Raw genomic sequence first — 54,663 nt, forward strand, 5'->3', positions numbered from 1 at the left:
GGCGGGAACAGGAAGCGATCGCGCCTCGGCCGGCGCCTCCCTGCTCGTCCTCCCCGCGCTCATGCCGGTCACCAGGCCACCGGCAGGGAGGTCAGCCCGCCGGTCAGCGTGCGCGTGTCGAAGGTCAGCTCCTCCACCGCGCAGCCCAGCTCCAGGGTGGGGAAGCGTGCCGCCAGCTGGGAGAGGACCACCTGCGGCTCGACGCGGGCCAGCGGCAGCTGCGGCGCGCACGTGGCGTCCGGCCTGGCCGCCGGACGCCCGCGGCGGCCGTGGACTGATGACGCCGGCCCCTCAAACGAGGGCTGATCAGCCGGGCAGCAGCTCGCTGAGCAGCTTCTCGACGCGCAACCGGATGTCGTCGCGGATGGCGCGGACGGCGTCGATGCCCCGCCCGGCCGGGTCATCGAGCTTCCAGTCCTCATACCGCTTGCCCGGGAAGATCGGGCAGGCATCGCCGCAGCCCATGGTGATGACCACGTCGGAGGCCTCGACGGCGTCGACGGTGAGAACCTTGGGCTGTTCGGCGGTGATGTCGACCCCGACCTCGCGCATCGCCTCGACGGCGACCGGGTTGACCTGGTCGGCCGGGGCCGATCCGGCGGAGCGGACCTCGATGCGGTCTGCGGCCAGATGGGTGAGCCAGCCGGCGGCCATCTGGGAGCGGCCGGCGTTGTGCACGCAGACGAACAGGACCGAGGGCTTGCTGGGCGCGGTGTCAGGCACGGGCGTTCTCCTCGCTGGTGGTGGTGAACAGGCGGCGGCCGGCCAGGCTGACGTAGACGAGGGCGACCAGGACGGGCACCTCGATGAGCGGGCCGACGACTCCGGCCAGGGCCTGGCCGGAGGTGACGCCGTAGACGCCGACCGCCACGGCGATGGCCAGCTCGAAGTTGTTTCCGGCGGCGGTGAAGGCCAGCGTGGTGGTGCGCTCGTAGCCCAGGCCGATCAGTTTGCCGGCCAGGAAGGAGCCGCCCCACATGAGAGCGAAGTAGGCCAGCAGGGGCAGCGCGATGCGGGCCACGTCGCCGGGCCGGGAGGTGATCGTGCCGCCTTGCAGGGCGAACAGGACGACGATGGTGAACAGCAGCCCGTAGAGCGCCAGCGGGCTGATGCGGGGCAGGAAACGGCTCTCGTACCAGGCGCGGCCGCGGGCGTGCTCGCCCAGACGCCGGGACAGATACCCCGCGAGCAGCGGAATGCCGAGGAAGATGAGCACGTAGAAGGCGAGGTCCCAGGCCGACACCTGCAGCGCCGCCCGCGGCAGGCCCAGCCAGCCGGGCAGCACCTGCAGGTAGAACCAGCCGAGCGCGCCGAAGGCGACGACCTGGAAGATCGAGTTGAGGGCGACCAGGACGGCGGCGGCCTCACGGTCGCCGCAGGCCAGGTCGTTCCAGATGAGGACCATGGCGATGCACCGGGCCAGCCCCACGATGATCAGCCCGGTGCGGTATTCGGGCAGGTCCGGCAGGAAGGTCCAGGCCAGGGCGAACATGACGGCCGGGCCGAGCACCCAGTTGAGCACCAGCGAGGAGAGGAGCAGGCGGCGGTCGCCGGTGACGGCACCGAGCCGGTCGTAGCGGACCTTGGCCAGCACCGGATACATCATCAGCAGCAGGCCGAGCGCGATCGGCAGCGACATCTCGCCGACCTTCACCGCTTCCAGCGCCACGTCCAGGCCGGGCACGAGACGGCCGAGCAGCAGCCCGGCGGCCATAGCAGCGATGATCCACACCGGCAGGAACCGGTCGAGGGTGGACAGAGCGCCGATCACGCCCGGCCCGGGCGCGGCGACCGGCGGCGTGGACGTGGAGGACGCGCGGGATGCAGAGGAGGCCATCGCGGTGCTCCTCAGACGGCGGCGGGCATGTCGATCAGGGCCGACAGCTCGCCAAGGGCTTCGGGCACCAGCCGGTAGTACACCCACGAGGCGCGCCGCTCCGAGGTCAGCAACCCGACCTCCTTGAGCACCTTCAGGTGGTGGCTGATGGTCGGCTGCGACAGCTCGAACGCTCCCGTGATGTCGCACACGCACACCTCACCGCCGGCGCGGCTGGCCACGATCGACAGAATGCGCAGCCGCGCCGGATCGCCCAGCGCCTTGAACACCCGCGCCACCCCGGCCGCCTGCTCGGCGTCCAGCGGCTCGCGCATCAGCGGCGGGCTGCACTCCACAATCTCCAGAAGTTCCACACGTGCCCCCATAGATAGACGGCCATCGAAATCGATGTGGCTCTATATTGACACACATCAAAGCCGCGAGGGGTCCCCGGCGGCAACGAAGGGACGGGGGCGGGGACACCGGGCCCACCGGCCAGGGCCTAGGAAACCACCAGCCGCGGCCGCCGATGTTCCCGGCCGATGGAGCAGCGGCTCGGATTCCGGTCACGGCGCTGCGACGCTCGGTCATCAGCACGTCGCGCCAGACGCCGTGGTGGCACCCGAGGCGTTCGCGGGTGGCGACCACCCGGAACCCGAGCGCCTGGTGCAGGGCCAGGCCGGCGGCGTTCTCACCGAAGAGCCGGATTGAATCGTCCGGACGCCGGCACCCTCGCCGTCGGCGATGAACGCGGCCGGCAGCGCCCGACCAACCCCTGGGCCTGACAACCCGGGTGGACGTAGGTGCTGTGCTCGACCACTCCTGTGTACACGCACCGGGACGGCACCGCCGAGGCGGCCACCCAGCCGAGCACCTGACCGGTGCCGGTATCGCAGGTCACGTAACTCAGACGGGGCAGCCTGGCGGCGGTGAACCCCTCCCAGCCCGGCGCGAGGGTCTCGAAGCCGGCCTAGCCGGTCTCCAGCCCGGCCTGGTAGACGGCCGACACCTGATCGGTGTCGCCCTCACGCAGCGGTGGGTGCTCGCGGCAGTCACTTCTCCTCGGGGGTGCGGCCTTCGGCCAGGTCGGCGAAGGGCAGCGGGCAGTCGGGGCAGGTGCAGTGGGTCAGGCTGTCGCAGCCGGCCGAGACCACCGCGGTGAGCGCCGACCGGATGGTGGTCAGGTCGGCGATCCGCGCATCCACCTCGGCGATCTTGGCCTGGGCGCGAGCGCGCAGGTCCGGGGCGGGATGGCCACGCCGGCCGGTGTCGATGAGCTCGGCCACCTCCTCCAGGGTGAAGCCGAGCCGCTGGGCGGCCTTGATCACTCCCAGGAGGGTGACGGTCTCGGGCGGGTAGGCGCGGTGCCCGCCAGGGCTGCGCGGGGGTTCGGCGATCAGGCCGCGGCGTTCGTAGTAGCGCAGGGTCTGGGGGTTGACCCCGGCCTGCTCCGCGACCTGGCCGCTGCGCAGGTACGGCCCGTCCGTGCCCTGGAGCACGATGTCCTGGCTCACGCCGGCCGTCCCGCTCCAGCGGCGGGCGTGGCCACGCGACCGCCCTCGAAGGACGACCCGGCCTCGGCCCGGCCCTGCCTGCCACCGGCACAGACCCGCACGCCGGCGTAGCCGATCCGGGTGAACACGGCAGCGGCGATCTTGGAGTGGTCGCCGCACGGGCCCGAGCAGCAGACCACCACCGTGGCCACCACCGTGGCCGCCCGATCCGGCACCACCTGCCCGACCCCGTGCTCCAGCAGCGCGGGCGACTCCTCACGCGTGATGCGCTCCATCACGGTCCTCTCCTCAGGTAAGAACACGGTGGCCGCGTCACGCGGACGCGAACGCGCCGGCGCGGGCCTGCAGCGCGTCCAACACGTCGACGTGCTCGGCCGGCACCGTCACCTCCAGCGTCAGGCGGCCGCCGGCGATGGTGAGGGTGAAGGTGAAGAACGAGCAGCAGCCGTTCTCCCGCGCCGCCAGTCCGGCCGCCCGGGCGGCGTTGTCCGGGCCGAAGACGAGATCCAGGAGCAACCGCGTGCGCTCCGGCCGCGCCAGAGCCTGCACCGCCTCGGCGAACAGCGCGTCGAACTCGGCCACGCGCAGCGGCTGCTCGGCGGTGGGCAGGGTGCAGGCGGAGGGCGCCCATCCCAGATCGTGGGCGAGGTCTGGTGCCATACCTCGACGGTAAACCTGTACCTGGGTACCGGATGCAAGCCTTTTCCCGCGGGTCGCGTGGCGTGCCCGGCACGACCACCCCGCCTCATCGCCTCGGGGGAGTTCCCGAGGGCCGGGAACTCCCCCAATGCGGCGTTTTGACACCTCCTATGGATAACCGCTATTTATTAGCCAACCGTTAGGGGGTGACATGCAGGACGCAGTGCTGGCGATGCTCGCCAAGGAGCCGTCGCACGGGTACCACTTGCACGCTCGGCTGCGGCGCAGTCTCGGCCCGCTGGGCGAGTCGATGAACCGCGGTCAGATCTATGTGACGTTGGCCCGGTTGGAGCGAGCGGGGCTCGTGGTCTGCGAGCGGGCCGACGGCCTGCCCGAGCGGCCGGAGCGCAAGGTCTATGCGCTGACGCCGGCCGGGCAGCAACGGGTGGCCGCCTGGCTGGCCGAGGTGGGCTGGCCGAAACCGGACCTGGCGGAGTTCCATCTCAAGCTCGCCGCCGCGGCCGCGGTCCGGCTGGCCGACCCGGTGGAGCTGGTGGCGGCGCAGCGCCGCGAGTTGCTGCGCCGCCTGCGTGAGGCGCAGCAGGCGGCGCTGGCCGAGCCGGCGGGGTCGGGCGCCGGCCTGCTGCTGGAAGGGGTCGTGCTGCGGCTGCAGGCGGACCTGCGCTGGCTGGATGCCTGTGAGCTGGCCTGGTCCGAGGTCGATGACGAAGTCGAGGGTGGATGACCGTGTCGAATGTCGCGGTCCGGGCCTGCGGCCTGGTGAAGACGCATGGTGAGGGGCAGAGCCGGGTCCGCGCGGTCGACGAGGTCGATCTGGAGGTGCCTCAAGGACAGACGCTGGCGGTGAAGGGGCCCAGCGGCTGCGGAAAATTCACGCTGCTGCACCTGCTGGGTGGCCTGGAGCGGCCTACCGATGGGGAGGTGTGGGTGGCCGGGCGGCGCATCGACACACTGAGCGAGCGAGCTCTGGCGCGCATGCGCCGCCGGTCGGTGGGGTTCATTTTCCAGGCCTTCCACCTGGTGGAGGAGTTGTCGGCGGCCGAGAACGTGGAGCTGCCCGCGCTGCTGGCCAGGCGCTCGCGCCGCCAGGCCAGGCGGCGGGCGAGCCTGCTGCTGGAACGGGTCGGGCTGCAGGCGTCCTCCACCGCCACCACAGTGATCGCGATCGTCGCCCTGCTGACCCTCTACGCCCAGCAGCAGAGGGGCTACGGCCTGAACGGCTCCTCCGTCCTGCCCAATCTGCGGGGCGAGCACGACCGCCGGCTGATGCTCGCCGTCACCATCCTGCTGATCGCCCTCGCCATCGTGAACACCATCACGTTCACCTGGACCACTGCCATAGAAGCCCGGACGAACATGGCCATCGCCCGCACGCTCGGCGCCACCCCGGGGGCAGATCTCCGCAGGGCTGTCCACCGCCCAGCTCCTGCCCAGCCTGCCCGGCGCCATCATCGGCGTCCCTCTGGGCACCGGCCTGCTCTCGCTCTTCGCCGCCAGGAACGCGCTGGACCCTCCCTCGTTCTGGCTGCTCGGCGCCGTACTCGCGACGCTCCTGGCGACGGCGGCGCTCACCGCCCTGCCCGCGCGCCTGGCGGCGCGCCGGCCCGTGGCGCAGGCCCTCAGCGCCGAAACAGCGTGATCGGACCCGCCCGGCACGAGCGGCGCATACCGGGCCGAAGCCCGCACACCACGGAAAGGAATCACGAAATGGCATCTGACGCCGCCGGCATTCGGCGCTTTATGGCAAACACCGGGGAGTCCCGCGGATGGGTGGCCCCCAGGACAGACCTGGTGACGGCGCTGCTCGGCACCTGGTTCGGGGCCGGCCTGATGATCGACGCCTGGGCGCACAACAATCTGACGGAGCTGGAGACGTTCTTCACGCCGTGGCACGCGGTGTTCTATTCCGGCTTCGCCGTGGTCTCGGGCTGGATCATCTGGCAGGTGTGGCGCAACGCCCGCGCCGGCCGGCAGGGGCTCGCGGCCGTCCCCACCGGCTACCTCGCCGGGCTGGTGGCGATTCCCGCGTTCGCCGCCTTCGGGCTCGCCGACATGGTGTGGCACACCATCCTCGGCATCGAGACGACCATTGACATCTTCTTCAGCCCGTCACACCTCGGCCTCGTCGTGACGATGATGCTCATCATCACGACACCGCTGCGCTCGGCGTGGAAAGCCCCCGACGTCGGCGACCGGCCGTCGCTCGGGCGCCTGCTGCCCGCGCTGGCCGGGCTCGCGTTCGCCACCACCCTGGTGTCGCTGTTCCTGTCGTACGGCGACGCCTTGCAGTACCGGCCCCAGGCGATCGTCCAGGCATTATCCCTGGGGCAGGGCCCGGCCGCCGCGCCGCCGGGCGCCGGCCCCAGGCCTGTCGCCGTGGGCGCCGATCGGGTGGCCGTCGCGATGGTCGTCACCAACGTCGTCATGCTCTGCCCGGTGCTGCTCCTGGCGCGCCGCTGGCTGTTGCCGTTCGGTTCGGTGACCATCATGTACACGATCATGGCGCTCATGCCGGGCGCCCAGACGGCGTTCCGCAACCTGCCGATCCTGCTGTCGTTCGTGGCCGCCGGGTTCGTGAGCGACCTGCTGATCCGCCTGCTGCGGCCGTCGGGTGAGCGGCGCGCCGCCTACTGGGCCTTCGCCGGGCTGTCGGCCTCCATCACCTGGTCGTTGTACATCGCGGTCGCGTCGGCCACCGGAGGCGGCCTGCCCGGCGTGCCCGAGTTGTGGACCGGCGCGCCGGTCGTCGCCGGGCTGATCGGGCTGGCGCTCGGGGCGCTGTTCCTGCCCAACGCGGTCACCGCCCAACCGGTTCCGCTCAGCGCGGCCGTCGCCGGCCGGGCATGATCCGAGCCCTGTGCCTCGCCGCCGTCCTCGTGCTGGCGCCGGCCGCCCCCGCCGCGGCACACACCGTCACAGCGGGGGCGGACCTGCGGATCGCCCAGACGATCGCCGGCGCCGAGCTCACCGTGGTGGTCAAAGGAACGACCCGGGTGCCGGGGCCGCTGCGGATCGGCGTCATCGCCTACCAGCCGGTCTCCGGCCTGCCCGTCAAGCTGGAGGCCGCTCGGTCGAGGACGGCCGTACGGTGGCCGGCGCCGCCCTGGCGGCGCCGGACCCGCAGTACGTCCAGCTCCGGGTGGAGCGAACCGGGCCGCACGAGCTTAAGCTGAGCGCCGGGGACGAGACCGCCGTGATCCCGTTCCGCGTCCTCGTCGAACGCGAACCGGCAGGCGAGTTCCTCGTCTACGGCGGCCTGCTGGCGGCCGCGGTGCTCCTGGTGGGCGGCCTGCTCACCGGGGCGACGGCCCGGCCGGGCAAGGCGATGGCGCTGGCCGCGGGCGCCGCGGCCGGGGTGACGGTGGCCGCCATGGTCATCGTGTTCGAACCCCTGCTGCCCGCGCCGCCGCCCGACGGGGCCGTCCCCACTCCCCCGCCATCGGCCGCGCAGGGGCGGCCGTACGCGCAGGCTCGGGTGGAGACCGTGCCTGCGCGGCCGGAGGCCGGGGAGGAGTTCACGCTGCGGGTGGATCTCATCGACGGCTCGACCGGGCGGCCGGTCGACGACCTCACCGCGCACCACGAGGCGCTCGCCCATGTGGTCGTCACCAGCCGGGACGGGCGGTATTTCCGTCATGTGCACCCCTTGCGCACGAGGTCCGGGCGCCTGGAGGTCAGACTGAGCGCCGGCCGCCCCGGCCGCTACCGGGCGCACGCCGAACTCGAACGGGAGGAGTCGGGCGGGCAACTCCTCACCGCGGACTTCACCGTCGGAGGGAACGCCAACACCTCGGAGAAGGCCGGCGCGGGCCGGGAAGCCGGTGTCACCGCCACGCCGCGGCTGCAACCCGCCGCGCCCGTCGCGGGCCGTCCCGCGACCGTCGAGCTGAACACGCCCGCCGGCGTGCGGCCCTGGCTCGGCATGACCGGCCACCTGCTCACACGCGAGCAGGACGGCGACTTCTTCGGCCACGTGCACGAGATGGGAGCCCCGGGAGCCCGGGTGCGCTTCACCTTCAGCTTCCCCGAACCGGGCCGCTACCTCGCCTGGATCCAGTACGCCACCGCCGACCGCATCGTGACCGTGCCTTTCACCGTGAACGTGACCGCACCGGGGACCCGGTGATGAAGAGGTGGCACGCTGTGGCCGCGGCCACACTCGTGGCGGCGGTGGCGGCGTTGTTCGTCGCGGGCAGGAGCACGGCCGCCCCACCGGTCGGCCTGACCACCACGGGCACCCGCTACGCCGCCACCGTCCTCATCGCGGACCCGGCTCCCGGCCAGGTCACCGTGGAGGTCAAGGTGAGCAAGGGCGAGGCCGACACCGTGGCCCTGTCGGCGGTCATGGCCGAGATGGGACACTCCACACCCGAGCTCCCCGCCACCGAGCGAGAGCCCGGCCGCTTCGTTGCCGTGGGGGAGCTGTCCTCGATGAGCGGCGTCTGGGAACTGTCGATCCGCCTCGACGGCCCCGCGGGCGAGGAGCAACTCGCCGTCAGAACGCTGATCACGCGAGCCGCATCGCACCGGTAACCGCACACCGTAACGGGCTGCGTCGTACAGGCGCCAAGGCGCTGCGGTCGGCCTGGCCTGAGGCGCGCACCCCCATGTGCCCCGTCTGCGGGCCTTGCCGTCCTCGTGGGGTGCGGCCCGGTCGGCCCATGCGGCAAAGGTCCCCTCAAGGGCCGGTCGGTTACCCGGACCGCCGCGGGGCTCCGAAGAATTCGGCGAGTGTTGTGGCGAGCGCCTCGGGATGGGTCAGCGGGGCGGCGTGCCCGGCTCCGGGGATCTCGCCCACCCGCGCGTGGGGGATGTGGCCGGCCACGTGCCGCGCGCCGGCGGGGTAGAAGGGCCTGGTGTCGGATCCGTGCAGCACCAGCACTGGAGCGGAGATCGTGCTGAGCACGGCCGGATCCTCAGCGGTGGGGCCTTCGTACGCCATCACTTGCCGGAGGAGGTTGAGCAGATGCGGGACGTAGCGGCCCGTGGCCTCGAAGTAGCCGGCGTCCTCGGCCGCGGCGATCTCCTCGTCGTTGAAGGGCCCGCCCGCGAACGCGCGGACCGCCGCCGTGAAGTCGCCTTCGGCGGCCAGCTCGCCCATCCGCGCGACGGCGCGGCCGATCAGCGCTTGCTCCTGCTCGTCCATCTGGCCCCGCATCGCAGGCTCCACGAGGGCCACGGCGTCGACCGCGTCGGACCGCGCTGCCGCGCCGAGTGCCAGGTTGGCGCCGGCGGACCAGCCCACCAGTCCGGTAGGTCTCCCGATGCTGTCGACATAGGCGAGGATGTCGTCGACCTGCCGGCCCGGGCTGAGGTCGGGGTGGTCGCCGCTGAGGCCACGACCGCGCATGCTCGGCAGATGGCACGTGAACCTGCCGGTCAGGTGTCCCAGTAGCCGGCCCCAGTCGAGGTCGCCATCGCCGATGCCCCCGTGCAGGAACACGAGTGGCCGCCCATGGCCGTGCACGGTCCCGCCGATGGTGACGCCGTCGGCGGTGGTGACGTGGTGCGTGCGCTGTGTGGTCATGGCAGCCTCCATGCAAAGTAAACAAGTTTACATGTGCACGGTAGCCTGGTCCCGGCGGTAAGTAAACGCGTTTACTTGCTGCTTTCCCCGGCACTGCCGTACAGCAGCGCCCCCACGCCCTGGCGGATGTACTCAACCACCTGCTCGGGCGGCGCGGTGGCCAGCCGTCCCTGCGGGGAGGCCCACCGCAGCACCTTGATCCCCGTGAGAAGCGCGGCGGCCAGCTCCGCGCGAAGCCGGGGGTCGTCACCGGCCGCGACCGTGGCGAACGGCCCGACGACGGCGTTCTCGGCGTAGTCCCGCGCCTTCTCGGTCAGCCCCTCCGGATCAGGGCTCTCCCCGATCAGCCGCCAGACCGCGAGCAGGTCGTCCAGGCCGGGCGAGCGCCCCGCGCCGGACGCGTACAGCTCGGCCATCCGGTCAGGCAACTCCTCGGCCGGCACATCCAACTGCCCGAACATCGCCGAATCCGCCGCCGCCATGGCGAACAATCCCGCCTTCGACCCGAAGTAGCGGTACACCAAGGCGACGTTGACGCCGACGTCAGCGGCGATGTCCCTGACACTGACCGCCTCGTAGCGGTCACGGGCGAACCGCTGACGGGCCGCCTCCAGCAACGCCTGCCGCGTCGCTGCGGCGTCACGGCGTCGCCGCGGCTCCGCAGTGCCCCTGGGGTCGCTTTCCTCCGCCACCATCACCGTCACCACCATGACTCGACGTCAACGGCGGTAACGCTAGCTGACACCTGCCCTTCTCCGTCGATCCGGTCCATCGGGTCGGCGGCCAGGAGGTCGTGGCGGACCGTCTCCTTGGCGAGGGACATGATGGCGGCGCGCTTGCGGGCCGAGCTCACCGATCTGTCGTCGGGCGAGCCGCACCCCACGGCAGGCGCGACGCCTGGCCACGGCGTTGCGCGCACTTGTCGTCGGCCTGAGCCAGCGCGTCCTCCTCGGCCTCGCCGACGCCGTCCCCGAGCAGCATTTCGCTGCAGCCGCCCTCATCGAGCTGGGCAGCCACCACTTCCCGGGGGAGCATCCGAAGGCACGGCGAAGCTTCTGGCCGGCATGGGAACCGCAGAGGAACGAGCGCGCCCCGTTCACGCCCCGCAGGACACGAATCTCGGCAAGAGCCCGTGGCAACGCCACCTGGACGCCTGGCCCTACGACAACGCATCACCCGGTCATAGGTGACGCACCCCTCACCACCACGCCACCTCACACACAGTGTCCACAGCGTTACGTTCAGTGTGCAAAAAGTTGATCTTAGAAGGCGGGAACCGGCTCCCCGCCCGAAACGAACCCGACGCTCCGGCAGAACCCCGAGCACCGCGAAGGCGAGGTGGCGGATGCATCTGACCCCGCACGAACAAGAACGACTGATGATCCACGTAGCCGCTGACGTGGCCCGCAAACGGAAGAAACGAGGGATCGCGCTCAACTACCCGGAGGCGGTCGCCATCCTGACCGCCTACGTGCTCGAAGGCGCCCGCGCGGGCACGCACGTGGAAAAACTCATGGCGATGCCACAACCCCCCGAACCCCCGGTGCTCACCCGCGAAGACCTCATGGACGGGGTCGCGGAGATGATCCGCGACCTCCAGATCGAGGCCACCTTCCCCGACGGCACCAAAATGGTCACCCTCCGCGACCCCATCCCCGCAGCGGCCAGGAACGCGACACACGTCCACCCCGGCAAGACCGACCACCCGCACGACGCCGACCCGGTGGCCTTCAACCTCGGCCACGAGGTCACGACCGTACGGGTCACCAACACCGACGACCGTCCCATCCAAGTCGGCTCCCACTACCACTTCTACGAGGCCAACGCCCTGCTCGACATCGAGCCCAACCGTGACCTCGCCTACGGCAAACGCCTGAACATCCCCGCGGGCAGCTCAGTGCGCTTCGAACCCAACTGCCCGCTGGAGATCGAACTGGTGCCCATCGAAGGCAAACGCATCGTCCAAGGCCTGAACGGCAAGATCGGAGGCGAACTCCATGCTTAAGCCCCCGGCACCAGAACCCGCGCCATCGACGCCTCAACCTCCAAGCCACGTACGACATCAACCCCTCACCCGCGAACAGTACGCCGACCGATTCGGCCCCACGACCGGGGACCGCATCCGCCTGGCCGACACCGACCTGCGGATCGAAATCACCGAAGACTGGTGCGGCGGCCCCGGCCGCAGCGGAAACGAGATCATCTTCGGCGGCGGCAAAGTGATCCGGGAGTCGATGGGCCAATCATGCGCACCGCGCGACTCCACCAGATTCGGCGCTCCCCAGCCACCCGACACGGTCATCACCGGCGCGGTCATCCTGGACCACTGGGGTGTCGTCAAAGCCGACATCGCCATCCGCGACGGCCGGATCACCGCACTCGGCAAGGCCTACAACGACGAGACCATGAACCGGCTGCACGACGGGCACGCCACGGCCACCAGGCGCGGATATGCATCATCGGCGCCATGAACGCCCCGCTCGGCGGCGACCGGCTCCGCATCGAAGCCACCGCCGAAGCAGGCGCCCACCTGCACATCACCACCGCCACCGCCACCATCGCCCTGCGCGGCCCCACCCCCGGCCACGCCACCTACGACACGCACCTGACCGTGGCCGACCAGGCAAGCCTGCACTGGCTGCCCCAGCCACTGATCTCCGCCGCCGGCAGCAACCTCCGCCAGACCTGCACCGTCGAACTGGCCCCCACCGCGCGCCTGGTCCTGCGCGAAGAACAGGTCCTCGGCCGCACGGGCGAGATGCCAGGCCGGCTGACCACCCGCCTCACCGTCAAGCGCGACGGCCACCTCCTGCTGGACCAGGAGACCCGCTACGGACCAGACGCCCCCGGCTGGGACGGCCCCGCCGTCCTGGCCGGCCACCGCGCCACCGGCCAGCTCCTCATCGTCGACCCGGCTCTCGACGCCCAGCCACTCCCCGTAAAGCTGCTGGTCGATGATCCGGCGCACGGGCAGGCCGCGTTGACGCCGCTCGCCGGCCCTGCCCTCCTGGTCACCGCCCTCGCGCCCGACACGCTACACCTGAGCCGCCTCCTCGACGCGGCTCACGTCGTCGCGTGAAGCTGGAAGGAGGGATATCGGAGATGGGTTATGGCAATCCGCCCGGCGGCCTTTACATTGTAGATTTAATTTGAGGCACTCTAGGGTTCACTCGAGGATCTCGACGTACCCTTCGGTTCCGTGAACGCGGATCCGCTGCCCGTCCTGGATCAGCCGGGTGGCCTGCTCCACACCCACAACGGCCGGCAAGCCGTACTCCCGCGCGATCACCGCCCCGTGCGTCATGAGGCCCCCCACCTCCGTCACCAGCCCGGCGACGGCGACGAACAGAGGGGTCCAGCTGGGGTCGGTGTAGGCGGTGACCAGGATGTCGCCCTCCTCAAGGTGGGCCCGCGCCATGTCCATGACGACACGGGCACGGCCCTCGACGGTCCCGGCCGAGACCGGAAGACCGACCAGCGCGCCGGTCGGGGCGTCTTCGCAGCGATACCGGCCGGTGATGACCTCGCCGTCCGACGTGAAGACCCGGGGGGGTGTGAGCGCCTCGTGCGACCGGAACGCCTCACGCCTTTCCAGAATGAGTTCGGCGTCCACGTCGTTGGTGCGCACGACTTCTTGCAACTCCTGGAACCTGAGGAAGAAGATGTCGTCCTTCTCGCGCAGGATGCCGGACCGGACGAGGCGATCGGCTTCTCGCGACAACGCCTGCTTGTAGACGAAGTAGCGGCTGATCATGCCGTACTTGGGGTATTCCCGGTAGCCGGCGAAGGTGCGGACGCGGTCGATCATCCGCTTGGTCTCCTCGGCCTTCTCCTCCCCGTGGGGCAGCGCGCGCAAGCGCGTCAGCAGCTCCTGTTCTTTCCGTCGCGACTCTTGGAGTCCCTGCTCGAAGTGTCGTTGGCCGGCGCCCGGCCCGAAGTTCCTGACGTTGCCGAGAATGGCGGGCACGAGCATGGCGGGATTCTCGCTCCAGCGCGTTCTGGTGATGTCGATCTCGCCCGCGCACCGCATGCCGTACGCGTCGAGGTACCCCCGGATGGCGTCATGTGCTTCGCGTCCGCCGGCCAGCCTGGGCAGCTCGTTCAGAAAGCCGTCGCCCTCCCGGCCTTCGTCCACGACGCGATGCAAGAACGTCACGACGTCCGCGTGCGGTCGGATCGTGTCAGCGACGTCGAGGAGCGCCAGCCCCATCTCCGACGTGACGTTGTGGGGAACGGACTGCGTGAGCGCGTCGGCCGCGCTCTTCTCGCCCAGCCACGCCTCGAGGTGGTCATTGAGCCACAAGGTCGCCTCCATGCCCGCCATGATCACCTGGTGACCCTGCGGATCGAACAGGATGCGCTTCAGCTCAGCGATGTCGGCCAGGATGAAGTCGAGCAGCGCCGGCCCGGAGAGACTCTGGATCTTGTGCCTCAGGGCGGCGACGGACTCCTGATGGTGCCGGATCAGCTGGGTGACGATGGAGGGATCGCTCTCGATCAGGGCGGGCGCGGCGCCGGCGGGCAGGGCGCCGGCGTCCTCGTCCGGAAGCGAGCGCAGGAAGTCGCCGCGGTCGACGACGCTGTGCAGCGCGTCCCGAATGAGCGGGTCGGACTTCCCCAGGGTCCCGATGAGGCTCGCGCGGCCCGCGGGCGTGGCCAGGACGGGGGCCACGTCGACGAACAACCGTCCGCCCGCCTCGTGCATCGGCCGCGGGGTCGTCAGCTGCCACACGGAGAGTCCCAGCGGCTTCATCGCGTCGGTCATCATCTGCTGGTGACCGACGGAGACGTAAAGGTGGTTTTCCTGGTCATCGGTCGTGGGGACGGGGAACAGGGTCGTGATCGGCCGGCTCTGGACGATGTGGAAGTCGTCGCCGGCCAGGCACCACTCGATGTCCTGGGGGCGGCCGAAGTGCCCTTCGATTCGCCGGCCCAACCGCACCAGCCGCATGACTTGTGCATCCGTCAGAGCCGGCCGCGTCTGCCGCTGCGGTTCGATGGGCGCGTCCTGTGTACCGCCTCCCGGCGACGCCTGGACGAAGCGCGTCTTGGTGGCGACCGCTGTGGTGACGACCTGATCGTCGCGCACCGTGTAGACGTCCCCGGCGACCAGACCGGACACGAGCGCCTCACCGAGCCCCCAACCGGCTTCCACGGTGGCGACCTTCCGGTTCGAGGTCACGGGGTCCGCCGTGAAGAGGATCCCGGCCGCGTCAGGGAACACCATCTGCTGGACGACCACCGCCATCCGTATCTTCCGGTGGTCGAAGCCGTTACGGCACCGGTAGGTCACCGCCCGCTCGGTGAACAGCGAGGCCCAGCACCTTCGGACGTGCCGGAAGACGGCCGCCGGACCCACGACGTTCAGGTAGGAGTCCTGCTGGCCGGCGAAGGACGCGGTCGGCAGGTCCTCGGCCGTCGCGCTGGAACGTACCGCGTAGGAGGCCTGCTCCCCGAGCCGGGCGAGCGCTTCGCTGATCGCCGCCACGAGATCGCCGGGAACCGCGACGCTCTCGACGCCGCGCCGGATCTCGGCGCTCAGGGTGCGGATCGCCGCGTGATCGTCCGGTTTCACGCGTGACAGCAGGTCAAGCTGAGTGTCGATCGACGGCGCCTCGGCCACGACCCGCTCGAAGGCTTCTGTCGTGACGCAGAAGCCGTCCGGCACGTGGATGCCGTCGATGCGCGAGAGCTCACCCAGGTGGGCCCCCTTCCCGCCGACGTCTGCGATATTCGTCGAGTCGATGTGCTCGAAGCCCATCACGTAGCCCAATTCCGGTGCTCCATCGTTCGTCGGGTGGTTGGCAGTGGGCCAGTATGAATCAGTTTTTGGCGCCTCATGAGGCGCCAGGATCTGCTATAAAGTGAAAGTGGCGGGGAGCGGATCGCAGCCCCCGCCGAAGCCCCGATACCGACACCAGCACCGGACGGCCGGTGAGTGGATCACCGGGTTTGGGCCCCTTCTCTTCCACCCAGGGCACGAGCGGCTGCGGCACTCGATGCCGGTCTGCGGCGGGTGGCCCATGACCAGGGCCTCGGCTTCGCGCGATGGGGCCGATCCGGTGACTGTCGCGTCGGCGGCGAGGTTCTTCCCGACGCGGCAGACGGCCGCCTCAAAGCCACGGGACCGTGCGACCGGCGGCCACAGAGCAGCAGCGTCCTGCGCCGTTCCGCCTCTAGCATGTCGCACGTGACCATCTACGGCGATACTGACGCGTTCGAATATCTAGACTTCTCCGTTCTGCCGCAGCGCCAGCAGCGCATCCTGGCCACGATCCGGGACTGGGTGGTCAGGTACGGGTATCCGCCGAGCACACGCGAGATCGGCCGTGCGGTCGGGCTCCGATCGTCCTCGTCGGTGACGAAACACCTCAGGAGCCTGGAGGAGAAGGGTTTCCTCCGCCGGGGCACGTCGGTGACCCGGCCGATCGACGTACGGCTGTTCCTGCGAGCCGCGTCGCCGGAACCGGCCGGCGACGTGGTGACCGTGCCCGTGGTCGGAGACATCGCCGCGGGCATTCCCATCCCGGCCGACGAGCACGTGGACGGCACGCTGCTTCTCCCCCGCGACCTCACGGGGCGCGGCAACGTGTTCGCCCTCCGGGTGCGGGGCGACTCAATGATCGACGCGGCGATCTGCGACGGCGACATCGTCGTGGTACGGCAGCAGCCCGAGGCGCACTCGGGCCAGATCGTCGCCGCGATGATCGACGGTGAGGCCACCGTCAAGGTGTTCCGCAGGCGCGACGGGCACGTCTATCTCGAACCACGCAATCCCGTCTACGACATCATCGATGGCGATGATGCCGTGGTGCTGGGCATCGTGGTCTCGGTCGTTCGCAGCGTCTGAGCATCCGGCGGGCCGCGGGTGTACGGGCCATCGAGGATGGCTGCGTGCGGAAATCACCGGACTGACTCCCCTGTTCTGGCAGCACGTCCGGCCCTCCGGCGAGGTACGGCTGCACGTGGCCAAGCGTCTGCCGCTCGCCGCGCTGCTCAGGCTGCGCAGGCGGGCGACCCGCAGGAGCTTCCCGATCGCGCCCGCGTCGGCCCCGATGCGCGCCGGCATGGGCCGGAAACGGGCCGGCGCAGCGTTGGTGTGGGCCGCCTGCCCGACGACGCGGTCAGCGGCTCAGACCAGCGCACTGGCCAGCAGGAAGATCGCGGCTCCATGGGCGAGGGCGGCCGCGATGACACCGGATCGCAGCCTCAGGAAGGCACAGATCAGCCCTTCGTACAGGGTGAAGGCCAGCAGCGGCCAGCCGACATCGGTCACCGTCGAGGCCAGGAAGGCGTGGCAGGCGGCGAACAGCAGGGCCGACAGCAAGGCCGCACGAACGGCGCCGGCGTGCTGCTCCAGCCGGCCTTGCAGGAACCCGCGGAAGAGCACCTCCTCGGCGAGGTTGCCCGCCAGGCTGAACAGCAGCAGCACCGGCAGCAGCGTGACCGCGACCGCGCCGCCCCGCGACGGCAGCGGTGTGGGCAGGGACAACAACAGCACCGGAGCGGCGGCCAGCACGCCGCCGCCGATCCCCCAGGCGAGGGTGGCCGGGGTGAAGCGGCCCCAGCGCACCAGCGAGCGCAGTCCGCTGCCTGGGCCCAGCACGGCGGCGGTCAGCGCCACCGTGCCCAGGGCGAACAGCAGCAGGAGGCCCGCCTGGTCGGTGAAGCGCAGCCAGGGCACCCCTCCCGCGGCGCCCAGCCGCCAGAACCCGAGCGGTGTCATCGCATCCCTGATCAGCACGAAGCCGAAGATGAGGGTCAGGATGCGCAGCAGCGGGTCACGCTCAGCGCGCGCCAGCGCGAAGCATGCGCCGATCAGCAGCAGGCCGGGCAGGATCCGGACGCCGTAGGCGAGAAGGTCGGGCAGCACGAAGACGTCTCCGTTCGTGGAAGGGGAAGCGGGGCGGGCGGGGCGATCGGCCCGCCTTTCGATGCGAGCCATGGGAACGACAGTGGTGGGCGGCCACGGTGCCGGTGCTGTGGTGGTCAGGGGCGTCCGGAGCCGGCCGGGTCCATGCCGGTGGCGGAGAGCGGGATGACGGCGCGTACCTTGCCGCCCACGCTGTGCTGGATCGGTTCTGTGGCGCGTTCGAGGCGCACATGGCCGAGGCCGTGGCGGGACAGCAGGTGGCGCATGCGGGCCTCGATCTGACGCCAGAGGGTTTCGGGGTCGGGGCAGGGGAAGGTGAGCAGGTCGGCGGCGCGGCCCTGGACGCGCAGGGCCGGGCCGGGGTGGCCGCACGGGCACGGATCGGGCTGGAGCAGGACGCTGTCGCCGAGGTCGTAGCGCAGGATCGGCTGCACGTGGTTGGCCAGGTTGGTCAGCAGCACGGTGTGCGATGGTTCGCCCGGTGCCACCGGCCGGTACCGCTCGTCGACGGGTTCGAGGACGGCCCAGTCGGCGTTGAGGTGCATCCAGCTCTCGGAGCAGCCGTAGGACAGGAAAGGGCACTCGTTGCAGGCGTAGCTGGTGCGCACCTTCGCCTGCAACGCGGCCGCGATGCGCGCGTACTCGCCGGTGGGCAGGCCTTCGGCGGTCAGCATCACGAGGGCGGGGTCGATGTGCAGCCGTCCGGCCTCGGCCTCGCCGGCCAGCAGCGCGCCGACGCTGGCGTAGGGAGCCAGCACCGCCGGGCGGAAGGCGTTGAGCTCGGCCACCAGGTTATCCAGCGGCTGGTGCACGCTCAAGGCGGCGACGCGGGAACGACCGCGCAGCCGGGCGGCTGCCACGGTGGAGGCGAAATGCCCGCCCTCGGGTATCACCAGCGCCATCCGGGCGCCGCCGCGCGCGATCCGGGCCACGTCCCGCACGCTCAGCCAGCCGGCCAGCATCCGCGCCATCATCGCGGAGGTCACCGCGGCCGCTCGGGCGCCTTGCAGGAAGATGCCGTGCGTGCCTGTGGTGCCGGAGGTGGTGGACAGCGTGTAGCGGCCGGCGAACGGCTCCCCGATGCGCGCCGGGTCGCCGGAGAAGGCTCGTGCCTGCGCCAGGGTGACGGCCGGGTCGGTGACCCAGTCGTCGAAGGCGGCCATCAGCTCGCGCTTGCTGGTCGGCGGCAGCAGGGCCAGGTCGTTCACCGTGGCCGGAAGATCCCGGTAGAGGTACTGGTAGTAGCGAGAGCGGGTGCGCGCCCAGGCCACGAGCTCGGTCAGGCGGGCCCGTTGCCGGGCGGCCATCGCCTGCTCACCGCCCGCCTTGGCGGAGCGGGCGTCGGCCAGCAGCAGCAACGTCGACATCTTCATAGGGCTGTGGTGTCCCTTCTGGCAGGCGGCGCCACGACACCGCTGCGTTGGTCGTGACGGGGCTAGGCGCGGTGCGGCAGGGCAACGTCCAGCAGACATGGCCCGGCACGAGCCACGGCACGAGTCACGGCATCGTGCCCCGGGCGTCTACCGGGGCGTGGGCCGAACGGCGCGGCGCTCAGTGGCCGGGCGGAACGGCGCGGCGAGGGGGCATGAGATGCCGGCGGCGGCCGATGGACGCCCACCGCGCGGGCGCTGAGCGCGGGCAGGGTGGCCAGGGTGGGCAGCGCGCAGGTCAGCAGCGGGCGCGGCAGCTTGGTGGGAACCACGTGGTGATGTCCTTCCCGGGCGGTGGACGACCCGGCCGGGCACCCACGGGAGACTCGGCCAGGCACGACTGCGTGGCCGAAGGTCTCGCCCACCGGTCGGTGACCGGTCCCCGCCGCCGGAGAACGCGAGGCTCTCAGCGTGTCGACGTGCGGGCGTTGCGGACTACTCCCCTTCGGAGTGCCTCCAATCTCCCATACGTTTCGGAAATCGCGCAAGTGTCGAAACATGGAGTGAGCGGCAGGCCGTTGGCGCGAGACAATGGAGGGACGATGTCGACCTCCCCCGCACCGGGTTCACCCGGCGCCGAGCACCCACCGCCGACCCCCGTGCAACTGAGGGCGGCGGCCGAGACGTTCGCCCTGCTGGCCAGCCCGGCACGGCTGCACCTGATGTGGCTGATCACCCACGGTTCCTACGACGTCAGCACGCTGGCCACCCGCGTGGGCATCAGCATCGCCACGGTCTCCCAGCACCTGGCCAAGCTCCGCCTCGCCGGCCTGATCACCGCACGCCGGGACGGCCGCCGGACGCTGTACACGGTGGAGGACCCGCATGTGATCACGCTTATCCGCCAGATCTTCGATCACATCGCCCCCGACGGGAGCCTGGCCCCCGATCCTCCCCGGTAGCCGCGATCCCGAATCCTGCGACGGCAGCCGCACCGCAGCGACCTGAGCGACGGCAGCTCACCTGCACCGGTCACGGATGGGGCGCCGGCCGTGGAGCACCCGGCAGCTTGCCGATCTCACGGGCTCGACGGTGAAGACCATCCGGCATTACCACGAGATCGGGTTGCTGGAGATGCCCGGGCGCGGCCAACGGCCACGAGGAGTACAAGGTCTCACATCTGATCCGGCTGGTGCAGATCAACGCCGGCGATGCCGCGATCGACCGGCTCGCCGAGCCACTGGCGCCGGTGATCCGCAGGTCGCGGGAAGAGCACCCATGGTTGAGCACCAACGTGTCCCGGATCGGAGGTCCGGGGAAGGGCGCCGCACAGCCCGGCCGCGCGCCCGCAGCACGCGCGGCCGGGCCCCGGCTAGCGGAAGGTGACGCGGTCGCCTGGCGGCGCCGACACCGGCGAGTGGGCGACCAGGTACGTCGCGAGCGCCCCGGTGTCGTCGGGACCGCTTGTGTACGTGGTCGTCCCCTCCCAGCGCGGCCAGCCGTCGAATCCGGCGATGAGGCTCCAGCCACCCGCCACCTTGATCTCCTGTGTGGCGGTCACCGGCGCGCCGTCGAGCGTCATCGACAGGACCTTCCCGTGGCCGAGGGTGTAGCGCAGCCCGGCCGACGGGGTCAGCACCCATCCCGCCGGGTTGGGTGTGGCCAGCAGCTTCTTGAGCTGGCCACCGGTCATCGTCTGCACGTTGATGGCCAGCCCGGCGGGTTGCGCGTTCCACACCTGTTCGAAGCCGATCGGCCCGGCAGGCAGGTCCGCCTTGACGAGGAACCTGTTGACGAGCGCCACCTGCGCGCCGCAGCGGGCTCGCACCGGCGAGAGCTGCGCGTCCGCCACCAGTTCGGCCAGCGGGCCGCCACTAGCCGTACGGGTGATGTCCTCGGCGGCGACGCCGAACGTCTCGCCGGATGGCGGCGTGCCGCACTTGAAGTAATAGAGGGCGTTGGACCGCAGGCCGTCGGGCTGGTTGATCTCGATCTGGACCGCGTAGTCACGCGAGTCCGGGGCCCATTCCCACGTGATGGACTCCAGCACGGCCCGGTGGACGAGGCCGCGTTTGGCGGGCACGGCGAGCGCTGGCCAGCTTGCTCACCACGTTCGCCGGGGCGGCCGGGGCGGCCTGCGCCCCGTGGCGAGGACGCCGAGAGCCAGGGCCACGACGGCCACCAAGCCCCCGAGGCGACGTCCTGCCGAAGTCGGTAAACCCACAGGAATTCCTTTCTCGTGATTGGGAGCGGATGGATGCGAATGACGAGACGGTTCCGCGAAGCGGTGGTCGGTGTCGATGACGAAGGCAGCCCCGAACCGGTGATGCATCACGCCCGGCGACCGCGATGCCGGCGACGTTCTGTCGGGGCGACCGGCCGGCGCCGTAGTGCGTGCGTCATCGCCGACGCGGGGTCGTGCTCGGCGGTGAGCACGACCGACGGCCCGGCGTGCGTTCGCGGGAGATCTCCGTGAAGGCCGGTGCCGCGGCGGCGGAGCGTGAGGGGTTTCCGATCGTGCGTGCGGTGGGGACAGACCTCGCATGGACCGCATGTGGGACGTGGCGATCGTGGGAGCGGGACCGGCGGGCTCGGCGGCGGCGCTGCGGGCCGTGCAACTGCGCCCGCAGCTGCACGTGCTCCTGCTCGACAGGGCCGGCTTCCCCCGTGACAAGCCGTGCGGCGACGGCATCGCCGCCCACGGGCGCGACGAGCTGGCCCTGCTGGGAGTGCCCGCGCTCATCGACGACTACCGGCCCACTCCCCGCCTGACCGTGGTCTCGCCGGGCGGCATGCGGGTCTCCGCCGAGGCCGGGCGGCCCAATCACGTGGTGCCGCGCCGGGTGTTCGACGCTCGCCTGGTGGCCGCCGCACGGGCCAGAGGCGTCGAGGTACGCCGGCACCGTGTCAGGCAACTCGTCTCCGACGGATCCGGGGTGGTCATCGACGGGCGGCTGCGGGCCCGTACGGTGGTGGCCGCCGACGGGGCCGGCTCGGTCGTACGCCGCCTGATCGGCCTGGCCGCCTCCGCCGAGAAGCACACCGCCATCGCCGTGCGCGGCTACGCCGACGTGCCCGAGGAGGACGATGTCCAGCTCATCGCCATGCAGAAGGCGGGCTGGCCGGCCTATGCGTGGTCGTTCCCCATCGGCGACGGCACCGCGAACGTCGGCTTCGGCATGCTGCTGCCCCAGCTGCACGCGGCGGGGGCGCCCGGACGTCAGGTGCTGCACGGCAGGCTCGCCGCGTTGCTGCCCGACCGGCCCGCCCGCGAACTGCGCGCCCACCACCTGCCGCTCTCGACCGGACGGCCAGCGCCCGGCGCTGGACGGGTTCTGCTCGCCGGTGACGCCGCGGGCCTGATCAACCCGCTCACCGGCGAGGGCATCTACTACGCGCTGCTGTCCGGGCGGCTGGCGGCCGAGGCGGCGGTGGAGTCGCCGGGCGATCCACTGGCGCTGTACCGGAGCAAGCTGCGGAAGGCGCTCGGACGGCACCTGCGCACCACCGACGTGCTGGCCCGGCTGGCCCAGTCCCCCGGTTTCATCGACGCGGCGATCGCGACCGCCGCGCGCCGCAAGGAGGTGTTCGACCTGCTGGTGGAGGTGGGACTCGGGGCCGGGACGGTGCCCGCCCCGCTCGCGCTGGCCGTGGGGATGCGGTGGCTGCGCGGATCCCTGCGCTCCCGTCGCCGGTGAGCTGCGGTTGTCGCGCGAGACGCTCGACCTGCCGCGCCGGGCGGTGAGCGGGGCTCGGGGCCATGCGCGTCACGCGGTGAGCGAGGCGCCGCCGGCGACCAGGAGGATCACGTCCACGGCCGCCACGGCGACGGCGGTGACGAACGGCACCCGTGACGACCTGGCCGCCAGCAGCAGCCCCGTGGCCGCGAGGACCGAGGCGGCGGCCACGGCCAGCCAGCCCGCCACGCCGGGGGCGCCTCCGGGGCCGAAGACGAGCAGACAGGTGGCGGCCAGCAGCGGCACGGGGACCAGCAGCCGTACGCGGGAGGCGCCCATGCGCTGCGGCCAGCCGCGTACGCCGGTGTCCAGGTCACCCGCGATGTCCGGCAGCACGTTGGCCAGGTGCGCGCCCACCCCGAGCAGCGCGGCGGCCAGGACCGCCCACCACGCGGGCCATGGCTCACCGGGCAGGCCCAGGGTCACGAAGGCCGGCAGCACGCCGAACCCCACGGCGTAGGGGGCCCACGACAGGAGTGTCGCCTTCAGCCCGAAGTCGTATCCCCAGGCCGCCAGCACTCCCGCGAGGTGCAGCGCGCCCGCCCGCCAGCCGGAGGCCAGCGACAGCGGCACGCAGCAGGCCAGCGCCACGAGAGCGGCGATCCGGACGGCACGCGCGCTCACCGCGCCGCCCGCGACGGGCTTGCCCGCGCGCCCGGCCGCCGCGTCCCGCCCGGCGTCGATCGCGTCGTTGCACCAGCCGATCGAGAGTTGCCCCGTCAGCACGGCCGCGCCCGCCAGCGCGCACCCGGCCGCGTCGCGTCCCGTGGCCACGGCCAGCGCCGTGACCAGAGCGGTCACGGCCGCGGTCGGGCCGGGGTGGCACGCGAGCACGAAACCGACGGCCGTCCGCCCCGGCCCGTCGCGCACGACTGCGGCGGCCACGGGGTCGCGGTCAGTCACAAGGTGATCGTAGGCGATCGCCGCCGGGAATTCCCCCGCCCCAGCGTGGCTTAAATGACCAGCCGGACGGGAAACGTGCGGGAAGCAAGAGTTGTCGGCTGCCGAGGGAGAGCTGCATGACCCGTATCGCCGCAGTCCGTTGTGCTTTTCCTCCCCACCGGTACCCGCAGTCCGAGCTCACCGACATGGCCGCCCGCATATGCCTGCCGGAGAACGGCGACCGGCGCCTGCTCGACCGCCTGCACCGCAGCGCCCGGGTGGACTACCGCAACCTCGCCCTGCCCATCGAGCAGTACGAGAAGCTCAACGGCTTCGGCGCCGCCAACGACGCCTTCGTCTCGGTCGCCGTCGACCTGGGGCTCGAGAGCGTGAAGGCCGCCCTGGACGCGGCCGAACTGGAGCCGACCGACGTGGACATGATCATGTTCACGTCGGTGACCGGCATCGCCGCGCCGTCCGTCGACGCCCGGCTGGCGGCGGCGCTCGGCCTGCGGCCCGACGTCAAGCGGGTGCCCGTGTTCGGCCTGGGCTGCGTGGCCGGGGCGGCGGGCATCGCCAGGATCCATGACTACCTGCGCGGCTGGCCGGACCACGTGGCCGTGCTGCTGTCGGTGGAGTTGTGCTCGCTCACCGTCCAGCGGGGCGACTCCTCCCCCGCGAACCTGGTCGCCAGCGCGTTATTCGGCGACGGCGCGGCCGCCGTGGTGGCCTGCGGCGGCGGACGCGGGACGGACGGTCCCACCGTGGTGGCCACGCGCAGCCACCTGTATCCGGGCTCCGAGCACGTCATGGGATGGCAGGTGGGCGACACCGGTTTCCGGGTGATGCTGGACGCGAGCGTCCCGGAGGTCGTGCGGCGATATCTGGCCGACGACGTGCACGGTTTCCTGGCCGAGCACGGCGTGACGGCCGGGGAGGTGACGGCGTGGGTGTGCCATCCCGGCGGGCCGAAGGTGCTCGAAGCCGTGTCGGAGGTGCTCGGCCTGCCCGCGGACGCGCTCGACGTGACGTGGCGCTCGCTGGCGGCCAACGGCAACCTGTCCTCGTCCTCGGTCCTGCAGGTGCTCGGTGACACCCTCGCCACCCGGCGGCCAGAGCCGGGAACCTGGGGACTGATCATCGCCATGGGGCCGGGCTTCTGCTCGGAACTCGTTCTGATCCGCTGGTGACCGCGCTCATGACCCGATTGCTGGTGCTTGCCTTATGACCTGGTATCTGGTGCTCGTCGTGCTGGTCGGCCTGGAACGTGTGGCCGAGTTGGTCGTCGCCCGGCGCAACGCCGCGTGGAGCCTGGCACGCGGCGGTGTCGTGGCCGGTCAGGGTCACTATCCATGGATGGTGGCCCTGCACACCGGGTTGCTCGTCTGCGCGCCGCTGGAGGTCGCGCTGGCGCAGCGGCCCTTCCTCCCCGCGCTCGGCTGGCCGATGCTCGCCCTCGTCGTGGCGGCCCAGGGGTTGCGGTGGTGGTGCATCACCTCGCTCGGGCCGCGCTGGAACACGCAGGTGATCGTGGTGCCCGGCCTGCCGCTGGTGACGCGCGGCCCCTACCGGTTCCCATGGCTGCGGCATCCCAATTACGTGGCGGTGGCGGTCGAAGGACTCGCGCTGCCGCTGGTTCACACGGCCTGGGTGACCGCGCTGGCCTTCACGGTGCTCAACGCCGTGCTGATGGTGGTGCGGATCCGATGCGAGAACGCGGCTCTCACCCTCGCGTCGGAGCGGTGACGGCGTGATCGACGTGCTCGTCGCGGGCGGCGGCCCGGCGGGGCTGGCGACGGCCGTGCACGCGGCGATGGCCGGGATGGAGGCGGTCGTCGTCGAGCCGCGTACCTGGCCCGTGGACAAGGCGTGCGGCGAGGGCGTCATGCCGGGCGGGGTGGCGGCGCTGGCGGCGATGGGGGTCGAGGTCGAGGGACACGAGTTTCGCGGCATCCACTACCTCGACGGCCGGCGGGAGGCGCGGGCCGTCTTCTCCGCCGCTCCCGGCCTGGGCGTACGCCGTACGCATCTGCATTCCGCGCTCGCGCGACGGGCCGCCGAGCTGGGCGTCAAGACGGTCACCAGCAAGATCATCCGCGTCGAGCAGGACCGGGACGGCGTGGAGGCCGCCGGGCTGCGGGCCCGCTGGCTGGTGGCCGCCGACGGGCTGCACTCCCCGCTGCGCCGCTCACTAGGCCTCGGGCTGCCCCCGCGCGGACCCCGCAGGTACGGCCAGCGCAGGCACTACAGGATCGAGCCGTGGACCGACTTCGTCGAGGTCCACTGGTCGGGCGCCGGCGAAGCGTACGTCACGCCCGTCGCCGGCGACCTGATCGGCGTCGCGATACTCAGCTCGGTGCGGCGCGGCTACGACGAGCACCTGCGCGGCTTCCCCGACCTGAGCCGCCGCCTGCGCGGCCCGGCCGTCACCGTGGTGCGCGGCGCGGGCCCGCTGCGCCAGGCGGTGCGCGCCCGCCGCGCGGGACGCGTCCTGCTGGTCGGCGACGCCGCCGGCTACGTGGACGCGCTCACGGGCGAGGGTGTCTCGCTGGCCGTGCGCTCGGCGGAAGTGCTGGTGAGGTGCCTGGCCGAGGGCCGGCCTGAGGACTACGACGGCGCGTGGCTGCGGCTGTCTCGCACGCACCGGCTGTTGACGGGCGCGCTGGTGCAGGCCGCCCGCCGCCCCGGCACGGCCCGGCTGGTGGTGCCCGCCGCTCGCCGCCTGCCCGGCCTGTTCACGGGTATCGTCAGGATCCTCGCCTGACTCCGTTCGTGATCCTCTCCCGTACGCGACGCTCCCCCACCGCGGTGCGCTGGACTCCCAAGCGGCAGCCCGTCGAGGGCGCCGGATTTCTTCCGACTTATTGACGTAAATCCACAGACTTCGGCAGACTCTCCACATGCTGCACATCGGCGGCCCTTTCGAGCAGCTTTGGCGCCTGGGACTCGTCCTCGGCCTGCCACGAGACAACCGGCCGCTGCGCAGTGGCCGACGCGAGAGGACATGACCGATGACCGATGCCGGAAACGAGTCGCAGGTGAACCGGAGGTTCGTGCTGGCCGGGGCCGCAGGAGTGGTGGGAGCGGCGGCGCTGCCCGCGAGCGCGGAGGCGGCTTCGATGGGAAGACATCCGTCCAACTGGCCCGACCTCGAGCCCTACGGCCTGGCCGACACCCGCCTGGACCTGTGGCCGCGCGCGGACAACTCCTTCATCCTCCCGCTCGAGCAGCGCCCCCGGGACAAGGAGCTCGGCCGGGTCTGGATGCGGGACACCTACGTGAACTGCTTCGTGGTCGACGGCCGCCCCGTCTACGTCGCCACGGGCACCACCCGGGCGGCCGGCGTCGACGGGCCGGCCCCGTGGAACGACGGCATCTTCGTATGGGTGTCCCCCTCCCTGCGGGGGCCGTGGCGGCTGGCGGACACCACACATATCCGGCCCGGCGCCGAGAAGGGCAAGGTGTGGTCGCCCGAGTTCGCCGGAGAGAACCGGCCAGGACGCATGGTGGTCGCCCCATGGCAGGAGTTCTGGAACGACGAGCAGTTCGGCAAGCGGGGCGCGGCCTGGGCCCCCGAGGTGCACCACTTCCGCGGCACGTGGTACATCGTGGCGTGCATGGGCGACCACTCCCAGAAGGTCGGCTCGTTCATGCTGGTGAGCGAGGGCGGGGTCGAAGGGCCGTACCGGCTCGTGGAGGGAAACCACGACAAACCCTTCGGCGACTCCTTCATCGGCGGACCCGACTTCATCAAGCCCGGGGCGTACCACCACATCGACGGCAGCCTTTACACCGAGGGCGGCGACGCCTGGCTGGTGCTGCACAACCACCTGTACGCCAAGTTCAGGGACGACATGGAGGACATCGTCCCGGTGACCGGCCTCCCGGCCTTCCGGCAGACGCCCTACACGCCCGAGCCGTACCTCGAAGGCGCGTACGTGTTCAAGCACGGCGGCAGGTACTACCTCCTGCACGCCGCCTGGAACCGGAGCTCGGCCCACCCCGACGGCAGCACCCGCTACGCCTACGACCCGCCTGCCGCCGGCCGCACGCAGTACCACTACGACGCGGTCGTCGCCGTCTCCGACCGCTTCGAGGGGCCGTACTCCGAACGGTGGACCATGGGCGTCGGCGCCGGCCACAACAACATCTTCAAGGACCACCGCGGCGGGCTCTGGGCGACGTTCTTCCGCAATCCGCGCTTCGGTTACTGGGCCGACCCCTCGCGCCGCGCCGAGGCCGCCGTGCCCGGCGTCGTCCGGCTGGAATGGACCGGCCCGCGGGGCCGCCGCCTGTACGTCCGGCGCCGCGACCATGGCTGACGGACCGGGATGGCCGGCGACACTGCCGGCTTCCTCGGCTGACGATGCGTGGCCGCCTCGTCGGGGGCCCTGCGCTTCTATGAAGCCCATGGGCTGCTCACCAGCGAACGCACCGCCGGAAACCAACGCCGGTTTCGCGAACCGGATGTCTGCCGAACCAAGATCATATCCGTCGCTCAGCGGGTCGGATTGTCCATTGCGGAGATCAGGGCCCTCTTCGCCGAGTTGCCCGCCGACCCCGCCCTGGCCGATTGGCAGCACCTGACCGAGCGACTCGTCGAGGAGGCCGACCGGCGGATGCGACAACTCCGGCGCGTTCTCGACGACATCACCAGTGGCGACAAGTTGTGTGAGCTCCCCCACACGAAGTGACGTTCGCCCGCCAGGTCGCGCGCTCCCGCACAGGAGACACGGAGCCGTGCGACACCGGCAACGGACGAGCGGGACGGCCTGGGGTGGCGCGTCCACGCCGCGCGTGCCACACTTACTGTTATAGAACTCTCCGAAGAGTTATAGAACGAGGTGAGTGTGGGATGCGATATGTGTCGCCATGGCGTGAGCCCGTCCCGTCGATGGGGACGATGGGCGAGCCGCGGGCGCGGGGCCGGTTCGGCGAATACGGCGGGCGGTACGCGCCGGAGTCGCTGGTGGAGGCGTGCCGCGAGGTGGAGGCGGCGTTCCGGGAGGCGCGGGCGGATCCGGGGTTCCGCGCCGCCCTCGCGGAACTGCTCGCCCTGCACGCCGGACGCCCGACCCCGCTCACGCCGGCCCGGCGGCTGTCGCAGGCGCTGGGCGTGCGGCTGTACCTCAAGCGCGAGGACCTCGCCCACACCGGATCACACAAGATCAACAATGTGCTGGGCCAGGCCCTGCTCGCCGCGCGGATGGGACGGCGCAGGCTGATCGCGGAGACGGGTGCGGGCCAGCACGGGGTGGCCACCGCAACCGCCGCCGCGCTGCTCGGGCTGGAGGCCACGGTGTTCATGGGCGAGCGCGACATCGAGCGGCAGGCGCCGAACGTCTTCCGGATGCGCATGCTGGGCGCCGAAGTGGTCCCGGTCACCACGGGCAGCCGTACGCTCAAGGACGCGACCAGCGAGGCCATGCGGCACTGGGTGGGCGTCACCGGCGACTCCCACTACTGCGTCGGCTCGGTCATCGGGCCGGATCCGTACCCGTGGATGGTCAGGGAGTTCCAGCGGGTCATCGGCGACGAGGCCCGCGGGCAGTGCGCCGCCGAGCTGCGGACCAGCGTGCCGGACTACGTGGTCGCGTGCGTCGGCGGCGGCTCCAACGCGGCCGGCACGTTCGCCGGCTTCGCCGACACCTCGGCGCGCTTCGTCGGTGTCGAGGCGGAGGGCGGCGCCGGGGCGGCCCGCGGCCGGCTCGGCGTCCTGCACGGCTGCCGCTCGCTGTTCCTGCAGGACGACGACGGGCAGATCGTCGAGGCGCACTCCATCGCCCCCGGGCTCGACTACCCGGGGGTCGGCCCGGAGCACGCCCACCTGCGCGACCTGGGCCGGGCCCGCTACCTCACGGTGACCGACGACGAGGCTGTCAGCGCGGCGGTACGGCTGGCGCGCACCGAAGGCATCGTCCCTGCGCTCGAATCGGCCCACGCCCTCGCCTGGGTGATCCGCGCGGCGGGCGACGGCGAGCTACCCGCCGGATCGACGGTCCTGATGACGTTGTCCGGCCGTGGCGACAAGGACATCTCCACCCTGAAGGAGCTGGTGTGACGAACATCCTGGCCCCGGGCGCGGTCGAGCGCCACCTGCGTGCCCGCCGGGACACCGGTCGCGGCCTGCTCATGCCGTACGTCACCGGGGGCATCGCGCCCGGCTGGACGCGGTACCTGGCAGCGTTCGCCGAAGCCGGCGCGGACGCGATCGAGGTCGGCCTGCCGTTCTCCGACCCCACGCTGGACGGCGTCACCATCCAGCAGGCGAGCGAGATGGCGCTGGCCCGGGGGGCCGGCACCCGTCAGATCCTCGCCGACCTGGCCGAGGTCCTGGACCTGGGCGTGCCACTGGTCGCCAGCACCTACTACAACCTGGTGCTGCACGACGGCCCCGAGGCGTTCTGCGCCGCGCTGCGCCGGGCCGGGGTCAGCGGGCTCATCGTGCCCGACCTGCCGGTGCACGAGGCGGACGAGCTGACGGGGGTGGCCGCGGCCGCCGGGGTCGACCTGGCCCTGCTGGCGTCCCCGGCGACGCCGCGGCAACGGCTGGCGGAGATCTCGCGCCGCAGCCGCGGATTCGTCTACGCGGTGTCGCTGATGGGCACCACCGGCGAACGCGCCGCCCTCGCCGCCTCGGCGGCGGAGCTGACCGCGCGGATCAGGCGGGCCACCGACCGGCCGGTCTTGCTAGGATTTGGGATTTCCACGCCTGACCAGGCGCGGGAGGCCGGCCGGCACGCCGACGGCGTGGTGGTCGGCGCCGCGGTCATGCGGCGGGTGCTCGACGGGGCTGGACCGGACGATCTGCGGGCCTTCCTCGCGACCCTGCGGCGGGCCCTCGACCAGGAGTGTGACGCACCACGATGACCGCCGACGCCGGGCACGAGGCGAGATACCGCGCCATCGCCGCCGACCTCGCCGCGAAGATCCGGTCGGGACACTACGCCCCCGGGGAGGCCCTGCCCCCGCAGCGGGAGCTGAGCGCCTCCTACGGTGTGACCCTCATGACGCTGCGCCAGGCGTTGCGGGAGCTCAGCGACGAGAGGCTGATCGTGCAGCGGCCCGGCAGGGGCACGTACGTGGCCCCGCCCCATCTGGCGTACCAGCTCGGCTCGCTCCGCAGCCTGGCCGACGATCTGCGCGAACAGGGCCACGACGTGCGCACCGTGGTGGCCGGGCGGGCGATGCGCCGGGCCCCGGCCCCGATCGTCGCGGAGCTGCGGCTCCGTCCCGGCGACACCGCCCTGCGGCTGGAGCGGGTCCGCGAGTTCGCCGGCCGTGCCGCCGTTCACCAGGTGTCCTGGGTCCGCCGGCCGGTGGCCGACCAGATCCGCGACCGCGACTTCACCGCCGTCTCCCTCTACACGGCCCTCGCCGACGCGGGAGTTGCGGTCGCCCGGGCGTCCGAGGTGGTCCGGCCCGGCCTGCTCGGCCCCGCCGCCGCCCGCCGCCTCCACGAGCCTGAGGGCAGCCCCGTGCTCGTCAGCACCCGGATCACCTACACGCCCGACGCCGTTCCCGTGGTGTCCGACCATGCCACCATCCTCGGCACCATGATGGAGATCCGCACCGAACGCGCCGCCACCGGCCTGTCCCTGTCCTGGCGCGCCACCAGCTAGGCCCGCATCCGCGCGACCCCTCGGCGCCTCCTGGTGTCCTCGATCTTGTGGTCGCCACGGCGCTGACCTCCCTGCACCGCGATCCGGCGCGTTCCTGGACCGTGGCCGAGCTGGCGGGTGCCGCCGCGGTGTCCCGATCCACCCTGGCCGCCCGGTTCAAGGCCACGGTCGGCGCCTTCAAGCGGCGCCTTCAAGCGGGTGCTGGGCCTGCCTCCCGGCGACTACCGCAGGCATCCGAGGACGCCGTCGAGGAGCGGACCGCCGGACGATACGGCGAAGTGATCGTCGTTTGCGCCGGGGCCGGGTGTGGGCGGAGAGTGACGAGACGAGTCGCCGATCAGGGGACCTGGCGGGCCGGGGTGCAGGCGGGACCATCACGCCACAGCGTGTCGGCGGAGCCCGCGGCGAGATGGTCATGGTCCGCGTACAGTGCGACCTTCGCCTGGATCACGTTCAGCGCCTCCTGCAGGTCGGCTACCTGTTGCTGCACTCTGGCCTCGTGCCGGCGCAGGATGTCGAACCGTGCGGTCTCGGTGCCCGCGCCCTTTCTGACCAGTTCGGCGTACCGGCGGATGTCCGGCAGGGGCATCCCCGAGGAGCGCAGCTTCGCGCAGACCCGCAACCACCCGACTTCCTGCTCGGTGAACACCCGCCGCCCCGCGGCGTTGCGGCGCACCGCCTCGACGAACAGGCCTTCCTGCTCGTAGAAGCGCAACGTGTGCGTCGTCAGGCCGGTCAGCGCGCTGACTTCGCCAATGCTCAACATCGTTTCCGCGGCAGCCGTCATGCAGCCCAGTGTACGAGTTTGACTTCGAGCCGACTCGAACTCATACCGTCGAGGTGACGACGGAAGGAAGGCCCCATGTCCAGAACGTGGTTCATCACCGGTACGTCCTCAGGTTTCGGCCGGCTCCTCACCGGGCGGTTGCTCGCCCGGGGCGATCGGGTCGCCGCGACGCTTCGCAGGCCGGAGGCTCTCGACGACCTTCGCGCCGCCCACGGTGACCGTCTCTGGGCGGCCCGGCTCGACGTCACCGACGCCGGCCGGGTCCGGGACGTCGCGGACGAGGCGTTCGCGGCCCTCGGCACGATCGACGTGGTGGTCAACAACGCCGGATTCGGCGTTCTCGCCTCGGTCGAGGAGGCCACCGACGAGCAGATCCGGCAGGTGATCGAGACGAATCTGCTCGGTTCGATCCACGTGGTCCGGGCCGCGCTGCCCCACCTGCGCGCCCAAGGGCACGGCCGCATCCTGCAGGTCTCCACTGCGGGCGGGCAGACCACGTACCCGAACTTCGGCTACTACCACGCCTCCAAGTGGGGCATCGAAGGTTTCTGCGAGACCGTCGCTCGCGAGATCGAGCCGTTCGGCATCGGTCTGACCATCGTCGAACCCGGTGCGACTCCGACCGGTTTCGGAGGCGCACTGGCCACCGCACCTACCATGCCCGAGTACGACCGGACACCCGCGGGTGACTCCAGAAGGGCCCTCGCGGACGGCACCTTCCCCCTGGACAACGACCCGGAGAAGATCGCCCGCGCGATGATCGACCTGGTGGACAGCGGCGAGATCCCCTTGCGGCTGCCGCTCGGATCCGACACCTACCGCCACGTACGGGAGTCTCTCGTGGCGCGCCTCGCCGAGCACGAAGCGCACCGGGAGGTCGCCCTGTCCGTCGTCCGTGACGACCTGGTGACGTCGGGGTAGCTCCACGGCGAGTGCGCATCGTCGTCGTGGGCGACGCCCGTATCGCACGAGGGCGGCGGCGATCGGCGCGTCGGTTCAGCGTCGGGTCAGATCCTGGAGGCCGACCACGCGCAGCAGTTCCAGCCGTTCGTGGGACCTGCTGCCCGGACGGGCGGTGTAGATGATCAGCCGCTGATCGTGCTCCGGGTTCGCCAGCACCTCGCAGTCCAGCTCCAGCAGGCCGACGACAGGGTGCAGGAAACGTTTGACGTCGGTGCGGCGTACGGCGACGTGGTGGGTGTCCCACAGCGCCGAGAACTCCTCGCTGCGGGCGCGGAGCCGGCGTACGAGCTCTGCCAGCCGCGCGTCGTCCGGGCGGCGGGCGAGTGTGGCACGCAGATCCGCCACCGCTGCGCAGGCGGCACGCTCGCGGTCCTCGGCCGGGAAGAGCTCCCGCGCCGACGGGTCCGTGAAGAAGCGCCACGCGACGTTGTGGTCCGCCTGAGAGCGGGCGGACGCGTCACCGTACAGCGCCTTGGCCATCGCGTTCTGCGCGAGGATGTCGCCGCGGTCGCTCAGCACCTGGGCGGGTGTGTCGGTCAGCCGGTCGAGGACGAGAAGCATGCCGGGACGGACGTGCTCCGTGGCCGGCCGGTTGTTGCGCGGTGGCTCCTCGCCGGCCAGGTGGAAGAGGTGGTCTCGTTCGTCGCCGGTCAGCCGCAGCGCACGGGCGACGGCGGCGAGCATCTGGCGGGACGGGCGCGAGCCCCTGGCCTGCTCAAGCCGCGTGTAGTGGTCGGTGGACATGCCCGCCAGCTGCGCCACTTCCTCGCGGCGCAGTCCGGGGGTGCGGCGCCGCGCGCCCTGTGACAACCCCACGTCGGCAGGGGTGAGCCGGGTACGGCAGCGGCGCAGGAAGTCGGCCAGTTCGGTTCTGTCCACCCCTCCACCATGCCCCGTACGCCGGGGAACAGCCAGGGACGGCCCGTCCCCGGCTAAGGCCGTCCCCCGCCGCCTGACAACCCTGGTTCACCGCCGGGCTTGCAGGGCCTGGATGGCCCAGGTGAGGGAGGGCGTCAGGCCCTCCGGTGCCGGCCAGCCGTTGATCACCGCGAGCAGTTCGAAGTAGCGGTCCCTGCGCGGGTCGGCCATGATCTCCAGTCTGGCCAGCAGCTTGCCTGCGTCGCCACCGGCCACCAGGTCCGCCGCAACCCCATCAGCCTCGGGCGAGGCCGGGTCGACCCCCGCTGCCAGGGCTGGGGCCACCCGCTTCCGCACGGTGGCGCCCAGATTCGGACGCGGTGGCGACATCCGGCCGTGCTCGGCGTGTTCGGCCATGATGTGCCGAGCCGCTTGGCGCATACGGGCGCGGAAGTCCGGCCCGGCAGCCAGGCCGGCCAGTTCCACCCAGGCCTCGACCTGCTCGGGCTCGGGATCGTCGGGCAAGTGCGGTGTCATTGTGGTCCGGACGCCCTCGCCGGACTCGCCGAGAATGTTGTCGAGGAAGTCTTCGATCAGGCTCCGGCGCTCCCGCTCTGACATCGTGGCCAGCTGATGTGTCATGCTCATCTCCTCTGGGGTGGTTCCGTGCCTGGCCACCGTGGTCAGGACGGCGCGCCGTTGGCGCAGGATCTCGATCTGCACCGCCAGCGCCTCGGCGTGCGCAGCGGCCACCTCGGGCAGGCACACCTCGCGCGCCAGGACCTTGCGGATCGTGGGCAGGTCCAGTCCCAGCCCGCGCAGCGTCCGCACCAACTCCAAGCGGGCCAGGGCATCAAGGTCGTACAGCCGGTGGCCGGCGTGATTGCGGTGGGTGGCCGGGACGATCCCGCGGTCGGCGTAGAACCGGATGGTCTTGACCGTCAGCCCGGTGCGCAGGGCCAACTCGCCGATCGTGAAGAGTCTTTCGCCGTCCACGCCGTAAGCCTGGCAGCTCCCCCTACTGGAGGTGCAAGCCAGGGACGCATGAGCGGATCACGCTGATCTGGGCCGGCGACGGGTACGCGGGCAGGCTCGTCGGCTGGGCCAAGGAAAAGCTCCCGCGCAGAGCGCCTCTCACGCGCCCTTGCGTACCACATGGGTGATCTGTAGCCCAGCCCCGGGCGTCAGCGGCTTCGTGCTCTCGATCCCGAGGGCGGTGGCCAGCTCGCGGCCGTGCACGTCCACCGCCGCCTCGACGAGGTGGGCGAGTGTGTCCATGCTCGTACGGCCAAGCCGCCACCCGACGAGTACGGTCACGCTTCCGGCCACCGCGGACGGCCACCACCACAGCCCGATCGTGAGGTACCACAGCCCCCAGGCGACCAAGCGCGAGCTGGCGGAGAACCGTCCGCTTGCCGTCATGAGCTGCGCGCGGGACGTGTCGGGCACGACGAGCCACAACCTCGGCCAAGCGAACACGAGGTCCAGGTCGTAGTGGTCGCGGATCCGGGTCTGGGCCGCGGCGATCCGGTCCCCGATCCAGGTGGGGCAGGCCGGCTCGGTCAGGCCGATGCGCAGTCTCGCGTCGTTGAGCCGCTGGGTGTCAGGCGGCCGCGCCTGTTCGCTCGGCGCGCGATCGTCGCCGGAGCGCTGGTGGAGAGCGTGGTGCTTGGCGATGAGCGCGGCACGATATCGCTCCGTGGCCCTGGTCCATCGCCTGCGACGCCACGCGACGAGCGGGCGGGCCACGAGGGTTGGCCAGCGTCCCGTCCAGAGTCGTTCGATTGCCCAGCCGAACGCCTGGACGGTGAGGCCGACGGCCGCCGACCCACCGAGCACGCCGAGGAGGACGAGAATGACCGCACCGGTGTTGCGCATGGCCGGCTCGCCGGCCAGTTTGCCGATATGTGTGGCCAGCAGGCCGACGTCGTGCCATCGCCGATGGCCGAGCGCCGCTGCGGTGACGGCCGTGCCCAGGACGAGCAGCCCCGGCAGCGCCAGCAGGGACAACCAACGCTCCGCCAGTTTGCCGCTCAGCCCGGACCAGAATCCGCTCACCGGTCGAGCCTGACACGGCGCATGTTCTGGTGGAAGATATCGCAGCGGGCAGGCCGCGCGCCGGTGGCGAGGATCGGCTCGGCACGCGCGCAGTCGCCGGTGGGACAGGCGTACACCTCCTCAAGCGCACCGCCAGAGAGGGGAAGGCCCACGTATCTGTCGGGGGATCGTGGCTGATAGGAGCCGACGCCGCCGGCGATCCCGCCGCGCTGCAGGGATTCGTCGAGGTCGTCGAGAAGCCGACGGAGTCTGCCAGGCTCCGCGCCGTTGCGTAACGCGGCCAGCAACCGCTCCAGCGCTTCTCCGGCCCCGACCTCGGCGGCGACCTCTTCCAGCGCATCGCCGAGTTCCGTGCACAGCCGGGCGAGCCGAAGCGCCAGCGGATCCCGCCCACCGGTCTCCCCCGTCTGGTTCGGAGTTTTCACGTGTTCTCCGCTCTCCCGCGCCATGGCGCGATGGACAGGAGAAGATTTTGCCATCCCGGTGCAGGAACAGGTTGGAGACCATGAACGCAGCCGAGTACGGCCGGTCCGCCCCTGCGGAGGTTCTGGCCGCGATGAGCATGGACCGGCTCGACGACTTCGCCCGTACCAGAAACGCGAGCCGCCTCGAGGAGGCGATCCGCCTGGCCAGACAAGCCCTCGCCGCGACGTCGCCGGGCAACGCCGATGATGGCCACGCTATGTCCTGCTTCGCCCTCATGGCCGCTTTAAGCAGCAGGTACGCCCGGCACGGCGAACCAGCCGACTTGGAGGAGGCGATCCGCCACGGCAGATGGGCGCAGGAGATCACGCCTGACGGCGACGAAGCAAAGATCGGGATCCTCAGCCTCCTCACCGAGAGCCTGCTCGACCTCGTCGAGCGAAACGGTGACCGCGAGACCCTGAAAGAGGCGATCGAACTCCAACGCAACGCGGTCAGGCTTGCTGTGCAGACCCCGCTGCTCGGCAAGGCGCTGTCGATGCTGGGCAGGGCGCTCACAACGTGGACGGAGCTCACGGGCGAACTTGCCGCCCTGGAGGAGGCGATGGCCACCGATCGCCACCTCCTCGAACGTGAGCCGGACGACCCCCACATCCTGGAGAGCGCCGCGAACAGGCTGCATGACTGGTACAGGATCACCGGTGCCCTGAGCGCGCTGGAGGAAGCCGTGCTCCTGCACCGGAGGTCTCTCGGCCACAGGCCGGACGGCAGCGAGTACCGGCATGTGGTTCTGGCCAACCTCGGTGTCACCCTCCAGGATCGCTACGAGCACTCACAGCGGCAGGCCGACATCGACGAGGCGATCAGCCGGTTGCGCGAGGCCCTGGCGACCATGCCGGCCGGGTATCGAGCGCAGGGCCAGCGCCTGGCCGGCCTCGCGCAGGCACTGCAGACCCGGTTCGAACACGAAGGCGACCGCGCCGATCTGGAAGAGGCGGTCAGGCTGTCACGGCAGGCGGTGGCCGTCACGCCGCCAGGGCACCCTCAGCGTGGTGACCGCCTCACCGACCTCGCCCACACCTACGTGGGACTGTCGCAGGCGACGGGTGAGCCGGTCGACGCCGACGAGCTCATCCGGCTCCGCCAGGAGGCGCTTGATCTTCTCCCCGCCGGCCATCGTGACCGGGCGGTGGCGCGGTCCAACCTCGGCGACGCCTACCGCTTCCGGTACGAGCGCAGCGGCCGGTTCTCCGACCTGGGACGGGCACGCGACCTGTGCGAACAGGCGATGGACGACCTCGCGGACGATCATCCCCACCGGGACCAGTGCCTGTTCAACGCCGCGAGCGTGTGGCGCCACCGATTCGATCACGCCGGCGACCTCGACGCCCTCGGGCAGGCGATCGACGCCTTCCGCGAAGCAGCCCGTCTCTTCCCGCACGCCTCCCTTCGGCAGCGCGCATTGGTCCAGTTGGCCAGCGCACTACGCGCGCGCTACGACCGCGTCGGAGATCTCCCTGATCTGCGGGACGCGATCACGTTCGGACGTGAGTGCGTCCAGCTGGTTCCCGACGACCACATAGCCCACAACAACCTCGGCAACACGCTCCAGGCCTGGTATGAGACCACCGGCGATGCCGACGTGCTGCGCCAGGCCGTAGCCGCGGGCAGGCGGGCCGTCGACCTGCTCCCCAGTGGTCACCACTACGAGGTGATGTACCTGATGAACCTCGCGCACTCCCTGCAGATCCAGGCCGAGGGCATGGATGACATGACGGCTCTGGATGAGGCCGTCGGGATCATCCGGCGGGCCGCGGCAGTCGCGGCCCGCCGCACTCCCCTCGTCGGTCCCTTCAGGTTCAACGTCGCAGTGATCATGCGGACCCGTTTCGAGCGCGCGGGAGACGCGGAGAGCCGGCTCGAGGCCGTCGCCGCCTTCCGCGAGACCGCGCGAGACGAGGCGACGCCGCCCCAGATGAGAGTCAAGGCCGGCATCGAATGGGGCCGGTTGGAGCTGGCGGCCGGAGACTGGGAGGCGGGCCACGAGGGGCTGGCCTACGCCGTCGAACTGCTGCATTCCGTGGCTCCACGCGAGCTCGGCCGCAAGGACCAGGAGCACGGCCTGCGCACGCTGGCCGGCCTGGCCTCCCAGGCCGCCTGGTGTGCCCTGCGGCTCGGCCGTCCCGGCCGGGCCATGGAACTGCTCGAACAGGGGCGCGGCGTGCTGATCGCCCAGGCTCTCGAATCGAGGGCAAGCGACCTGTCCGAGTTGCACGTCCGCGACGCGGGCCTCGCCGAACGGTTCGAACGCCTCCGTGAACGACTCAACGCCCCCATCCCGGCAGGCGCGCAGGCCGAGCCGAAACTGTCGACAGCCGTGCTGCGGGAGCGGCGGAGCCTGGTCGCCGAGTGGAACCAGACGCTGGCGCAGATCCGCGGGCTCGAAGGTCTTGAGGGCTTCGGTCGGCCGCCGTCGATCGACCGGCTGCTGAAGCAGGCCACCGAGGGACCGATCATCACGATCAACGTCAGCGCCGCCTTCGGTGACGCCATCATCCTCACACCCGGCGGCATCCGCACGGTGCCGCTGCCCGCGCTCACCCACCCCTGGCTCGCCCAGCGGGTCGAGCGGTTCGCGACGGCCCTGAGCGACATCACCTCCGACACCGCGGCGGTCGTCCGGCGCAAAGCCGCGGCAAAAGAGCTCTCCTCCGTCCTGGCCGATCTGTGGGACACCGTGACAGGCCCGGTTCTCGCCGGGCTCGGCATCTCCGCCCATGTGCCCGGCACACCGTGGCCACGGGTCTGGTGGTCACCGACCGGGCCACTGAGCACGCTTCCGCTCCACGCCGCAGGCCACCATGACGAGTACGGGCAGCCGGACGCGCGGATCGTCCTCGACCGGGTCGTCTCCTCCTACATTCCGACGGTCTACGCCCTCGAGCACGCCCGGCAGAGCCCCCTCCCCGAACCTTGTCGGGACGTGCTGGTAAGCGCCCTCACCCACACCCCCGGCGCGCCCGACCTGCGGGCGGCGAGCAGAGAGAGCGCCCTGCTGGAACGACGCTACGACGACGTCTTGGTGTTGCCAGAGGCGGAGGCGACACGGGCCCGCGTGCTCGCCGAAATCCCCCGGCATCCGATCGCCCACTTCGCCTGCCACGCGACGACCGTGCCCGGCGACCCGTCGGGTAGCCACCTGGTGCTGCACGACGGACCACTGACCGCGCTGGAGATATCCAGCCGCCACCTCAGCGGTCTGCATCTCGCGTACCTGTCCGCATGCTCGACCTCGGAGACCGACCCGGCGTTCGCCGATGAGGCGATCCACGTCGCCACCGCGTTCCAGCTCGCCGGATACACCCACGTCATCGGAACGTTGTGGCCCATCGCGGACAACGTCGCCCCCGAGATCGCCGATCTCTTCCACGCGAACCTCGCCCTGGACGGCCAGGCATCCCCGTCAGGGACCGCCCTCGCGTTGCACCAGGCCGTACACGAGTTGCGCTCCCGCTACCCGGCCACGCCCGCGCTCTGGGCCTCACACATTCACCTCGGCCCTTAGGGGTACCGACGGCTCGAGTGTTGGTCAGCTATCACTAATGATGTCGACCCGGGATGCTGTCGAGGTCGGCGACCAGGTCATCGAGGGCACGGCCGAGGGCTTCGGAGTTGGCGGCGGTGAACCATGTGGTGCGGATGCGTTCGTTGTTTCCCTTCGGGGTCTCGTGGTCGCCCGCGAGCTGGTGCAGGGAACGGGACTCGTCGCTCAGGGCACGGCCGACACCCTGGAAGAGGCCGCGCACATAGCGGTCCGCGACGTCGGAGGGGACACCGTGGCCGACGGCCCACGACGTGAGCGTGGCGAGGTACCGGTAGTGGGTGGTGAGCGTTCCGGTCAGCGCGGAGAATACGGTGAAGGCCGCCTCGTCCTCGACCGGGAGAGACCCGCCCAGGTGGTCGAAGAGAGCGTCGACCACCGGGTGGGACGGGCACGTCACCGTGACGGAGGCGCGCTCGCGTATGGCGGGCAGGGGGATGGCCCGCACCAAGGGGACGTCGGTGGCGAGCAACTGGCGCAGGTCGTCGTTCCCGACGCCGGTCATCACGTTGACGACGATCGTGTCGCCATCCACCCGCAGGCCGGCCAGTGCCTCGGACCGGTCATGAGGGCGTACGGCTATGATCACCAGCTCGGAACGGTCCACCACCGCCTGGTTGTCGGCGCACACCTGCACACCCTCGTAGCGCTCGGACAACTCCGCGACCGTGCGGGCTCCCCGAGGGGAGAGGAACACCGCGGGGGGCTCGCCGGCTCCCTCGCACAGGCCCACGACGATGGCCCGGCCGATCTCGCCGACGCCGATGATGCCGACACGCTTCTGGTTCACTGCGTCTCCTCCTTGATGCGTGGCCGGCGCGCCCATGCCGGACAGCGGTGACCCGTGAGGGTGGTCATTGTTGGTCCAGCCAGTCCAGGACCAGCGTGCGGGAGCCCTCCCAGTTGCGGCCGACGAGGTCGGCGGCGCGGGCCAGGTCCGCGTCGCCGAACGCGGCAAGGATCTGCTCATGCAGGGGGGCGGCGTGACTTTCGCGGTCGCCGTCGCGCATGAACGCCAGCTCGTAGCGCGCGATCCGGACACGGAGCGCATGGATCAGCGTACGCAGGCTGGCGTTCGGGCACGCCGACACGATCGTGTCGTGGAAGGCGGTGTCCAACCGCCACCGTTGCGCGGGATCGCTGGCGGCCAGCAGCTCGGCGTCGATCGTGCGCAGCGCCGCCAGGTCGAGGGCTCGCGCCGGTGACGTCGACACCGCCAGTCGCTCGAGCGTGGCCAGGATCGGATAGATCTCGGCCGCCTCCGCGGGCCTCAGGGGTCGTACGGTGAACCCCCGCGCCGGCGTGGAATCGAGCACACCTTCGGCCTCCAACCGCAGCAGCGCTTCCCGCACAGGGGTGCGTGAGACTCCCAGGGTCCGGCTCAGCTCCGCCTCGGTGACCGCCTGGCCAGGTTTCAGCTCTCCCGCGGTCACCAGGCTCACGACTCGTTGGTAGACGGCGGCGCGCAGCGGCGGCGGTCGGTCGATCGAGTCCCCGAAATCCATCTGTCTATCGTATACGATAAGCAGCAGGGCGTCACCCGAGTCACTCGGAGTGACCGCCGCGGCCGTTGTCCCTGCGGGTTCACCGGTCTGATCGCCTGGCGATTCCGGATGTCGCTTTGGTGAAGAATGCGCGTGCCGTGCCTGGCACGGCACGCGCGCTCTGTCAACCGAGTTTGACGGCCTGCTTGATGAACTTGATGAAGACGACGCCGTCGATGGTGTCGAGCTGGGCCGGGTCCAGCGGGAAATAGGCGAAATCGTGGGAGATGCGCGGGGCGGGCTCCGTGACGGCCTCGGCCAGGCGGCGGGCGTCGGTGAGCGAGCGGTCCCACGGCAGCGTGGACAGGACGCCCTCGACGGTGTCCGAGGGCGGGGTGTCGTCGTCGATCACGCCGAAGGCCGAGGCCAGGAAGGCGTACCGGTCGCCCAGGTGCCTCGCGGTGATCGCCCCCGCACTCCACCACTCCAGCACCTGGTCGCCGAACGGCATGAAGCTCTTGTTCCGCTGCAGGTGGAGGTTGTGGCTGGAGACCAGGGCCGGGCCGCACTCGGCGACGGCACGCAGGTTGGCGGCCATCATCGCGTCCCGCAAGGCCGACAGCCGGGGCCATCGTTCCGGGGACGCGTCGGCCAGCCAGTAGTGGTAACGGAGCAGGCCGGTGGCGGTGCGCCCGTAAAGCGCCGCCCGCTCCCAGTCCTCCGCGCTCAGCCGTGGCGCCTGCGTGTCGAGCAGCGCCACCAGGTCGTCGGCGATCAGTCGCAGCCGCTGGGCGTCGGCGGACCGGCCGATCGACTGGGACGGATCCATGGCCGAGGCCTCGTTCGCCCACCGCTCGTCCGGGCCCAGCAGCGCGTCGAGGGTCTCCCCGGTGCAGGGCAGCGGGCCGTCGAGAAGGGCGCAGAGGGAGGTGAGCGCCTGGCTCGGGCTCGCCGCCCAATACTCCAGAGGGCCGTCGAAGCCGAAGAACCGGAGCTTGTCGTCACGCTCCTCGTTGTACGCCCGCATCCAGCGCACGAGCTCGCGGTTGGCCGGAGACGCGCCGAAGGCGTGGCTGAAGCCGCGTTCCATGACGTCGTCGAGCGTGCCCGCGCCCGTCGCGACGTAGTCGTCGACCACGAGGCCCATGAGACAGTCGCTCTCAATGGCGAACGACCGGTAGCCCTCGTGCTCGACCAGATGCCGGAAGATCTGGTTGCGCAACTCGCCCAGCTCCCCCACGAAGTGCCTGGCCTCGCCCAGGCCGAGCAGCAGGGGTTCGGCGGGTAGCGATCGGAGGAACGCCGAGACGCCCGCGCCGTCGAGCGGCCGGGCCATGTCCTTGATATCCATACATTCAACGGTATCGTTGAACATTCGGTGTAGACTTCTCTCGAAAATCCCCGCTTCTCTTTCGATGAACCCTCAATCGGTGATGCATCCATGAGGCCAGTCGACCTGGCGCGCGAGCACGGCCTGTCCACGCAGGCGATCAGGAACTACGAGGACGCCGGCATCCTGCCCGCCGCCGAACGCACCGTCCACGGCTATCGCACCTATACGCCGCTGCACGCCCAGGCCCTGCGCGCGTTCCTCGCCCTCGTGCCCGGGCACGGCCACCAGACGGCCACGTCGATCATGCAGGCGGTCAACCGGGGTGCCACCGAGGTCGCGCTGCGGCTCATCGACGAGAGCCACGGCCTGCTCCTCGACGACCGGCGCACCCTCCAGGCCGTCGAAGCCGCGCTCCGCGACCTGGCGCCCGTGCCGCAGGAGCGCGGCGACACGTTCATCGGCCCGCTGGCCAGGAGGCTCGGCGTCCGCCCCGCCACCTTGCGCAAATGGGAGAACGCCGGGCTGGTCCGGCCGCACCGCGATCCGCGGACGGGCTACCGGGTCTACAACGCGGCCGACGTACGGGACGTCCGGCTGGCCCACCAGCTCCGGCGGGGCGGCTACCTGCTGGAGCAGATCGCCCCGCTGATCGCTCAGGTCCGCTCCGCCGGAGGCGTCGCCCCGCTGGAGTCGACTCTGCGCGACTGGCAGGCCCGCCTGTCCGCCCGGGGCCGCGCCATGCTCAAGGGCGCCGCCGACCTGGACGCGTACCTCCGCGCCCGCGAACCCTGAGGCCGGGTCACCAGCAGCCCATCGTGCCGGAGAATGCTCACGGCGCACAGGGAACTTCTTCCGGTGGCCCATCCGGTAAGTGACATTCCGTGAGCAGACTGGGAATTGCGCGATTATATCTGGATTCAGATGTACATCAAAGAGGTTTTATGGGTTTACATAAACCGTTTCCGTTTCTAACATCGCCTTCATGGGAGCGCTCCCAAACGCCGATCCGGCGATGAGACCGCAGCTACGCGACGACGTACGGTTCGTCGAATGCCCCGACGGTGCTTACGTGCACAGCGACTACGGTGCGTGCACACTCCGAGGGCGGCAGGCGTACGCCTGGCTTGCCAGGCTGGCACCCGCCCTGACCGGCCGCCACACCCTGGCCGAACTCACGGCGCACCTCACGGGCGACCGGCGAGCCATGGTCGAGCGGCTGGTGGGCCAGCTCGCCGAGCAGCGATTCGTGGTGGACGCCCGGCAGGCGCGGCCGCACGGGCTGACCGGCGCGGAACTGCGTGCGTACGCGGAGGAGATCGCCTTCATCGGCTACGCGCTCGATTCGCCGGAGTCGCGGTTCGAGCGGATACGTCGTACCCACCTGGTGCTGACCGGCGCGGGGCCGCTGCTGGAGGCGCTGGTGGGGGCGTGTGTCGGCTCGGGGTGGCAGCGGGTCACGGTGGTCTGTCCCGCTCCCGAGGCGGCCGGCCGGGCCGCGGACGCCGCCCGGCGCGACCCTGGCCAGGAGATCAGGACGCTCTCCTTCGCGGGCGACGCCGATGTGCCTGGCCGCACGACCGCCGGGAGACCCGATGCGCCCAGCCCGACGACCGCCCGCGGCGCCGACGCGGCCGGCCGGACGATCGCCCGTGATGCCGACGTCGTGCTCCAGGTGAGTGCCGACCTCGACGAGCTGGTGGCGACGGCCCGCGCCTGCGAGGCGGCCGGGGTCGTGCTGGGGCAGGTCCTCGTCGCGCCCACGGAGGTCTGGCTCAGCCAGGTGGGACGGCCCACGGTGACAGCGGCGGAGTCGGGCTGGCACCGGCTGGCCGGGCTGCCCGCCGCGGTTCCGGTCGCGCCGGAGGAGGACCTGCTGACCGGCCCGGTGCCCACCGTGGTCGCCGCCATGGCGGCGCTCGCGTGTTTCGCTCACGTGACCGGACTCGACACGGGCTCGGAACGCATGCTCACCAGGGTGGACCTGCGCACTCTCGACACGGCCCCGCACCGGTTCCTGGCCCATCCCCGGGCGGGCGCGCGTCCTGGCGGAGGCCCGGAGGCGATCAGGGAGCTGACGGAGGCGGTGGCGACCACCGCGCAGGCCCGGACGCCGACGACCGCCGGACCGGCCGAAGCGCCGATGACCGCCGGACCGGCCTGGGCACCGGCGACTACCCCGCTGGAGAAGGCGGCATCAGCTGTCGACACGGAAGGACTGCTCGGCCTCGCCGCCGAACTGGTCGACTCCCGGCTGGGGCTGCTCGGCATGCTGGACGAGCAGGCGCTGGCGCAGTCCCCGCTGGCCGTGTGCCAGGCGGTCGTCTCCGATCCGTTCGGCGTGCTTCCCGGCTGGGCGCCGAGACCGCAGGCGTACGGCTGGGGGCCCGATCAGCGCACGGCCCGGCTGCGCTGCCTGCTCGCCGCCCTCGCCACGTACGGCCTGCTGGCCCTCCACCCCGGCGAGGAGGAGGTGGTGTGGGGCGTGGAACTGCCGGGCGGGCGGCCCGGAGCGGGACGGCGACGCCCCGTGCCCAGAGCCGGCCTCCGGCTCGCCGGCACCGGTACGCCGCACCCGCCGGTCGGCGCCGGCGCCGGCTTGAGCTGGCCGGAGGCGCTGGCCGCCGGCCTGCGGGCCCACTGCGAGCACCTGCTGGCCGCCCGTCTGCCGGCCACCCCTGATGACCACACCGACCCCGATGGGTCGATCACCCCGGCGGATGCGACCGCACCGTCCGCCTTCTCATCGCCGGCCGTGGACCGCGCCGGGGCGGGCGCGGCGTTGACGCCTTCGGAGGATCCGGTCGCCGAGGCGTTGCTGCGCCAGCTCACGCTCGCCGGTGAGACCCCGCGGATCAGCGACCACACAGCCGTCCTCGGGGTGCCCGCCGTCGCCCTGACGGTCCCGGGCCGGGAGGTGCTCGTGTCCGTGGCCGCCACCGTCCCTGAGGCGCTGCGCGACGGCCTGGAACGGCTGCTGCTGCGCTGGCAGTCCAGGACCGCCGGGCAGCACGCGTACGCCGAGGCCCGTCCCCTCTGGCCGCCGGACGGCGACCGGTCCCAGGCCGTGCGGACGATGGCCGGGGCCCTGCGCCGCGCGGGCAAGGTGCCGGTGGCGGTGCCGCTCGACGGCGATCCCGAGGCGGCCAGGCTCCTGCCCTTCGTCACCCGAGTCGTCCTGCTCGATGACTGAGGCCGCCATCACCACGGTCCCGTCCGCCGCGGACCCTGACCTGGTGACAGTGCTGGGCGAGGGCCGCCTGCACGCGGCCATCCGAGAAGCCCTCGCCGGCGGACCGGGAGGCGGCGCGATCGTGGTCGCGAGCGACGCCGACGACGTGCGGCCGTACCCCGGGGTGGCGCGACGCGCGGCCGGGCGGGACGTGCCGTGGTTGCCGGTGCGTGTCGAGGCCGGCTGGGCGCTGGTGGGCCCGGTGGTCCGCCCGTCCCGGCCCGGCTGCCCGACCTGTGTGGGACGCAGGCGCGCCGGCAACCGGCCGGACGCGGTGGCACGTGACGCGCTGCGCGCGCGGTGGGCCGCCGACCTCGACTCGCGGCCCACCGCCCTGCTCACCCCACTCGTCTCGCGTACGGTCGCCGCGCTGGTCGCCGACGAGGTGCGCCGGCTGCGACACGACCCCGGCTCCGCGCGGACCGTGGGCGCGCTGCTGAAGGTCCGCCTGCCGACGGCCGCGGTGCGCCGCCATCCGTTCCTGCCGGACCCCCTCTGCCCGGACTGCGGCGCGCGCCCGGACGACGGCCCGCATTCCGGACGGTACGTCCCGGGTCCGGCGCCCAAGCCGGACCCGGCGACGTTCCGGGTCAGCGGGATCAGCGGCCGGGAGGCAGAGCTGGAACAGCGGTTCGTCGACGCGGAGACCGGCATCGTGCAGGCCCTGATCGCGGAGGAGCGCGGCGGCGGCCCGATGGCGGTCGCCCGGCTCAGCCCGGCCCGCACCGAGCACGAAAGTCACCACGGCTACGGCCGCAGCGACGACTTCGCCTCCGCGCGGGCCACCGCCGTCGCCGAGGCCCTGGAGCGTATCGCGGGCATCCACCCACGTAGCCGGCGGACCACCGTACGCGCCGCGTACGCGGACATCGCCGACCACGCCCTCGACCCCCGCACGCTGGGCCTCTATCCCGACGACTGGTATGACCAGCCCGGTTTCCTGTTCACCCGCTTCATCCCGGAACGCCCCACGACCTGGGTGTGGGCGTACTCGTTCGCCCGCGACGCCCCGGTGCTGGTTCCGGAGAGCTACGCCTTCTTCGGCCCCCGCCCCGCGGACGACCTCGGGTTCGCCTACGAGTGCTCCAACGGCTGCGCCCTGGGCGGCCACCCGGCGGAGGCGATCCTGTACGGCCTGCTGGAGGTGGCCGAGCGGGACGCGGCCCTGGCCACCTGGTACGCCCGGATGCCCATCCCGCGGGTCGACCTCGGCTCGGCGGCCGACCGCCGCATCCCGATGCTCGCCCAGCGGGTGCGGGACCGGCTGGGCTACGACGTGCACGCGTTCGCGGCGCTGCTGGAGCAGCGGGTGCCGGTGTTCTGGGTGATGGCCGTCGACGCGCTGGGCGGGCCGGACCGGCCGCGTGCGCTGTGCGGGTCCGCCTCGCACCTGGATCCGGAACGAGCGCTCCGCCGGGCGCTGGAGGACCTGGCACCGATGTTGTCCGGCCATGTCGAACGCTACGACCCGGCGTCGTCGGCGCGGCTGGCGGCCGACTCCGACGAGGTGCGGCTGCTGGAGCACCATCCGCTGGCCTACGGCCACCCGGACGCGTCCGCCCGGCTGGGTTTCCTGCCGCTCGGAGGATCCTCGCTGACCGTGGCCGAGGTGGCGGCCCGGGTGGGCTGGCCAAGGCACGACGACCTCTGCGCGGACCTGGCCGAGCTGGCCGGGCGCTACCTGGCCGGCGGGCTCGACGTGATCTCCGTCGACATCACCTCGCCAGAGGCGCGGGCGTGCGGCCTGTACGCCGCGAAGGTCATCGTGCCGGGGACGATGTCCATGACCTTCGGGCACCGCTACCGGCGCGTCCACGGCCTGCCGCGGCTGCTGAGGCTGCCGCGGCTCCTCGGCCACCGGGACCGTGACCTGCGGCCCGAGGAGCTGAACCCGTACCCCCATCCGTTCCCCTGACCGGTCTCCACGGAGGAAGCGAGGCAGACGCCGAGTGCACACGACCACGGCGACGAGCGCGCCAGGCGCGGCCACGAGCCGCTACCTGGCCGCCATGCGGAACCGGGGAGCGCTGTCCATCGACTGGGCCGCCGCGCCGACCCGGCACAAGCGCTACCCCGGCGCCGAACGTGTGCGGCTGCCCTGGACCGCCGGTGACGGCCCGGCTCCCGGCCTGCTCGGCGAGCTGCTGCGGAACCTGCTCGGCATGACCAGGATCGTGTGGTCCCACCACCTCGACGACGGCGGCGAGCCTGTGGGACGGCCGCCCATGCTGCTCACCGGCCGGCCCGCGCCGTCGGGCGGAGGGTTGTACCCCATCGAGGCGTACGTGGCCGCGGGCGGGCCGCACCTCCCCGGCCTGCCCGCCGCCCTCTACCACTACGACCCGGTGCACCACGTCCTGGAGCGCGTGCGCGATGACGACCACGTCCCGGCGCTGACCGCCCTCCCCCCGGACGGTGTTGCGGCGGACATGGCGATCGTCCTGTCCGCGGTGTTCTGGCGGTCGATGTTCAAGTACGGCGACTTCGGCTACCGCCTGATCTGCCAGGAGACCGGCGTGCTCGTGGCCCAGGCGCTGGCCGTGGGCGGGCGGCTGGGGCTGGCCGGCCGGGCCCGCCTGCGGTTCCCGGACGGTGAGGTCGACCGGCTGCTCGGTCTCGACGGCGTCCGGGAGGCCGCGCTGGCCGTCCTCACGTTCACCCTGCCGTCCGGCGGGGCACGGCCCCCGGACGCCGGGCAACCACCGGCCTCCTCCCCACCGGCCTCCTCCCCGCCGGGCTCGTCCCTGGCCGGGGAGCTGATGTCCCGGCCGGTGGCCGATGAGAGCAGGCCGCTGCCCAGAGCGATGCCCGACGGCCACGCCGCCGCCTTGCACCGGGCTTGCGCGTTCGCCTTCCCCGGTTCGCCGCGCTCCGCGGACGCGCCGTACTCACCCGGCTCGCCGGCGCCGGCCGGTGTGCCGCGGCCGCGGCCGCCGGTGCGCGCGGGCCGGGCACTCCCGGCTCCCGAGCCCGCGATCGGTGCCCACCCGGCCGCGGGGGTGCCGCGCCGTACGTCCCCGGTGACCGGCTACCGTCCGGTGCCGCTCTTGGGGAGGGCGCTCGGCGCGGTGCTGGCCGCGGCCGGCGGCGGCTACCCGGCCGACCTGCCCGGCGCCGCGACGGGACCGGCCGCGACCGCGCTGTGCCTGCTGTCCCTGCGGGTGGACGGGCTGCCCAGCGGCGCCTACTGGTACGACCCGGCACGGCACACGCTCCACGAGCTGGCCGGGGCCGGCGAGGTGGACGCCGTGGCCACCGGGCGGTTGCTGGCCAACACGCGGGTGGCGCTGCGCGGGGCCGCCGCCGCGCTGGTTCCGGTGGGCGATCCGCTCGCGGGCGCGCGCCCGTTCGGGGACCGCTGGTATCGCATGCAGCAGATGGAGGCGGGCCTGGTCGCGCAGCGGGCCGCGCTGGCCGCCGCGGCGCTCGGCCTGGCCGCGCGCATCCACTCCGACGGCGCGAACGAGACCACCGACGAGGTGCTCGGCCTCGCCGGAACCTCCCTGAGGAGCCTGTCCTTCCTGGCGATGGGCACCCCACCGACCGGCGGGCCCCTGGTGGCCCGCCCCATCCCGGTCCTTGCCGACGAGGAGGTGATGCCGGCTCCGACGACATCGTGACCCGTTCGGATCAACCGTGTTCATCAACTCAATCCCAATGTCAGGAGACACACATGTCGGAGAACCTCAAACTCGACCTGCGCGGCCTGGACGTCGACTCCATCGATGTCGTGTCGGCCGACTCCATCGTGGCGGAAGGGCACGGCACCATCGAGACCGGCGCCTCGTCCTCCCCCGGCTACTGCTCGTCGTATCTGACGGCGATGAGCTGCTGGGCTCCGGAGCTGTAGAGCCGGCGTCGGCCCTCCGGTGAGCTTCGTACGGCCACCGGTATGACGAGCAGGGCCGAGGGCGCCCGTGCCGTGGGCGCCCTCGGCCCCTGACGAACCCCTTCGAGGAGCGCGTTCCTTTGACCCATGTAGCGCACGCCGTCCCCGTCGCGGGGGACGGCGACTCTGCCGGGCTCGCCGATCCCGATTATGCCCTGTCGCCCGTTCTGGCAGTCCGCGTCGCGGGGCTGCCGGTGGCCGGTCTCGACCGGATGCGCTGCACCCGGACGTGGCGGCTGGTGGACGAGCTGGCGAACGTCTCGGCCCGGCTGCGGCGGGAGGGCGCGGAGCTGTCCGCTCCCCTGCACGACGTGATCGGCGGCGTGGCGGCGGGCCCGCTGAAGTCCGGGCTGGTGGCGCTGCGGCGCGCGGTGTTCGCGGGGCGCCGGCCAGGCGGCCTGGCCGCGTCCGCCGAGGTGCTGGCGGCACTGCCCGTGGACCTGGCCGCCCGGATCGGCGCGTGGACCACCCTGCGGCAGCGCGCGGAAAGGTTGCGCGCCGCGCTGCCCGCCGTGCTGGCGGAGGAGTCGCGGGAGAAGACGGCGGTGTTGCGCGAGGCGGTGTCCGACGCCGGCTTCCGCCATGGCCTCGCCCAGGGCAGCACGGTCCTGGCCGGCCGCCTCGAAGCCTGGCTCGCCGGCCCCGCCGACCGCCCGCCGGACCGGCAGGAACTGCTGCGGCTGGCCCGCTACCTCGCCCGGGCGAGCGTCAAGACCAGCCCGTACGCCACCTTCACGCTCAGCGGCCTGGGCCGGTGGGAGGCGGACGGCCCCGCCGTGCGGACCGGCGGCGAGCCCGCCTGGCACGTCATGGCCGAGCTGGACCGGGCGGTCCTGCGCCCGCTGTGGGCGGCGCTCACCCGGCATCGGCGGGTGCGGGAACGGGCCCGCTTGCGCGTCAATCCGTCCGCCACCGACGACGGCGACCGGATCTGGTTCCTCGGCTTCGGGCACGGCGAGCCGCTGTCCGGGGTGGCCGCGAGCCCCGCGGTGCGGGAGGCTCTCGCCTGGGTGCGCGGGAGGGACGTCGCCACCCTGGCCGCCGCTCCGGGGATCGAGCCGCTGGTCGACGCGGGGCTGCTCGAACTGGTCCCGCCGTACGACGAGCAGGGCGCCGACCCGGTGGGACGGCTGGCGTCGTGGCTGGCGGAGGACGGCCCGGCGCCGTACGCGCAGGCCGTCGGCCGGGTCGCCGAGGCGCTGCGCGACGGTGCCACCCAACCCGGCGACGGCGCGCGGTCGGCCGGGGTCGTGCGGGCGGCGTTGAGCGAGGTGCTGCCGCCAGGGCCGTCACTGCCCGGCAAGAACCTGCTCTGGCACAGCGCCGTCATCCCCGGCGTCGCCGGACGGCTGAGCGCGACGGCCTGGCGCGGGGTGTGCGACGACCTCGACGCGCTGCGCGGGCTGCTCGGCCTGTTCGACCCCGACCTGCCCGTCAAGATCGCCGCCACCGCGTTCTTCCTGGACCGGTACGGCCCCAGCGGGCGGGTCCCCGCCCTGGACCTCTACCGCGAGATCCACAGGCAGGCGCCTGGCGAGGGCGGGACGCTGCTGCGCGGCATGCTGCGCGACCCGGTCGCGGGCACGCGCGCGGTGCCGGGCGCCGAGCACCCGCCCGGCCTGACGCGGCTGACCGAGGTGCGGCGGAGCTTCTGGGAACGGGCCGGCGCCGGGCCCGGCGACCGCGAGCCGGTGGACCTCACGGCGTCCCGCCTGGCCGCCATGGCGGAGAACTGGCCGGGCTTCGTCCGGCCGCCGGGATCGATCTGCTGTTACCTGCAGGCCGTGCCAGGGCCCGGCGGCGTGCGCGCGGTCGTCAACTCGGTCTCCGCCGGGTACGGGCGCGGGCTGTCGCGGCTGCACCGGCTGGTCACCCTGGCGGGCGGCGAGGCGCCGCCCGCCGCCGGGCTACGGGCGGCGCAGGGCGACGTCATGGTGGCCGAGTGCCGCGGGCTCGTCGGCGGCGGCCTCAACGTCCGCCCTGCCACGGCCGACCTCGCCCTCGATCATCCCTTCACCGCTCCCGACGCCCGACTCCCGCGGGTCGCGCCGGCGGACCTCACGGTCGGCCACGACCCCGGGTCCGACCGGCTGACGTTGTTCGACGGCGCTGGCCGCCCGGTCAAGCCGGTCCACCTGGGCATGACGGCCCAGTACTGGCTGCCGCCGTGGTTGCAGTTCCTGGTGCGGGCGTTCGGCGAGCCGTCCACGGCGATGGTGCCCGGCTGGGTGTTCCGCACCCGGGCCGAGGCACCGGCCGAGGGCGTCGTGGAGCGCTGGCCGCGGATGGACCTCGGGCGGGTGACGGTCGCGCGGGCGGTCTGGCGGCTGCGGGCCGGCGCGTTCCCGGTGCCGGCCAAGGGCGAGGGTGAGGCCGCGTACCTGCCCAGGCTGGCCGAGTGGCTGGCGCTGCACGGAGTGCCCCGCCGGTTCTTCGCCCGGGTGGTGGATCTCCGGCGCGGCCTGCTGGCGGGGCTGCTGAGCAAGGACCGCAAGCCCATGTACGTGGACGTCACCGACCTGCTGCTGCTGACCGGGTTCGTCCGCACGCTGCGCGACCCCGGCGCGCTGCTGGTGCTCGAAGAGGCGCTGCCCGACCCCTACCAGGCGCCCCGCTACGGCGCGGGCGGCCGGGTCACCGAGTACGTCGTGCAGCTCTCGGGGAGGCCGGGCCGATGACGGCGGCGCGGGACGACGCGGGCGCCGGGGACGGCTGGGTCGGCGTGCACCTGTTCCATTTCGGCGACCTCGACCCGCTGATCACCGGCGTGGTGGACCCGGTGACGCGGGAGCTGGCGGCGGACGGCACCGCGCGCCGCGCCTTCTTCCTGCGCTACTGGGAGGGCGGCCAGCACGTGCGGCTGCGTCTGGAGGTGCCGGACCCGGCGCGGCGGCAGCGCGTCCAGGACCTGGCACGCGAGCGGGCGGCGGCCCACTTCGCCGCCCACCCGTCTCCTTCCGTCGACGCGGCGGCCTACCGCGCCTTCGCCGCCGCCATGGCCAAGGGCGAACGGCGTACGCACTACGACGAGCGGCTGCACCCCGCCGGCTCCGTGGCGTTCATCGGCTACCGGCCCGAGTACGAGGCGTACGGCGACGCCGCCTGCGTGGCCGCCGCGGAACGGCACTTCGCGGAGTCGAGCCGGCTGGCCCTGCACGTGGTGCGCGCCGGGACGGAGATGGGCCGGCGGGCGGCGATCGGGCTGGCCGCGCTGACCATCGCGGCCGCCGCGTGCGAGCCCGACCTGCCGGCCGCCGCGCACCGCCTGGCCGCGGCCGCCCGCGAGGCGCCGCGCCCCAGGGTCGCCCCGGAAAGCGAGGAGGATTGGCGGCGCCGCGAGAACGCCCTGCTCGCCCAGACGCGCAGGTTGTGGGACACACCCGAGTCGGGCGGCGGCCTGCTGGCCGCGTGGGCGTCGTCGGTGGGCGCGCTCCGCGACGACCTCGACGCGCTGCACTCCGCCGGCCGATGCGCGCCGCTCGACCCGGGCTCGCCCCACGCGTTCTTCGCCCTGGCAGCGCCGCCGGAGCGGCGCACGGTGTCGCTGATCCTGATGCGCTGCGCGCACCTGCTCCACAACCGGCTGGGGCTGCGCGCCGGAACCGAGCAGCACATGTCGTTCCTGGCGGGCCGTGCCATCGCCGGCCTCGCCGACTCCCGGAGGTGGTCCCCCTGACCGGCTTGCCCGATTCCGACCCTCCCACCTGGCACTGCGTGCACGTCCACTACCACGCGCCGGACAAGGACGGCCTGCTGCTGGACGCCGTGCGGCCGCTGCTCGAAGAGCTGCGCGGCCACGTGGCGGCAGCGTACGTGCTGCGCCACTGGCGGCAGGGCCCGCACCTGCGGATCAACGTCAAGGCGGCGCCGGCCGTCTGGCGGCGGGTCGTGCGCCCGCGCGTCTCCGAGGCCGTCGGCGGCTACCTGCGCGAGCACCCCTCGACGGCCGCGCTCGACCCGGCCGAGAGCCTGGCCAGGCACCGCCTGCTCGCCATGCGGGAGCAGGAGCGCGGCCCGCTCACGCCGTGGCCGCCGGACAACTCCATCCGCGACGCGCCGTACGACTCGCGCCGGCACGTGCTCGGCAGCGACGAGGCGGTGGACCTGCTCACCGCGTTCTACGTCGATGCGACCCCGCTGCTGTTCGGCATGCTGGAGCACGTGCGCGCGGGCCGCGACAGCAGGATCGGGCTGGCGCTGAGCCTCATGCTGACCATCGCGCACACCTCGCAGCGCATCGACCGCAGCTACCTGTCGTTCCGGATGCACGCGGAGGGGTACCTCACGTGGGCGGCCGACCCGGAGGGCGCCCGCGCGTCCTTCGACCGCACGTTCAGGGAGCGGCGCGCGGCCCTGACGGAGCGCGTACGAGAGGTCGTCGCCTGCCTGGACGACGGCGGCGCCCCGGCCGTCCCGTTCGTACGGGAGTGGGCATCCCTGCTGGAGCAGTACCGGAGGCGGGTCGTGGCACTGGACGACGGCCGCCTGATCCAGCCGATGATCGAGCCGGGCGAGGCCCTCCGGGTGCGGCCGGGCGACCCGCCGGCGCCACACCGTGAGCCGAGCGAGCTGCAACGCCTGGTCTTCGACAACCCCGCCTACCACGAGGCGATCTTCGCGGACCCGGCCTTCCGGCGCTACCGGGTGCTGCTCAACTACACCTACCTGCACCTGACGCGGCTCGGGCTCACCCCGCTCGACCGGTTCAGGACCTGCCATCTGCTGGCCGACGCGGTGGAGGACGTCTACGGCCTGTCGGGGCTGGACGCGCTGCGCCGCTTCGCCGGCCGCCCCGCGACCGCCCGATGACACCGGCCCCGCGAGGGCCGTACGGCCTGGAGGTTGCGGGCGACGGCGACGCCTGAGCGGCGGAGGCGGCCCCCGTCCCGGCACGGGGGCCGCCTCCTTTCTGCTAGAGCGGTCCACGTGCGTGACCGTGTATCTCCAGGTAGTGCTCCATGCTCTGGACGAGGGAGCGGGCGTCCGGTGACGACGAGCCGGGTGTCCGGCATCGCCGGACACCCGGCGGCCGGGATG

General features: G+C 72.2%; 54 protein-coding genes. 30 read left to right on the plus strand and 24 right to left on the minus strand.

Annotated elements, in window-relative coordinates; genetic code table 11:
• Positions 1-68 precede the first annotated feature (68 nt).
• From E1294_RS57250 to E1294_RS20015, 7 genes are all read right to left on the minus strand, one after another.
• Positions 69-191, minus strand: a complete 123-nt coding sequence (locus E1294_RS57250) for a hypothetical protein (RefSeq protein WP_281284458.1) — start codon at positions 189-191, stop codon at positions 69-71.
• Between the two features lie 115 nt (positions 192-306).
• Entirely contained in the window at positions 307-723 is a 417-nt protein-coding gene (locus E1294_RS19985) for an arsenate reductase ArsC (protein ID WP_132510247.1), read from the minus strand.
• Positions 716-1,837, minus strand: coding sequence for an ACR3 family arsenite efflux transporter (gene arsB, locus E1294_RS19990; protein WP_132510249.1), 1,122 nt, complete (start codon positions 1,835-1,837; stop codon positions 716-718). Before arsB ends, E1294_RS19985 begins: the two co-directional genes overlap by 8 nt.
• An 11-nt stretch (positions 1,838-1,848) precedes the next feature.
• Positions 1,849-2,190, minus strand: coding sequence for an ArsR/SmtB family transcription factor (locus E1294_RS19995; protein WP_132510251.1), 342 nt, complete (start codon positions 2,188-2,190; stop codon positions 1,849-1,851).
• Between the two features lie 678 nt (positions 2,191-2,868).
• On the minus strand, positions 2,869-3,330 hold the full coding sequence (locus tag E1294_RS20005) for a MerR family transcriptional regulator (protein ID WP_246083132.1): 462 nt from the start codon (positions 3,328-3,330) through the stop codon (positions 2,869-2,871).
• On the minus strand, positions 3,327-3,608 hold the full coding sequence (locus E1294_RS20010; protein ID WP_132510253.1) for a hypothetical protein: 282 nt from the start codon (positions 3,606-3,608) through the stop codon (positions 3,327-3,329). The genes E1294_RS20005 and E1294_RS20010 overlap by 4 nt, the downstream gene beginning before the upstream one ends.
• A 34-nt stretch (positions 3,609-3,642) precedes the next feature.
• Positions 3,643-3,990 (minus strand): hypothetical protein, encoded by a 348-nt coding sequence (locus E1294_RS20015; protein ID WP_132510255.1) that lies wholly within the window; start codon positions 3,988-3,990, stop codon positions 3,643-3,645.
• A gap of 190 nt (positions 3,991-4,180) precedes the next feature.
• On the opposite strand from E1294_RS20015, the gene E1294_RS20020 reads away from it, so the two are divergent.
• From E1294_RS20020 to E1294_RS20045, 5 genes are read left to right on the plus strand one after another with little or no spacing between them, the layout of a single operon-like run.
• Positions 4,181-4,714: a PadR family transcriptional regulator gene (locus E1294_RS20020; RefSeq protein ID WP_132510257.1), complete on the plus strand. Its 534-nt coding sequence runs from the start codon at positions 4,181-4,183 to the stop codon at positions 4,712-4,714.
• A gap of 2 nt (positions 4,715-4,716) precedes the next feature.
• A complete protein-coding gene (locus tag E1294_RS58100; protein ID WP_246083133.1) occupies positions 4,717-6,837 on the plus strand; it encodes an ATP-binding cassette domain-containing protein in 2,121 nt (706 codons plus the stop codon).
• Entirely contained in the window at positions 6,834-7,163 is a 330-nt protein-coding gene (locus tag E1294_RS20035; protein ID WP_132510261.1) for a hypothetical protein, read from the plus strand. Before E1294_RS58100 ends, E1294_RS20035 begins: the two co-directional genes overlap by 4 nt.
• On the plus strand, positions 7,079-8,116 hold the full coding sequence (locus E1294_RS20040; RefSeq protein ID WP_132510262.1) for a hypothetical protein: 1,038 nt from the start codon (positions 7,079-7,081) through the stop codon (positions 8,114-8,116). The genes E1294_RS20035 and E1294_RS20040 overlap by 85 nt, the downstream gene beginning before the upstream one ends.
• Complete coding sequence (locus E1294_RS20045; RefSeq protein WP_132510264.1) at positions 8,116-8,523, plus strand: hypothetical protein; 408 nt, start codon at positions 8,116-8,118, stop codon at positions 8,521-8,523. The genes E1294_RS20040 and E1294_RS20045 overlap by 1 nt, the downstream gene beginning before the upstream one ends.
• A 160-nt stretch (positions 8,524-8,683) precedes the next feature.
• Here E1294_RS20045 and E1294_RS20050 read toward each other — a convergent pair whose 3' ends face one another.
• The 4 genes from E1294_RS20050 to E1294_RS52815 form a co-directional block, all read right to left on the minus strand.
• Positions 8,684-9,517: an alpha/beta fold hydrolase gene (locus E1294_RS20050; protein WP_165977386.1), complete on the minus strand. Its 834-nt coding sequence runs from the start codon at positions 9,515-9,517 to the stop codon at positions 8,684-8,686.
• A 71-nt stretch (positions 9,518-9,588) separates the two neighbouring features.
• Positions 9,589-10,227 carry a TetR/AcrR family transcriptional regulator gene (locus tag E1294_RS20055; RefSeq protein ID WP_132510268.1) on the minus strand — a complete coding sequence of 213 codons (639 nt, stop codon included), beginning with the start codon at positions 10,225-10,227 and terminating at the stop codon, positions 9,589-9,591.
• Positions 10,218-10,370 carry a hypothetical protein gene (locus tag E1294_RS52810; RefSeq protein WP_165977384.1) on the minus strand — a complete coding sequence of 51 codons (153 nt, stop codon included), beginning with the start codon at positions 10,368-10,370 and terminating at the stop codon, positions 10,218-10,220. The genes E1294_RS20055 and E1294_RS52810 overlap by 10 nt, the downstream gene beginning before the upstream one ends.
• Positions 10,367-10,534: a hypothetical protein gene (locus E1294_RS52815; RefSeq protein WP_165977387.1), complete on the minus strand. Its 168-nt coding sequence runs from the start codon at positions 10,532-10,534 to the stop codon at positions 10,367-10,369. Before E1294_RS52815 ends, E1294_RS52810 begins: the two co-directional genes overlap by 4 nt.
• Positions 10,535-10,895: 361 nt before the next feature.
• Between E1294_RS52815 and ureA the strand changes: the two genes are divergently transcribed.
• The 3 genes from ureA to E1294_RS20075 are packed head-to-tail and all read left to right on the plus strand — an operon-like array spanning position 10,896 to position 12,596.
• Positions 10,896-11,522 (plus strand): urease subunit gamma, encoded by a 627-nt coding sequence (ureA, locus tag E1294_RS20065; protein ID WP_220447831.1) that lies wholly within the window; start codon positions 10,896-10,898, stop codon positions 11,520-11,522.
• A complete protein-coding gene (locus E1294_RS20070; protein WP_132510272.1) occupies positions 11,515-11,988 on the plus strand; it encodes a hypothetical protein in 474 nt (157 codons plus the stop codon). Before ureA ends, E1294_RS20070 begins: the two co-directional genes overlap by 8 nt.
• A complete protein-coding gene (locus E1294_RS20075) occupies positions 11,985-12,596 on the plus strand; it encodes an urease accessory protein UreD (protein ID WP_132510274.1) in 612 nt (203 codons plus the stop codon). Before E1294_RS20070 ends, E1294_RS20075 begins: the two co-directional genes overlap by 4 nt.
• Before the next feature lie 87 nt (positions 12,597-12,683).
• On the opposite strand, the gene rph is transcribed toward E1294_RS20075, so the two are convergent.
• Complete coding sequence (rph, locus tag E1294_RS20080) at positions 12,684-15,281, minus strand: rifamycin-inactivating phosphotransferase (RefSeq protein ID WP_246083138.1); 2,598 nt, start codon at positions 15,279-15,281, stop codon at positions 12,684-12,686.
• A gap of 417 nt (positions 15,282-15,698) precedes the next feature.
• On the opposite strand from rph, the gene lexA reads away from it, so the two are divergent.
• Complete coding sequence (lexA, locus tag E1294_RS20085) at positions 15,699-16,367, plus strand: transcriptional repressor LexA (RefSeq protein ID WP_220447832.1); 669 nt, start codon at positions 15,699-15,701, stop codon at positions 16,365-16,367.
• 282 nt (positions 16,368-16,649) lie between these two features.
• On the opposite strand, the gene E1294_RS20090 is transcribed toward lexA, so the two are convergent.
• Both E1294_RS20090 and E1294_RS20095 read right to left on the minus strand, forming a co-directional pair.
• Entirely contained in the window at positions 16,650-17,462 is an 813-nt protein-coding gene (locus E1294_RS20090) for a CPBP family glutamic-type intramembrane protease (protein ID WP_165977388.1), read from the minus strand.
• Between the two features lie 44 nt (positions 17,463-17,506).
• Positions 17,507-18,763, minus strand: a complete 1,257-nt coding sequence (locus E1294_RS20095; protein ID WP_132510280.1) for a phenylacetate--CoA ligase family protein — start codon at positions 18,761-18,763, stop codon at positions 17,507-17,509.
• Between the two features lie 599 nt (positions 18,764-19,362).
• Here E1294_RS20095 and E1294_RS20100 point away from each other — a divergent pair.
• A complete protein-coding gene (locus E1294_RS20100; RefSeq protein WP_132510282.1) occupies positions 19,363-19,722 on the plus strand; it encodes an ArsR/SmtB family transcription factor in 360 nt (119 codons plus the stop codon).
• Between the two features lie 76 nt (positions 19,723-19,798).
• The gene (locus tag E1294_RS57780) at positions 19,799-20,146 is read left to right on the plus strand and encodes a MerR family DNA-binding transcriptional regulator (protein ID WP_342775062.1); all 348 of its coding nucleotides are present in this window, start codon (positions 19,799-19,801) and stop codon (positions 20,144-20,146) included.
• Here the strand turns inward: E1294_RS57780 and E1294_RS20110 are convergent.
• Positions 20,133-20,843, minus strand: coding sequence for a 5'-nucleotidase C-terminal domain-containing protein (locus tag E1294_RS20110; protein ID WP_132510284.1), 711 nt, complete (start codon positions 20,841-20,843; stop codon positions 20,133-20,135). The genes E1294_RS57780 and E1294_RS20110 overlap by 14 nt on opposite strands.
• 460 nt (positions 20,844-21,303) lie before the next feature.
• Between E1294_RS20110 and E1294_RS20115 the strand changes: the two genes are divergently transcribed.
• The gene (locus tag E1294_RS20115; RefSeq protein ID WP_132510286.1) at positions 21,304-22,458 is read left to right on the plus strand and encodes an NAD(P)/FAD-dependent oxidoreductase; all 1,155 of its coding nucleotides are present in this window, start codon (positions 21,304-21,306) and stop codon (positions 22,456-22,458) included.
• A gap of 69 nt (positions 22,459-22,527) precedes the next feature.
• On the opposite strand, the gene E1294_RS20120 is transcribed toward E1294_RS20115, so the two are convergent.
• The gene (locus E1294_RS20120) at positions 22,528-23,400 is read right to left on the minus strand and encodes a UbiA family prenyltransferase (RefSeq protein WP_132510288.1); all 873 of its coding nucleotides are present in this window, start codon (positions 23,398-23,400) and stop codon (positions 22,528-22,530) included.
• A 116-nt stretch (positions 23,401-23,516) separates the two neighbouring features.
• On the opposite strand from E1294_RS20120, the gene E1294_RS20125 reads away from it, so the two are divergent.
• From E1294_RS20125 to E1294_RS20160, 8 genes are all read left to right on the plus strand, one after another.
• Positions 23,517-24,569 (plus strand): type III polyketide synthase, encoded by a 1,053-nt coding sequence (locus E1294_RS20125; RefSeq protein ID WP_132510290.1) that lies wholly within the window; start codon positions 23,517-23,519, stop codon positions 24,567-24,569.
• Between the two features lie 34 nt (positions 24,570-24,603).
• The gene (locus E1294_RS20130) at positions 24,604-25,125 is read left to right on the plus strand and encodes an isoprenylcysteine carboxyl methyltransferase family protein (RefSeq protein WP_132510292.1); all 522 of its coding nucleotides are present in this window, start codon (positions 24,604-24,606) and stop codon (positions 25,123-25,125) included.
• Between the two features lie 4 nt (positions 25,126-25,129).
• Positions 25,130-26,143 carry an NAD(P)/FAD-dependent oxidoreductase gene (locus tag E1294_RS20135; protein WP_132510294.1) on the plus strand — a complete coding sequence of 338 codons (1,014 nt, stop codon included), beginning with the start codon at positions 25,130-25,132 and terminating at the stop codon, positions 26,141-26,143.
• 247 nt (positions 26,144-26,390) lie between these two features.
• Entirely contained in the window at positions 26,391-27,701 is a 1,311-nt protein-coding gene (locus tag E1294_RS20140) for a family 43 glycosylhydrolase (RefSeq protein ID WP_132510296.1), read from the plus strand.
• Between the two features lie 48 nt (positions 27,702-27,749).
• Positions 27,750-28,073: a MerR family DNA-binding protein gene (locus E1294_RS20145; RefSeq protein WP_132510298.1), complete on the plus strand. Its 324-nt coding sequence runs from the start codon at positions 27,750-27,752 to the stop codon at positions 28,071-28,073.
• A gap of 161 nt (positions 28,074-28,234) precedes the next feature.
• Positions 28,235-29,440: a tryptophan synthase subunit beta gene (trpB, locus tag E1294_RS20150; RefSeq protein ID WP_246083134.1), complete on the plus strand. Its 1,206-nt coding sequence runs from the start codon at positions 28,235-28,237 to the stop codon at positions 29,438-29,440.
• The gene (gene trpA, locus E1294_RS20155; RefSeq protein ID WP_132510300.1) at positions 29,437-30,249 is read left to right on the plus strand and encodes a tryptophan synthase subunit alpha; all 813 of its coding nucleotides are present in this window, start codon (positions 29,437-29,439) and stop codon (positions 30,247-30,249) included. The genes trpB and trpA overlap by 4 nt, the downstream gene beginning before the upstream one ends.
• The gene (locus E1294_RS20160) at positions 30,246-31,001 is read left to right on the plus strand and encodes a GntR family transcriptional regulator (RefSeq protein ID WP_132510302.1); all 756 of its coding nucleotides are present in this window, start codon (positions 30,246-30,248) and stop codon (positions 30,999-31,001) included. The genes trpA and E1294_RS20160 overlap by 4 nt, the downstream gene beginning before the upstream one ends.
• A 337-nt stretch (positions 31,002-31,338) precedes the next feature.
• Here the strand turns inward: E1294_RS20160 and E1294_RS20170 are convergent, their stop codons facing one another.
• Entirely contained in the window at positions 31,339-31,788 is a 450-nt protein-coding gene (locus tag E1294_RS20170) for a MerR family transcriptional regulator (protein ID WP_132510304.1), read from the minus strand.
• 75 nt (positions 31,789-31,863) lie between these two features.
• Between E1294_RS20170 and E1294_RS20175 the strand changes: the two genes are divergently transcribed.
• Positions 31,864-32,709 carry an SDR family oxidoreductase gene (locus E1294_RS20175; RefSeq protein ID WP_132510306.1) on the plus strand — a complete coding sequence of 282 codons (846 nt, stop codon included), beginning with the start codon at positions 31,864-31,866 and terminating at the stop codon, positions 32,707-32,709.
• A gap of 75 nt (positions 32,710-32,784) precedes the next feature.
• Here the strand turns inward: E1294_RS20175 and E1294_RS20180 are convergent, their stop codons facing one another.
• From E1294_RS20180 to E1294_RS20195, 4 genes are all read right to left on the minus strand, one after another.
• Complete coding sequence (locus E1294_RS20180; protein ID WP_132510308.1) at positions 32,785-33,630, minus strand: helix-turn-helix transcriptional regulator; 846 nt, start codon at positions 33,628-33,630, stop codon at positions 32,785-32,787.
• Positions 33,631-33,717: 87 nt separating this feature from the next.
• Positions 33,718-34,605, minus strand: a complete 888-nt coding sequence (locus tag E1294_RS20185; protein WP_132510310.1) for a MerR family transcriptional regulator — start codon at positions 34,603-34,605, stop codon at positions 33,718-33,720.
• A gap of 138 nt (positions 34,606-34,743) precedes the next feature.
• On the minus strand, positions 34,744-35,667 hold the full coding sequence (locus tag E1294_RS20190; protein ID WP_132510312.1) for a hypothetical protein: 924 nt from the start codon (positions 35,665-35,667) through the stop codon (positions 34,744-34,746).
• Positions 35,664-36,116 carry a hypothetical protein gene (locus tag E1294_RS20195; protein ID WP_132510314.1) on the minus strand — a complete coding sequence of 151 codons (453 nt, stop codon included), beginning with the start codon at positions 36,114-36,116 and terminating at the stop codon, positions 35,664-35,666. The genes E1294_RS20190 and E1294_RS20195 overlap by 4 nt, the downstream gene beginning before the upstream one ends.
• 56 nt (positions 36,117-36,172) lie before the next feature.
• Here E1294_RS20195 and E1294_RS20200 point away from each other — a divergent pair, with 56 nt between their 5' ends.
• Positions 36,173-39,655 (plus strand): CHAT domain-containing protein, encoded by a 3,483-nt coding sequence (locus tag E1294_RS20200; protein WP_132510316.1) that lies wholly within the window; start codon positions 36,173-36,175, stop codon positions 39,653-39,655.
• A 34-nt stretch (positions 39,656-39,689) separates the two neighbouring features.
• On the opposite strand, the gene E1294_RS20205 is transcribed toward E1294_RS20200, so the two are convergent.
• The 3 genes from E1294_RS20205 to E1294_RS20215 all read right to left on the minus strand — a co-directional run bounded on the left by E1294_RS20205 (position 39,690) and on the right by E1294_RS20215 (position 42,526).
• Positions 39,690-40,481, minus strand: coding sequence for an NAD(P)-binding domain-containing protein (locus E1294_RS20205; protein WP_246083135.1), 792 nt, complete (start codon positions 40,479-40,481; stop codon positions 39,690-39,692).
• A 64-nt stretch (positions 40,482-40,545) separates the two neighbouring features.
• Positions 40,546-41,196: a GntR family transcriptional regulator gene (locus E1294_RS20210; RefSeq protein ID WP_132510320.1), complete on the minus strand. Its 651-nt coding sequence runs from the start codon at positions 41,194-41,196 to the stop codon at positions 40,546-40,548.
• Positions 41,197-41,359: 163 nt separating this feature from the next.
• A complete protein-coding gene (locus E1294_RS20215; RefSeq protein WP_246083136.1) occupies positions 41,360-42,526 on the minus strand; it encodes an erythromycin esterase family protein in 1,167 nt (388 codons plus the stop codon).
• A gap of 90 nt (positions 42,527-42,616) precedes the next feature.
• On the opposite strand from E1294_RS20215, the gene E1294_RS20220 reads away from it, so the two are divergent.
• The 8 genes from E1294_RS20220 (at position 42,617) to E1294_RS20250 (ending at position 54,435) form a co-directional block, all read left to right on the plus strand.
• The gene (locus E1294_RS20220; RefSeq protein ID WP_132510324.1) at positions 42,617-43,300 is read left to right on the plus strand and encodes a TioE family transcriptional regulator; all 684 of its coding nucleotides are present in this window, start codon (positions 42,617-42,619) and stop codon (positions 43,298-43,300) included.
• A gap of 190 nt (positions 43,301-43,490) precedes the next feature.
• Positions 43,491-45,698 (plus strand): hypothetical protein, encoded by a 2,208-nt coding sequence (locus tag E1294_RS20225; RefSeq protein ID WP_132510326.1) that lies wholly within the window; start codon positions 43,491-43,493, stop codon positions 45,696-45,698.
• Complete coding sequence (locus E1294_RS20230) at positions 45,691-47,652, plus strand: TOMM precursor leader peptide-binding protein (protein WP_132510328.1); 1,962 nt, start codon at positions 45,691-45,693, stop codon at positions 47,650-47,652. Before E1294_RS20225 ends, E1294_RS20230 begins: the two co-directional genes overlap by 8 nt.
• A 34-nt stretch (positions 47,653-47,686) precedes the next feature.
• Positions 47,687-49,357, plus strand: a complete 1,671-nt coding sequence (locus E1294_RS20235) for a SagB family peptide dehydrogenase (protein ID WP_132510330.1) — start codon at positions 47,687-47,689, stop codon at positions 49,355-49,357.
• 53 nt (positions 49,358-49,410) lie between these two features.
• Positions 49,411-49,587 carry a hypothetical protein gene (locus tag E1294_RS52820; protein ID WP_165974659.1) on the plus strand — a complete coding sequence of 59 codons (177 nt, stop codon included), beginning with the start codon at positions 49,411-49,413 and terminating at the stop codon, positions 49,585-49,587.
• Between the two features lie 119 nt (positions 49,588-49,706).
• A complete protein-coding gene (locus tag E1294_RS20240) occupies positions 49,707-52,304 on the plus strand; it encodes a lantibiotic dehydratase (RefSeq protein WP_132510332.1) in 2,598 nt (865 codons plus the stop codon).
• Positions 52,301-53,302: a lantibiotic dehydratase C-terminal domain-containing protein gene (locus tag E1294_RS20245; RefSeq protein WP_132510334.1), complete on the plus strand. Its 1,002-nt coding sequence runs from the start codon at positions 52,301-52,303 to the stop codon at positions 53,300-53,302. The genes E1294_RS20240 and E1294_RS20245 overlap by 4 nt, the downstream gene beginning before the upstream one ends.
• A gap of 5 nt (positions 53,303-53,307) precedes the next feature.
• Positions 53,308-54,435, plus strand: coding sequence for a thiopeptide maturation pyridine synthase (locus E1294_RS20250; RefSeq protein WP_165977389.1), 1,128 nt, complete (start codon positions 53,308-53,310; stop codon positions 54,433-54,435).
• The last annotated feature ends 228 nt before the right edge of the window (positions 54,436-54,663 follow it).

The organism is Nonomuraea diastatica (genome assembly GCF_004349015.1).
Lineage (GTDB): Bacteria > Actinomycetota > Actinomycetes > Streptosporangiales > Streptosporangiaceae > Nonomuraea > Nonomuraea diastatica.

What these genes read in the sequence shown, in the direction of transcription:
- arsB (WP_132510249.1), bottom strand. Translation starts at nt 1,837, where the DNA reads ATGGCCTCCTCTGCATCCCGCGCGTCCTCCACGTCCACGCCGCCGGTC.
- E1294_RS20015 (WP_132510255.1), bottom strand. Translation starts at nt 3,990, where the DNA reads ATGGCACCAGACCTCGCCCACGATCTGGGATGGGCGCCCTCCGCCTGC.
- E1294_RS20020 (WP_132510257.1), top strand. Translation starts at nt 4,181, where the DNA reads ATGCAGGACGCAGTGCTGGCGATGCTCGCCAAGGAGCCGTCGCACGGG.
- E1294_RS20035 (WP_132510261.1), top strand. Translation starts at nt 6,834, where the DNA reads ATGATCCGAGCCCTGTGCCTCGCCGCCGTCCTCGTGCTGGCGCCGGCC.
- E1294_RS20045 (WP_132510264.1), top strand. Translation starts at nt 8,116, where the DNA reads ATGAAGAGGTGGCACGCTGTGGCCGCGGCCACACTCGTGGCGGCGGTG.
- E1294_RS20050 (WP_165977386.1), bottom strand. Translation starts at nt 9,517, where the DNA reads ATGACCACACAGCGCACGCACCACGTCACCACCGCCGACGGCGTCACC.
- E1294_RS20055 (WP_132510268.1), bottom strand. Translation starts at nt 10,227, where the DNA reads ATGGTGGTGACGGTGATGGTGGCGGAGGAAAGCGACCCCAGGGGCACT.
- ureA (WP_220447831.1), top strand. Translation starts at nt 10,896, where the DNA reads ATGATCCACGTAGCCGCTGACGTGGCCCGCAAACGGAAGAAACGAGGG.
- E1294_RS20070 (WP_132510272.1), top strand. Translation starts at nt 11,515, where the DNA reads ATGCTTAAGCCCCCGGCACCAGAACCCGCGCCATCGACGCCTCAACCT.
- E1294_RS20075 (WP_132510274.1), top strand. Translation starts at nt 11,985, where the DNA reads ATGAACGCCCCGCTCGGCGGCGACCGGCTCCGCATCGAAGCCACCGCC.
- lexA (WP_220447832.1), top strand. Translation starts at nt 15,699, where the DNA reads ATGTCGCACGTGACCATCTACGGCGATACTGACGCGTTCGAATATCTA.
- E1294_RS20090 (WP_165977388.1), bottom strand. Translation starts at nt 17,462, where the DNA reads ATGGCTCGCATCGAAAGGCGGGCCGATCGCCCCGCCCGCCCCGCTTCC.
- E1294_RS20095 (WP_132510280.1), bottom strand. Translation starts at nt 18,763, where the DNA reads ATGAAGATGTCGACGTTGCTGCTGCTGGCCGACGCCCGCTCCGCCAAG.
- E1294_RS20100 (WP_132510282.1), top strand. Translation starts at nt 19,363, where the DNA reads ATGTCGACCTCCCCCGCACCGGGTTCACCCGGCGCCGAGCACCCACCG.
- E1294_RS57780 (WP_342775062.1), top strand. Translation starts at nt 19,799, where the DNA reads ATGGGGCGCCGGCCGTGGAGCACCCGGCAGCTTGCCGATCTCACGGGC.
- E1294_RS20115 (WP_132510286.1), top strand. Translation starts at nt 21,304, where the DNA reads ATGGACCGCATGTGGGACGTGGCGATCGTGGGAGCGGGACCGGCGGGC.
- E1294_RS20125 (WP_132510290.1), top strand. Translation starts at nt 23,517, where the DNA reads ATGACCCGTATCGCCGCAGTCCGTTGTGCTTTTCCTCCCCACCGGTAC.
- E1294_RS20130 (WP_132510292.1), top strand. Translation starts at nt 24,604, where the DNA reads ATGACCTGGTATCTGGTGCTCGTCGTGCTGGTCGGCCTGGAACGTGTG.
- E1294_RS20140 (WP_132510296.1), top strand. Translation starts at nt 26,391, where the DNA reads ATGACCGATGCCGGAAACGAGTCGCAGGTGAACCGGAGGTTCGTGCTG.
- trpB (WP_246083134.1), top strand. Translation starts at nt 28,235, where the DNA reads ATGCGATATGTGTCGCCATGGCGTGAGCCCGTCCCGTCGATGGGGACG.
- E1294_RS20160 (WP_132510302.1), top strand. Translation starts at nt 30,246, where the DNA reads ATGACCGCCGACGCCGGGCACGAGGCGAGATACCGCGCCATCGCCGCC.
- E1294_RS20170 (WP_132510304.1), bottom strand. Translation starts at nt 31,788, where the DNA reads ATGACGGCTGCCGCGGAAACGATGTTGAGCATTGGCGAAGTCAGCGCG.
- E1294_RS20175 (WP_132510306.1), top strand. Translation starts at nt 31,864, where the DNA reads ATGTCCAGAACGTGGTTCATCACCGGTACGTCCTCAGGTTTCGGCCGG.
- E1294_RS20195 (WP_132510314.1), bottom strand. Translation starts at nt 36,116, where the DNA reads ATGGCGCGGGAGAGCGGAGAACACGTGAAAACTCCGAACCAGACGGGG.
- E1294_RS20200 (WP_132510316.1), top strand. Translation starts at nt 36,173, where the DNA reads ATGAACGCAGCCGAGTACGGCCGGTCCGCCCCTGCGGAGGTTCTGGCC.
- E1294_RS20210 (WP_132510320.1), bottom strand. Translation starts at nt 41,196, where the DNA reads ATGGATTTCGGGGACTCGATCGACCGACCGCCGCCGCTGCGCGCCGCC.
- E1294_RS20215 (WP_246083136.1), bottom strand. Translation starts at nt 42,526, where the DNA reads ATGGATATCAAGGACATGGCCCGGCCGCTCGACGGCGCGGGCGTCTCG.
- E1294_RS20220 (WP_132510324.1), top strand. Translation starts at nt 42,617, where the DNA reads ATGAGGCCAGTCGACCTGGCGCGCGAGCACGGCCTGTCCACGCAGGCG.
- E1294_RS20225 (WP_132510326.1), top strand. Translation starts at nt 43,491, where the DNA reads ATGGGAGCGCTCCCAAACGCCGATCCGGCGATGAGACCGCAGCTACGC.
- E1294_RS20230 (WP_132510328.1), top strand. Translation starts at nt 45,691, where the DNA reads ATGACTGAGGCCGCCATCACCACGGTCCCGTCCGCCGCGGACCCTGAC.
- E1294_RS52820 (WP_165974659.1), top strand. Translation starts at nt 49,411, where the DNA reads ATGTCGGAGAACCTCAAACTCGACCTGCGCGGCCTGGACGTCGACTCC.
- E1294_RS20245 (WP_132510334.1), top strand. Translation starts at nt 52,301, where the DNA reads ATGACGGCGGCGCGGGACGACGCGGGCGCCGGGGACGGCTGGGTCGGC.